The organism is Segatella asaccharophila (assembly GCF_054687055.1).
Genome location: NZ_BAACAN010000011.1, coordinates 1 through 57,671, shown reverse-complemented (window position 1 = coordinate 57,671; position 57,671 = coordinate 1). Strand labels below are relative to the sequence as shown.

Sequence of the window (57,671 nt, the reverse complement as noted above, 5' to 3'; positions counted from 1 at the left end):
AATCAAAGGGAGGCGGACTGGCATCTAACTTCTCTTCCTCTAACCAGATCATGGGTGTCCGCAAGACCACTGATTTCATAGAAAAGGCCACATGGGGCCTGGCTATTGCGATGGTTGTCATCAGCATACTCTGTGCTTATGTTGCGCCAAAATCTACAGCAGATGAAAGTGTCATGGAAAAATCTGCTACAACGACAAATACGGCAATGCCGGCAATGCCCGGACAAAGTGCTCAGGGCACACCTGCAGCCAGTGGAAGTAAAGGTACGGCTGCGCCGGCTACAAGTGGTGCCCAGCAAAGTACTCCCGCTGCGCCAAAGGTGCCTCAAACACCGGCTAATTAATAAAAGCATAAAAAAGTAAGGGATTTATTTGGTAAAACAAAAAAAATCCCTTACCTTTGCAACCGCTTTCAGATAAGAAAGCATGATCAAAAATGGTGGGTGTAGTTCAGTTGGTTAGAGCGTCAGATTGTGGTTCTGAATGTCGTGGGTTCGAGTCCCTCCTCCCACCCCATCGAAAAGCCTTTATTTTAAGGGCATTTGAAAGAAAAAGGAAAATTAATATTTCCTTTTTTTTATTCCCAAAAATCACTTCTATATCATCCTACAGGCATAAAATCGACCCGTAAAGTAAAATGGTATGTCAACCATCAATCACTTCTTTAATTCAACGCACACACCTATTCAGTAGTCAGTCAATAGCAAACTGGCTCGAAAGACTTTATAGGTTTATAGAATATGAAGGATAAATGTGCAAGTTGTAAATCTCATGCCTGTTACACAAAAGGCATCAATTGCTCAGACCTGACCGCTGACGAGGTTATTGCGGCCTATACTGACGATGAGAAACAGATCATGAAAGCTGCAGCATACGTGGAAGCAACTTTCTACAGCAATATCACCCGACTCCAGGAGACGGCTGAGTTTGCTAAGGCGATGGGCTACAAGCGGCTCGGCATGGCATTCTGCATCGGACTGAACGACGAGGCACACTATATAGAACGGTACTTCAAAAAACAAGGTTTTGAGTTCTATAGCGTCTGCTGCAAGAACTGCAGTGTAGCAAAGAAAGAACTGGGGCTAAAACAGGTTAAACCAGAACTGGAACATGAAGCAATGTGCAACCCGAAGTTCCAGGCCAAGTTTCTCAACGACAAAAAGGTAGAACTATTCATCAGTTGTGGATTATGTGTCGGCCATGATGCGATCTTCAATGCCAACTGTAAGGGCCCGGTTACAACGCTTGTGGTAAAAGATCGCCTTCTCGCCCACAATCCGTTAGGAGCAATCTACAGTCGCTACTGGAGGAAGAAACTGGGTATCATGGATGATGACGAGGTATAATGTAAAAGTTCTATCCCACCAGCCAACTCAATTGAGAACCAAATTCCTTATAATTATTTGAAACAAAAGAAACAATGGCTCCTTTTCAACAGCAACTGGAAGGCCTGCCTTATGACCCCTTGAAGAATAAGGGCGGAAATACGTCACGTACTCCCACCCTTTTAATCTAATACTATAAAAACACGTTACAAATATAGCACTTTTATCTCAACTAATGTATAATTAGTTTTGAATTAACATGGTTAAGTATCAAAAATGTTAAAACGATTGGAATCTATTGATTAAATCGCTTGCCTCTGAACGTAAACCATCAGCCCTTCTCTCATCATTCAAGATTTAGTATAGAAGTCTATAATGTCTCCAGGATTTAAGATGATAGTATCGGCGAATCGGTACCATCATGACACTTGAATCGGTACCGCCGTATCACTCCAAAAGGTACCAGGTTACATTTCTGTTCTGCCAATTAAGTTTAACGGCTTATCTTTGCGGAAATTATATTTCTTAAGCAGATATGAGTTATGAATATTTAATCTGGTATTGGTGCTAAATGTATATCTTCAGATGTAAATAATATAAGATGTCTATCAATCCATTCATAAAATATGGAGCTTGACGAATGGCATATAAAAAGATTTTCTTATCTTTGCATATATTTATTATTATATTATAATGTGCGTTTTTCCGTCTAATCAAGTATGATTAAAAATATCAAAATATCCGGATATAAATCAATTAAAGAATTGGATTTGGATTTATGCCCTATAAATATCTTGATCGGATCAAATGGTGTAGGGAAATCTAATTTTATATCTTTCTTTAAACTCGTAAATAATCTCTACGAGAAGAATCTGGAGCGCTATTCCTTGGAACAGGGTGTAGATCGCTTGATGTATTATGGCCAGAAACATACGGATACGATTCATGGATATTTGGATTTCGGCAGTAACCAATATGATTTTCGTCTTGGTGCTAATATGGAAGGGTTTTTATTCATAAAAGAAGAAACCAGCTTGTGTTCGACCCGGTCCGATAATTACACAAAATATAATGAGAAGGAAAGTTATGTGAAGGACTCTCTTTATGCACGCAATAAATATCTCAGCGAACAATTTGAAAATTATAAGATCTATCATTTTCATGATACGGAAGCCAACTCAAAACTACGCTCAACGTGTAGGATTGATGATAACCAGTTTTTGAAAGTCAATGGTTCTAACTTACCTGCTTTCTTGTATTATCTGCAGCAGAAGGCTCCGAAGGCATTGAAGCGCATCGAGTTGAACATAAGGAGTGTCATGCCTTATTTTGCCGGTTTCGTTCTTGAACCTCGCAAATTGAATCCCGAAGAGATACAATTGGCTTGGAAGGACCAGAACGATCTTGAAGAATTCTTTACTGCTATGGATTTGTCGGATGGAAGTTTACGATTTATCGCTTTGTCTGTATTACTGATGCAACCTGATTTGCCAAATACGATTATCATTGATGAACCTGAATTAGGGTTGCATCCGGTAGCTATTGCTAAGTTGGCGGGGCTGATTAAATCAGTTGCGGAACGGGGTTGTCAGATGATTGTATCTACTCAGTCTGTGGATCTGATTAATCATTTTGAACCCGAGAATGTCATTACTGTAGACCGAAAAGATGGACAGTCAGTTTTCTCACGATTAGACGGAACAGAATTAGGGCATTGGCTCGAAGATTATTCTTTAGGTGAACTATGGAGTAAAAGTGTGATTAAGGGACAACCATGAATATGAAAAGAATGATATTTGTCGTAGAAGGCGATACAGAACAGGCTTTTGTTGGGAATATCATAGTCCCTTATTTTTTTGAAAAGTTCCAATTTTCCAATGTCAGTTGCTATAAGATCAAACATTCCGGGGGTGGCATCTCTAAGTATTCCCATATCAGGAAGGATCTTGTAAATTCGATTAATGAGTCTGATTCCGTCGTAACTACGATGGCAGACTTTTATAAACTACCTAAAGACACACCGCATTATAAAGATTCAAAGTCTTGTGTTACGGATTTACAACAAGTTGAATATCTAGAGAAGGCGATGCAGGAAGATTTGTCAATTGATTACCCGAGAGCGGAACGATACTTTATTCCGTATATTCAACTTCATGAGTTTGAGGCATTACTGTTTTCTTCAGAACAAGCCTATGACCAACTCTTTGAAGATAAAGAAGTTGATTTTAAGAGGTTAAGACAAGTAATGAAAACCTTTCCTAATCCAGAAGACATAAATAATGGTGAGTCCACGGCACCATCCAAAAGGCTGATGAATTTGATGAAAGGGTATAATAAAGTGGTTCATGGAGTACAGATCGCATCAGAGATTGGAATAGACACTCTGATAAAGAAATGTCCCCATTTTAGAAGTTGGATAGACCGACTATCAAATATATGAAATAGAATTAATACGCATCCTCGTGATTCATATAGAGGTTCTTATATCGTAAGCCATTAGCTATCCCATTCTTGCACAATTCAAGATTTAGTATAGAAGCCTATAACTTCTCCAGGATTTAAGAAGGTTTTCGGTAGATATTCGCAGACTTCTCTAAAATTCCAGAAGAAGTCTCCAACTTTTTTGTAGATGCCTGAGTCCCTTTGCCTTGAGATGAGCTGGAAGAAGTTCCGTCAAGTCAAGACAGTAGTCCGTATCATAATCATGAACATGGGCCAGAAAATAGCTCATCCACTTCTTCGGATCAATATCCACCAGTTTGCAACAGTCCATAAAGGAGTAGTAAACGGATGCATCCTCAGCTGTGTCATAATTACTACAGAAGAGACAGCCCTTCCGTCCTACTTCTACAGGACGTACACTATTTTCCACGAGATTATCATCAATGTGGTATCTTCCATCCAGTGTATAGCGCGACAGCAGGACTCAGATGCCGACAGCATCCGTTTACCCACCTAATATGCAGATTATGACTACAACTACTAAAGAAAGTCCTGAGTGTATCTATACGCTAACACAAAATAACAACTAAAATATTTGGAAGTTGAAGAAAATATACGTAGTTTTGTGAACTAAAGATTCAAAACAGTTGAACTATGAGTTCACAGAAGAACACCATTTATGAGATTCTAAAAGCTCCTCAGACTGTATTTACACCCACACTGATAGCACAACTCGCTCATGAGACAGATCGTCAGAAATTGATCGAGCGGATGAACTATTATGTCAAGACCAGATTGCTGAAGAACCCGCGAAAGGGAATATATACCAAGGAGAAATACAATAAATTGGAGATGGCTTGTTCCATCTATACCCCCTGTTACATTTCCCTACAGTACGTGTTGCAGAAAAGCGGTATCATCTTTCAGTATGACAGTGCTGTAACGGTGGTCAGCTATCTCTCAAGGGAGATAGAAGTTGACGGTACCACTTATAACTTCCGAAGGATAAAAGGTGAAGTAATGACCAACCAACTTGGGATAGAAAACGATGACGGTATCTGGATGGCAACACCCGAAAGGGCATTTCTCGATATGATTTATCTGTATCCCAATTTCTACTTTGACAACCTAGCCGCTTTGGACAAAAAGAAAGTCTTTGCTATCTTACCAGTTTATTGCAAAAAAGCAATGGAAAAAAGAGTAAAAGAACTATTCAAATAAGAAGAATATGGACAAGAACAAGCATAAGTTTCTAATGATGCAGATTCTTAAGGATGTCTTTTCAGATAAGCAGTTATCTTCCTGCCTCGCTTTCAAATAAGAGAGAGAAATGCAACTCTAACAAATAAGACAACATATATGTATTCCTAAAGTTCATGTTTCACCCAAATAAAAATATTTATGCAAAATACACACCTTGACTTATACAAATTAATATCCTTTTCTCAAATTTTTCCCTATAAAAAGTTTAACTATTGGAAGACTATCAAAAGGCTTCCAACTGTTGATTCTGTATTGGTTGTTGCATATACATTGAGAAAAAGAATGATGAAGAGAATAGATGAAAGTGAACATGAATTCTTTATTTCAACGCTGTTTCATTACACAGCATATATGCAACCTTTAATACTCGATTACCTAAAAAAAATAGAATTTAAAGATTATATATTCATTGATGAGATATCCCTTCTTTTACTCATGAATGACTTACTTGCCAATTTTAATGATACGAGACATGAACTAAACCACAAAAACTACGATGATCTCTTAATGTGCTATCTAAAATGTTGTGATCGAAGATTAGAAACGACTAAAAAAATACCAAATGAGGATGAATCAATTGAAGAATGGTGTAAAAAATTTACACCTGTTACTCTTTATGAGAATAGTCTCTGTGCTATAAGAGATTATCGTTTAGGTTTTGTAAAAGGATATGAGTTACTAATGACGTTTGCAAAAACTAATGAAAAATTTAGGACTTATTTGACTACATTTTTGAGAAATCGGAACTTACAATCTGCTGAAATGTATCTCTATCAGATTATGACCATGTTTCTCGAAACAGAAAAGAATCAATCAACCCCAAGTCATATCATTGCTATAAACAGACATGACAATGTGAACGGTTATTTCCTTGATAGTTTATGTTTAAATCCAAAAAATTATCAATATTCTGCTGATCTGAAATCATTACGAGACAAACCTTTATTAAAATATAGAGATAGAACTTATATCATGCTTTATAGTAGATTCTTTTTGGATAAATCTTTCTCTGGAATTCTTTTCGATATTGCTAAGGAAAACACATCAGCATCTTTACCATTTGAAAAAGTTTATAGAAGTCTCAAGCAGTTAATAGGCCAAGAGTTTTCTGAACACTATCTTTTTTACGAAACTTTACGAAGATGTTTCCCTTCTTCTCTATATATTCACTTTTCGGGAGAAAAGATGAAAGATATCCTACATGAGGGAGAGCCAGACTACTATATAAGAAGAGATAATAAGATCTTTCTCTTTGAGTTTAAAGATGTACTAATGAAAGGGGAAATTAAGACTTGTATAGATTATGATAAGATAAAAGAGGAAACCTATAGGATTTTTGTGGGTGAATATAGAAAGAATGGCAAATTGAAACCTAAAGGCGTTACACAATTATCAAATACGATTGAAACCAAACTCTCTGATATTACTAAAGAATGTGACTCTGTTAATTCTAGATATTTTATAATATATCCCATTTTGGTTTATGAAGATAGTTCTTTTGATATAGAAGGGTTTAATTACTTACTTAATAATAAATTTCGAGAGATTGTTAAAAGAAGAACTATTAGTCCATCCTTTGAAATTAAAGATTTGGTCATGGTCAATCTAGACACACTTATGTCATTGGAAAATTATATGTCATCTCAGCAAGTCGTTTTTGAAGATGTAATCGACAACTATATTACCTATAAAAAGGAATCGAAGTTAAATACCATATATCCTTTCAATAAATATCTTATCAATCAAGCTCGAAATCAAGGCTATAGATTTCTTAAAAGCAAATGGTTTGATGATGTATTTAACACACTGAAGAATAAAGAAGATAAAAGGAATGATTATACACCCATTGGCTGAATAAATTTAGCGAATACTTGGTTCTTGATTTTAAAGATAATCATAACTATTCAGCTATTTGATCATCACTAATGATGTTGATTATTAATAGTTTTTGGCAATTCATATGCTGCATATCAAGCATAAATTCTCTTTTTGCTTAGTATTTGTATGTAATAATGTTCGTAAGTAGCTGTAAATCAAGCAATTTTTTGGCATAATAGTTGCAGATTAACCTCACTAATCAAATTAATGTTAAATATTATCTAATTTTGAGATATCGCAAATCACCAATATGTTTTTTATAGTATCTTTGCGAGAAATAGATAATAATAATAAATATTATGTGGTCAAGAAATAGATATACCGGTCCTGGGGGTGGATTATATACCGGTCCTGGGGGTGGATTATATACTGGTCCCGATGGCGGATCATATACCGGTCCTGGCGGCGGATTATATACTGGTCCCGGTGGCGGATTATATACCGGTCCCGGTGGCGGATTATATACCGGTCCCGGTGGCGGATTATATACCGGTCCCGGTGGTGGATTATATACTGGTCCCGGTGGCGGATTATATACTGGTCCCGGTGGTGGATTATATACTGGTCCCGGTGGTGGATTATATACTGGTCCTGATTCTAATCCTTATATGAACAATTGGCCTCCCCCAAAAGTTTTAATTGAAAAGTTACGTGAAAAGGGAATGAAAGATATTGTTGAATACATGCTAAAATATGGTTTTTTAGCTTATTGCCAATAAACGAGTAAATATTCAGCCACTATTTTCATTGATCTATAGGTATTTTAAAGTCTTTAATAATCAAAGAATAGAATGATTTAAGTCTTTACGATGTGATATCTTTTCCTTTCTGAAAGTTAATAGTGAAAGCACGGCAACGGCGCTCGCTCTGACGGATAGAACCTAGGGAGAAGCGGTCGTATTTCTCATAGATACCGAGTCCATTGTAAAGTACCCAAAGGCATCAGCCGGAAGTTCTAGAAAACTATTTACTTAAGCCTATATGTTCAAAAATACGGCCAAGATGATATTCCACAACACCCTTATGATATAATATATTCTTCACTCCTACAATTGCACTCTCGCGGTCCCTATGATAGCCCACACAGAGACGGAGCGCATCATACCTTCTTAGATAACGCTTGCCGTCAGCCTCATCAACATAGGTATATTTATTGAGAGTGGTCTGTTTCAATTCCCTATATTCAATCGTTTTCTCCCCTCTCATAATCTGATCAAAATAGACCTTTTTGATGTTAAGTGTCAAAATCTTCATCCCTTTTGTATTGAATGTCGATCTTTCTTTGACAACAGTCTGCTCCAGACATTGCTGTTGGGCATTATACGTGTAGTTAGTAATACTGCCATCATTAATTTTTCCAATAATTGCATTAATAACTGTCAGCGGAACTACATACCATTCCTTGGGATGGCATAAGTCTCCTGATCGATCCTTAATTGAGAATTGCATTTGTACAGCATCCAACACATGATGAAGCAAAGTCTCCAGCACATGGCTGTTCATATTTATGATTCTGTAAGTGGCTACAATTTTGACCGGTGACATAAGGTAAGTAGGATCATCGGCTGCACCGGCAATTCTTTCTTCTACAGAATGGGTTGTAAAACCAATCTTATACAAGTCCTTTTGGCAGGCAATCTCCGGTTCTTGAGAAAGTGAACTCAAGACATAAATATATCCTGTCTCTTGATCTCCTTCCAAAACAGAATCAGAATTCATCAATGATTTCTCCGTTTCTTCCTGCGTGTCCGAAACGGCATATCCATTTGCCATCACGTTTTTTCGAAGCGTTTGCAACAAAATATCCGTTTCCGTCCCATTCTCAATGATACATCTCGTACGGCCGTCCTTCAATCCATTGGCAGCCTGAATATATTTTCCGATGCGTTGAAGAAGCAGCAACTGTCCATCAACCACATAATACCGGCCTTCTACCATACTATCAGTTTTTGAGGTTTTCAACAAACTCCTTTTTCCAAGTTTCAAATCCCGATGTATCTGTTCAAACCCAGATTGATAAAGAGCAAAGTCTTCGCACACCTTCCGTTGGGCATAGTGATCAGGCTGGTTTCTTTCTCCTTGAACCTTCTTCATGTCAGAAGGGATTTCAAAAAGTGATTTTTCCTTATCAGAAATCTCCAATAGAGGATCATTTAGAATATCATCCAATTCTTTCTTTATATCCATTACCTTTCCCCCTTCAAAAGATTTAAAGTATCATACGCAGCCAGTTCTTCACCCGCCTCATCCTTCAGCGCCTTCAATGCACGAGCCATCATTTTCTCTTTAAGGCTATCACCGTCCTTACGTGGCACCCTCCGGCCGTTCGCTTCCGACCACTGCGTAATCTCCATCAGTTTTTTCACTTTCCTGTCGTCCGCCGTAACCGGTGCTGCTTTAGGATGAACGTCATCCAACAGAGCATCATCAAAAATTTCCAGTAATTCTTTTGGCCATTCCATTTTCATTCATCCTTATCCGGTTCATATTCCAATCCCATCATCTTGCGAATCTTGAGATTCTTTATCTTTTGCAGGGCGAAAGCCAGTTCACGAGTCTGAGGATTGGGATCATTCATAGAAGGTTTCTGGCCTCCATGCTCGGCAACCCATCTTTTTAACGGCCCTTTAAACAACTTGATAGCCATGTCTATAGGCATATCAAACTTCTGTTCTGCTATTGTATCTTGAATGATCTTCAGTGTAGGAGCGTCCACTGTCTTTGATAGCACTTCATAAGCACGCTGAAACGGATTAATGGTATCAATTAAATTAATATTCAATTGGTCGATATTGATAAAGCGATTCGTCAGTTTCAGCAGTCGATTACCTTCACTTTCCTGACTTTCTTGCCCTTCCGGTATTTCCGATAGATCGACAGGATTGCCCTTCTCATCAACTATATCATTGCCTTTTACGACAGTGTCCAACAAGACTCGTTGGCGTACTTCTTCTACTTCACCCTGACTTAAATCCGGATACTTCTCACGAATCACCTTTGGAATAAGATACTGGGTAATGGCCTCTGCAGTTGTACTACCACTAATGGCTTTCACCACCATGTCATCTTGGAGGATACTAGCCTTTAAATCGTCTAATTGTTCATCCACGATCTGCCTCGTCTTGGCACTCGAAAGTGGTTTAAGGCCTTCAACAACAATCGTGCGGGCAAAATCATCATCTGCGATCTCTTCCTTAGCCGTTTTGAAATGCCAACTCGGAGCCATGACTTGCTCCATAAGCAAGGAAGCCGTAATCGCTTTAAGAAAATCATTGACAGCAACTTTCACATCCGGTTGGTCTGCATCCGGCATTGCAATCATATTAATGAAACGAGCCGTATCTTTTCCTTTACAGTCTCTCGTACATCTTCCAATGATCTGTACCACTTCCGTCAAAGAACCACGTACACCTATCGTAAGACACGTATCACACCATTCCCAGTCAAAACCTTCTTTAGCCGTACCCAGTGCAATGATAATATCCAGATCATCAGCCTGCTTGATCTTATCCAGATAAGCATAAACCCTGTTCCGCGTCTTGACATTATCTTCTACAAGATCGGCAACTTTCAGCAATCTCCCATCGGAAGTACGCAGAGTATAGATACCTGTATTGTAATCATGCCAAACTTCTTCTCCTATCAGCCTTCTAATCTCTGCTGCCTCAGCATACTTTCCTTGAGCAGTAGATGCCCTACTTTGCACAGATGGTATGTGTATAATAGTTTTTCTATGGGTATCCAGCACTTCCATGAGATGATCCAGATATACCCCCTTGTAGAAATGATAGCTCAATACAAGATTTTTAAGATACTTGTATCCATTCAACTGCTGATAATAATTATAGGTAACGGGGTAGAAGCGGACTTCGTCTTCGGCTCGCAATACAGGAATACCATCCCCCCGGAAGTAACTGCCTGTCATCGCTACAATATGACCCGTAGAATGGTTCATCACCCGCCGTACGGTATCCCCTAGCTCACTATTGGCATCAGCACTGGTATGATGAAATTCATCAATAGCAAGCAAACAATGATTCCAGTCTGTATCCTCCAATTGTTTCATGGCATTACGCAGAGTAGCGTGGGTGCATAACAAAATCTGCCCCTTAGGGCCATGCATGAATTCGCAAAATCTGCCGGCCTTGTCACTTTCATTGCCTCCTGCCGAGCATAAATTGAAATACGGAGCTACTTTCCAATCAGCAAAGAAACCAAACTTTTTCAAAGCTGTACTCCGGAACGATCGGCCTATACTCCTTTCCGGAACAGCTACAACTACCTTTTTGATACCTTGATGAGCCAACTTATCCAATGCAATAAACATCAAAGCCCGACTTTTTCCACTCGCTGGAGGTGCTTTAATCAGAAGGAAACGCTGGTCTCTATGCTCATAAGCCTTAGCTTGCATCTCGCGCATGCCTAGTTGATCCACATTACTCGACTTTCCTGTCTGAGCATAATGGATATCCACGAAATTATTTCTGTTTTGTATATCTATCATTAGACTCTCTATTTCTCTATCTCACAATTTCTCGCTCTTATTTATTTTGAACTTCCCTTCCGCCTATTTTTCTTTATAGGAAGCGATTGATTCACCAACTTTTCATACCTTTTAAAGAGACATTCCAATCTTGCATCATTAGTAGCAAACGGATAACCTGGATAGCAGCTGTCCACAACGGCATCCAAAGTATTGTGCGCTTGGCGGAGATCAAGTGGCATCCGATCGGGATCATACATTTCTGCAAGCGTCATTCCAGGATGTCCCTCCCGGACAATAAGCACCTCTTCCGCAGCAGACTGGAGCTCATCACGCTTTGTTGACGTAAGATTTGGAAAGGGAAAGGTATTATAACAAAGTTGGGCAGAATAGCGATAATCGGTTTTTAGTTTTCCTCCAACGGTTCGTACCCATACCATGTGCATTTTACTTTCAAGTATACCAAAAAGCCACGTCTGAGCACCATAAATAGCAAAAGCGGAATTAGAAACCACAGTCCCCTCATTTAGATACCCCATGGGAATATATTCACGCCGTTCTGACGAGACTGCGGGAATGATAATACATTTTGAATTTTCATATCTTCTTTCTCCAAATTGATAAGGAATTAATGCTAGTTTTTGAGTGCTCTCCCGATTACTTTTAAGTCGGATCATCTTACACTTTTCTATTCTATTCTTTATAGGCTTAATCGAATATGCTAAACCAAGCTGATTATTCTTGATCCATAAACAATAGCGTTCTTCCCCACGTATAAATTCAACAGATCCTAATATTGGATGAATGAAAACCTGAGACTTTGGATAATCATTAACTAATTGTTTTTTTTCAAAAGAATTGAGCAACAGATATCCTCCATCATTAGGCATACTACCAAAAGCTATATGGGGAACATTAACCAAAGGGATATTCCTTTTTTCTACAATTACAGAATTCCCTTTTAATAAATACGGATTAATATTATCTACTTGCTGAGACTTTGTCCTGTCAAAAATAAATTTAGCTCCATTGGTATGAACTTGTAACCCAATAATTACACATGTCACACCTGCGTTATATTTAGCATTATTAGACCATTTGAAGGAATGATATGCAAAAGCAATCTCTATACCTTTTTCAAAGATATATGGCCACAAAAGAGAAACTTGTTCACCTTGGCAAATAGAATTTGTCGTTACAAAAGCCACCTTAGCTCTTGAGTCTTTAATGTAATTTGCGCCCTTATAAAACCATGTTGTTATATAATCAAGATTATTATAAGTCCGAGTTTCTTTAAACACAAATCTCATATCCTCTTTCTGTTCTTTACTTTGCAACCGTGCCCCTAAATACGGTGGATTTCCGAAAACAAATACTTCTTCATCTTTCTCATGGGGGCAAACTTCATCCCAATCCAATCTGCAAGCATTTCCGCATTTAATTTGGGTAATATTATGCAATGGCAAAGCCTGGGTATTAATACCGAAATTTTCAAAAAGTTTATTGTCCATCTGATGCTGTGCCAGCCATAAAGACAACATGGCCACCTCATGAGGAAAATCCAACAGTTCGATACCATAAAACTGTTGCAAGCTGATACAAGTTCCCATAACGGCTGTTAGAAAGCCCTCACCCTCACACTCCTGTTGAAGTTTCAGGATGTCCATCTCAAGGTATCGCAAAGACTTGTAAGCAATAATAAGGAAATTGCCACTGCCACAGGCAGGATCGAAAAACTTCATATTGCTCATACGCAACAATAGGGCATTGATCTTTTTAACGATCGTCTGGCGTTTCAATCCAAAGTCTTTATCACTCAATGCCCCTATCTCTTTCTGCCGCTTACTTAACAAAAACTCTTCATTCAGTGCATTATATTCCGCCCTCAGTTCGTCCATAAACAAAGGATTAATCACCTTCATAATATTGGGAACGCTGGTATAATGCATACCTTGATTGGCTCGTATCTCCGGATCTACTACTGCCTGAATCATTGATCCGAAAATGTCCGGATTAATGTCTTTCCAGTTCAATTCGCCACATTCAATAATGATTTTCCGCGCTTTATATCCCATCCTCGGTATTTGAATATGCCGCGCGAACAGGCCTCCATTTACATAGGGAAATTGTGATATAATCTTTATCGTGTCTTCATTACGCACTTTGACATCCATAATGTTGAATGCTGCATCCAAATACTCTGCAAGGTCACTGCCATCACTTTTAGTATATCTCCTGATAGATCCGGTAAAAAGATTCTCTTCGAAAATACCCGTATCCTCAGCAAAGAAACAAAATAATAGTCGAGCAATAAACAAGTTCAGATCATGCAATTGGCTACTACTGCTGAAATCATTGTAGGCACGAAGAGCATCATGCAGTTTTGCAAGTTTTTCCGCAGCCTTCACATCAGCCGGGTTTTCTTCCACTAATTTGAACTTTTCCACACCAGAAAGCGGATAGAAAAAAGCAAAGTCACAATATAGGCGGTCCAGAGGATTCTCATAAGATTCCTTTTCCCGCATATCATAAGCCAAGATAGTTTTACCATCACTGACTGCAATTATCTTTGGTGCTGCCTTAATAACTTTTGTATCCACTTTCATCATTTCCAATACAGAAGTCAAAGTTATGGAGGAAGCAGACTTGAATCCAAATAAGCCTTTGATGAGAAGTCCCTCGTATGTCGATAAAATTCCCTTTCCTTCACGATAGCGGCGAATATCCGCATCGCTTTTGCCAAAAGCCTTGAGAATTTCGTAACCCACTTCCGATGCCTGTACATGATAATCTTTGAACACTTTCAGTGCAGTTTCAATATCTTGATAACTCAAGTTCTGTTTTCTTGCCATAATATACTTTACAATACCTCTTCAAAGTTAATCATTTATTGGCAAAAATCCTAAAAATATTGATAATAATTATCCCTTCATGTTAAGGTAATATCAAAGATAAAAGAACACCTATGGTGCATACAGCCCTACTGTATGGTACATTGCGGTATACTGTATGGTGCATACAGCTCTGCTCTATGAACTATACTGCGCAACAATGAATCTACCGTTAAGAATCAGACGCAAGAGGTCTTTAATATCTTAAAACGCAAACAGGCTTAATTAGCATACCAGTTGTCATTTCTGTATTTTCCAATAACCATACAAACAGCATCACAGTGTAACCTATTATTCCTGTATGATAAAATCTTGTATATTGGTAAGTAAAAAGGGGAAGAAAAGAATAGATCAGATACTGCTAAAAACAAAACGGAGAAAATATTCTGATAAGGAATTTTTCTCCGTTTCTTCTCCCACTTGTGGAGGTGGCGGGATTTGAACCCGCGTCCGAACAAGGAAACCATACGCTTTCTACATGCTTATTCCAGCCTCCATTTTCGTGCTGTAGCAAGACCTGGACCACCAACTACAGCCTTATCCTCTAAAAATTTCATCCTGGCATCGAGGACTACCCGGACTATTTCCGATTTACCTGCACCGCTTGACCAAGAAGATTCGGAACAACATCCCTTGAGCGATGTCTCGTCCCATCACCTAGTGACGGGATTGAGCCAGTAATCTACTATACTTCGATTAGGCAGCGAGAGCGTAATTGTTTTCGCCAATTAAATTTTTGTTCACTCAGATTCAGGAGCTAGCCAACGAGGCTCCGCATGCTTACATACCATCCCGACTTGCCGTCAAATCCAGAACACCCCCGGCGATAGTACAGCGGTGCAAATATAAGGCCAAAAACTGAATTAGCAAAATATTTTCAGCTTATTTCCACTTTTTTCTCTATTTTTCCTGATCCAAGAACAAGCAGATAACCGCCAACCAACCAGAAAGAGAAGAAAAAGATCATCACGAAATGCATCATTCAAGATTCGGACCAGCCTCCTTTACTCGGGGAATCCCATTTACAATAGGGATTTTCCCCCATTACTTTAGGGAAAAGCCTTACTTAAAGTCCTTTTCTTCATGTATCTTTGCCCTTGAAAGAAGAAAGAAGGAACATTAAAAGCATACGATTATGAAAAAGTTAATAATAGCCCTTGTGGCACTTTTCACCTTCACAGGCACAATAAATGCCATGAGCTACGACCAGGCCAAAGACCAGGCTCTCTTCCTGACGGATAAAATGGCCTATGAGCTGAACCTGACTGACGAACAGTATGAGGCAGCTTACGAGATCAACCTGGACTATCTGATGAGCATTGATAATTATGATGATCTGTATGGTTCTTATTGGAGACAACGGAATATGGATTTGAGCTACATTCTGCTGGACTGGCAATACAATAACTACCTGAATGATCTCTACTTCTACCGCCCACTTTACTGGGACGGTGATTACTGGCATTTCAGAATCTATGCCCGCTACCCGCACCGCAACTACTATTACTTCGGATCTCCCACGTTTATCGTCAATTATCGTGGCGGACACAGTTGGAGGGACAACGGAGGAAGGAGTTGGTACCGCGGCCGCGATTTCGGAGGACGTAGCTACAATAGAAACGAGATGGGTATGAGAGATGCGTTCAACCGGGGAGACTATGGGCAAGGCCGGGTCTTTGGGAACATGAATACCAGGAATGCGGGATACCAGGACAACGGCTCCTTCGGCTCAATGAACCAAGACCAGAGCAACCGCACCCATCACAATGGAATGTTCGGCAGACAGAGCAGTACACGTACGACTGTCAGAAACAATAGTGGCAGCATGTTCGGAAGTGGACGCTCTTTCCGGGAAAGCAACAGCAGCCCGAGTCAGACCTTTTCCCCCCGGTCTAATTCCAGCAGTAATTCCTTCTTCGGCTCTTCCCGCTCACGCGGAAACACCTCTTCCTCTTCTTCCAATCATTCCTCTTTCGGAGGCAGAAGTTTTGGAAGTTCACACGAGAGCACAAGAAGTGCAGGGGGAAGCGGAAGCTCACACGGAAGTTTTGGTGGTGGCCACAGCAGCGGATCTTCCAACGGAGGTGCTTTTGGCGGACATCACTAATAAAAATCAGGTAAAATAACAGAATTATTAAATGTAGGTTTTCAGGAAAAATTATAGAGTTATAATAAGTGTGCAGCGAGGAGACCGTGAGGTTGCCCCGCTGTTTTTTTTACGAGAAAGATCCTTTATTATAAAAGAGCCTTCGCCGTTACAGAGCTACACAGCACCCGAGCGGTCAAAGTTTGAAGACTCTCACTTCAGCATTGCCCATTTTGGCAATCTCATTCATCGGTTTTTTATAGTAAACACTTTGTATGGCCTTGTTGATGATGCCATGTCCTACGGCTAAAATCGTCCGGTCAGGGTAAGTCACCTTCAGCCAATTCAGGAAAGCACGAGCCCGGGATTTCAGGCTATCCAGAGATTCCACATCTTCGGGCCACTTGACGCCCTCCAGGTTAGGGATAAACTTGTCCGTGAAACTCCCCCAATCGCGTTCACGAAGAAGAGGAGTCGTAACAATATCCGTTACGCCATGAGGTGCTGCGATGATTTTACACGTATCCATGGCACGTTTCAGATCACTTGAGACAAACACATCTATCGGTTTCTTCGACAGTTGGTCACGAGTTTGTTCCGCCTGTTTAATCCCCATCTCATTCAATTGTCCCTGGCGCTGTCCCTGAAGGATTTTTGCAGCGTTAGCTATCGTTTCACCGTGTCGTACCAAATATAATGTTGTCATTTTGTTTAAATTTGCGTGCAAAATTACTAAAAAAGAGAGAAAGAAAGGACAAAGGACAAAGATTTTTCGTAAATTTGCAAGAAATAAGAATACAAATACCTCATTTCATAGAAGCAAGTCAGCAACTTCTGACAGGTATATCAATACAGATCATTCATGAAAGTATTACAGAGTCATTTTTTCAGGGCTATCACAGCCATTATCGTCGGCATTTTATTAGTCAGGTTCCGCAACAAGACCGTCACGTGGATGACGATGATCATCGGGGCACTATTCCTGATCTCGGGAGTCATCTCCATCGCCACCTATTATAGTACCCGGAAACACGCCTCAGATGCCATTATCTATGATGCCAATGGCAAACAACTGACGGGTCAGAAACCCGCCTTTCCGATCGTAGGAATAGGAAGCATTATATTAGGTATTATCCTGGCCCTCATCCCGAACAATTTCATCACCGCCCTTACGCTTATCTTCGCACTCATACTGATCCTTGGAGCCATCAACCAGTTTATCAATCTTGCCATGGTAAAGAAATTTGCCAAGGTGGGAGCCGCCTTCTGGATATTCCCCTCCATTATCCTCCTGGTCGGTCTTATCGCCCTGATCAAGCCTTCAGCAATTGCCGCAGCTCCATTAGTAGTCATTGGATGGTGCATGATACTCTACGGAGTCGTAGAATGTACCAATTCCATCAAGGCAGCACGGTGCAAGAAAGAGTTTACACAAGCAGCGCAGCGATACCATCCCCAAACCAACAGCGCGGAGCAGGAAGGAAGCACTGAGGGAAAGAAACAGGAGAAAGAGACGGAGAAATAAAAAGACAGTTATTTCGAATTCACCTTATCCTCCAGGATCAGCCCTTCAATATATTTGCAAAGGATGCCGATCCCTTTAACATTCTCGCCCCCCTCGGGGATGATCAAGTCCGCATAACGCTTCGTAGGTTCAATAAACTGTTCATGCATCGGCTTCAAGACCTTCAGATAGCGATCGACGACCATTGACACCGTGCGTCCCCTGTCGATCGTATCCCGCTGAATATTCCGGATGAGCCGTTCATCCGAATCACAGTCCACGTAGATCTTGAGATCCATCATATCCCGGAGTTTTTTATTCAGCAAAGCCATAATTCCCTCGATGATGATCACCCTTTTCGGTTCTACATGGACCGTTTCCGGAAGTCGGTTGCATTTCAGATAAGAATAAGTAGGCTGCTCTATGGCACGGCCATGACGCAGCTCACCGATCTGCCTGATCAGCAGTTTCCAGTCAAAGGCATCCGGATGATCAAAGTTGATGGCATGGCGCTCATCATCCGTCATCCCCGTTGTACTGTTGTAATAAGAGTCCTGTGGAACCACCGCCACATAGTTGGGAGGCAAGGCCTCAACGATCTTTTTCACTACAGTTGTCTTTCCGCTGCCTGTTCCACCGGCAATACCTATTACTGTTATCTTATTTGGCATTCTCTATCGCGTTAATATCGTAACTAAAGTAATTCATCAAACATTTTCTTATAGTAAGCAGCTTTTTTTCCGACAGCCATCGGGTAAGCACGGCTGCTGCTCGGCATCCGGTAAAGCCGGAGAGCCCTTCCCTCGAAGGAAAATTCCACATAACTCCCCATCTTCAAGCCTTTGGCCCTGATCCCATAATGATCCGTAAACACTTTCGTAGCCAGTTGCCCGGCCGTGAGCACTCCCCTGCATTGCGGCAGAGAACGGAGCAGGCCATCCAGATCCGTCGGTTCCACGATTTCAAGATCCTTGTCAGACGCCGTTCCCTTCATCCGGCGTATCCGCAAAGCCGTATCAAAGATAGCAATATGATGCTGTTCCAGGAATTTTTGGATCGCAGGAAGGTCAAAGCGCTTCTCACCAGGAACGACGAAATGTTCCTTGTCCCCGAAAAAAAGGATACCGAAGATACGCCACATATCATTCTGGAAATTCGGATAATACCAGGGCATACACCAGCGCCTGGGTGCAGGAGGAAACGTCCCGAGCATCAGCAGACGTGCACCCTCCGGTAACCAGGGTTTAAAAGGATGAGACTCGATGACCGGTCCCTTACCCCTCTCCTCATGATTACCCTCTTCATCTACAGCATTCATTTATTACCTCTTATAAATAGGATTGTACATAAGGTCCTCACTATTTTCTCTCCTTCAGGAAATAAGCCACCACGGGGAAATGGTCACTGTAACCATCCAACCACACGCCACCAGCCATTGTACGTTTCGGAGTACCCTTATAAGGTCCCGACTGCTGGACGAGGTAATCCCGTATGACGATCTCATTTTTCCAGAACTTCAAAGAAGAATAATCATGCACGCCTTTCTTGTTGATCAAGTTCGGAGTCATCACGATCTGGTCGAAAAGATCCCATGATCCCCGGTAACTCAGCGTACCCTTTCCGTCCTTTGCCAGGATATTATACCAAGGGTTATACATGTCATCAGGTCCCACCTGATCTATCTCCCCCTTAGCACTCAGGTACTTATGCATACTGGCATTTGTAGGATCATCATTCATATCCCCCATCACGATCACCTTGCAGTGGGGATCATCTCTCAACAGAGAATCCTTGATCACCTTCACCTGTCGTCCAGCACTTTCACGATAAAAACTCCCGGAAAAGCGACTCGGCCAATGGCAGACGATCACCGAGACATGCTCCCCCGCCAGTTCCCCGCTGACGGTCAGGAAGCCTCGCGTCTTGAAAGCACTGTCCTTAGCTAACTCCTGATGATAAGGGATCAATTTCACATTCCTGATTGTATAAAGTGCCGGATTATAAAGCAATGCACAGTCAATCCCCCGGCGATCAGGCCCTTCAATATGTATATACCGGTATCCCCTGTCCTTCAAAGGAGGCTGGGCTATCAAATCGTTCATCACATGGTCATTTTCCACTTCAGCCATCCCGATCATTGTACATCCCACTTTAGGAAGCACATCCGTACCAATGTCTGCCAGCGCACGAGCCATATTGTGAATTTTATGCGTATACCGGAGTTTGTCCCAGTGAGCACTGCCATTAGGCAGATATTCATAGTCATTTTTACCCGCATCATGACAAGTATCAAAAAGGTTCTCCTGATTGTAAAACCCTACCGCATAACACGTGTATTTCTTCTGAGCAGAAACCGTCAGACTGATCAACAGCAAGGCTGCAAGAAACAACAATTGTTTTTTCATATTCTTCTCAATTATATTTTTCAAATGATAAATATTTCATCTCAAATCAATATCGTAAGACAATTGTCATCATTTCCCCCTACTTTAATCAATAAAACTTCATTTAACAACAATCACCTTTTTTAACCCTAAAAAACATTTCATCTCCTTTTCAGTATTGCAAATATCGTAATTTCTTCCGAATTACGAGCATATTTCATGAAAAATTAATCAAAAAAACTTTTTAATTTAAAATTTATTTTGTTACTTTGCGATAAGATATAATTTTTATTAAACTACATTCATGCACAATCAGGTAAAAATTGCGGTACTCGCACTCTCATTCTACAGTCCGCTGCTTTTGGCACAGAACACCAAAACGGATCAAAATGCAGCCACGTCGATGGATGAGAATGCTTTCACCTTTACTGAGGCACAGTTAGGAGAAGATGACGACATGTCGCAAAATGTCACGATTCTGAATTCCAACAACAACGAGTATGCTTCAGAGGCAGGTTATCTATTTTCGCCGGTACGTTTCCGCTATCGTGCTTTTTCACAAAAGTATAACGATATTTACGTCAACGGCGCCCCGATGAACGATATGGAATCGGGACAGTTCCGATATTCCAATATCGGCGGGCTGAACCGTTTCACCCGTTCTTCCGATTTTGCCTTACCTTTCGAAAGCAACAACTTCTCGATGCCAGGAATGGCAGGAAGCAACAATTATGACTTCCGTGCAGGCAGCCAGGGAGCAGGCAACTATGCTTCCATAGGAATGGCAAATCGCAACTACACCCTACGTGGGATGTACACCTATTCGTCAGGATTCAATTCCAAGGGCTGGGCGCTTACAGCAGGATTGACCTACCGGTGGGCAAATCACGGTTATGTAGAAGGAACCTTTTACAATGCCCTCTCCTATTTCCTGGGGATAGAAAAGAAATGGAATTCAGGGAGCAGCCTTTCCTTCACTACATGGGGGAATCCCACGGAACGGTCCACACAGGGTGCCTCTACCGACGAAGCCTACTGGCTGTCCAACGACTACTATTATAATCCATACTGGGGCTATCAGAACGGTCATAAGCGCAATTCGCGCGTGGTCAATGATTACTCACCATCCGGAATCCTGACCTGGGACTGGAATATCAACCGGGACCTGAAGCTGACTACTTCCGTTTTCGGCAGATACGGGATCTATAAAAGTACCAAACTCGATTACAGTAACAGCGAGAATCCCCAGCCGGACTACTGGAAGAACCTGCCCAGCAGCTTCTATGATGTCTGGGATAACCAGGCTGATATTACCCAAAGCAATGATGAGACCTCCTATAAGGAGTGGCTGAATTCTTACCAGTACTGGAAAGCCAGCAAGGCCAACCGGCAGATCAACTGGGACCAGCTCTACTTCGCCAACCAGCAGGCTGCAGCGATAGGCAATGATGCCATCTATTATGTCCAGGCCAAGCATAACAATGCCCTCACACTGAGCGTGAACCCTACACTGACGGCAAAGCTCCACCAGGGCGGGACCATCCATACAGGACTTACGCTCGCTGAAAACAGCGGTCGTCACTACCTGACGATGGATGACCTGCTGGGAGCAAATGAGTTTCATAATATCAACACTTATGCTATAGGCACTTACCCGGCTACGGACCCGAGGGTCCAGTATGATCTCCGGACAGAAGGTGCTGATGGTAAGGGCAAGGTGATCAAAGAAGGCGACAAATTCGGTTACGACTATAATATCCTTGTAAAGAAAGGACTCCTCTGGGGGAACTATGGCAACAATATCGGCCGTTTCCACGTCATGCTTGCCGCTAAGATCGGCCAGACGCAGATGCGCCGCAAAGGCTTTATGCAGAACGGTATGTTCCCGGAGAACTCCTACGGCAAGAGCGGCCGTGCAACCTTCGGCGAAGGCGGTGCCAAGGGCAGTTTGACACTGGATGCAGGCCGAGGCCACGTCTTCAAGGTCGGTGCCGGCTATGAGTGGTGCCCGCCTACGGCCAATACCGCCTTTATCTCTCCGGAAATGAACAATGATTTTGTCCTGAACCTGCATGATGAGCATGTGTTCAGCAGTGAATTTGATTACCAGTACCAGAATGCCTGGATACACGCAAACGTGAATGCTTATTTCAGTTATCTGGATCATGTCACGGAATGGCAGAACTTCTATTTTGATGATGCCAACGCCTTCACCTATGTGAGCATGACCGGGATGAAGAAGAAATACTATGGAGTAGAGGCCGGTATGGACTTCAAACTCACCTCCTTCCTTGACTTGAAAACTTTAGGAACCTGGAGTGATGCACGCAATGTGAATAATGCCAGCGTCAACTATATGAATTCCAACTCAGCTACCGTCACCCATGACATCGTCATGAATAAGAACATGCGGGAAAGCGGCACACCACTGACAGCAGCCAGCGCAGGGATAAACTTCCACTCGAAAGGCTGGTATGTAGACCTGACAGCCAACTACTATGACCGCATCTACCTGAGTTATTCTCCCTGTTTCCGCTATCAGAAAACGCTAACCACAATGGGGAGTGTGGACAATCAGGGTAACCTGATCGTACCCAGTCAGGCAAAAGGCCATGGAGGCTGGATGGTTGACGGCAGCATCGGCAAAAGCGTATATCTGAAACACGGGCAGTTGAATTTCAACCTGATGGTTACGAATATCCTCAACAACCAGCATATTGTAAGTGGCGGTTATGAGCAAAGCAGAAGTGACTACACCGTCGACCAGAGTACAGGCACGCTAAGCAAACAACGTGTATACAAGTTCTCCAAAAACCCGAAGAAATACTACGTATATGGAGCAAATGGAATATTCCAGATTTCCTATAGATTCTAAAGTAAAACGTCATGAAAGTAATTAAAGCAATCAAATATTCTCTGTTCCTGTGCATCACAGGCCTTTTTGCTTCGTGTATGGGCTCTGACTATGCCGCGCCAAAACTGGATCCGAACAATCCGCCCTATGGCAACAACAGCATTCAGGAAACCCAAGTAATTACGATCCAGAAACTGAAGGAGAATTACAGTAATGTCATCAGTCAGAGTAACTATACCCAGATAAATGCAGATGTCCAAATCAAAGGTATCGTCACCGGCAATGATGAGCAGGGCAACATCTATCAGGAGATTGCCCTCCAGGATTCCACCGGCGCTCTGCTGGTCTGCATCAATGCCGGCGGCCTGCATGGTTACCTGCCTGTAGGACAGGAGATACTCATCAACCTTAATGGACTTTACATCGGTGGTTACGGCCAGCAGTGTGAAGTGGGCGGCGTCTATGTCAACACTTCCACCGGAGCAAAGTCCATCGGCCGCATGGACCGTTACACATGGGAGAATCATGTCAAGCTGCTAGGCACAGTAGATCCGTCAAAGGCCAAGGACCTGACAGAGGACTTCGATGCCAGCAAGGTGACCGACGCAGGGTATCTGAATGACAATTGTGGTAAGTTGATGACCATTCATAACGTGGCCCTTGCCGATGCAGACGGAAAAGCTGTCTATGCACCGAGTGACGGCAGCGTACAGCTCACCTCCAACTGTGCCAACCGGCCTTTCAGTGGGTTCAGCAGTCAGAATCTTGTCCTGCGGACAAGTACATACGCAGATTTTGCCACTGCCGTGATGCCGACAGGAAAAGTAGACATTACCGGTATCTTCACACGTTTCAAGAATACCTGGCAGATCCTGCTCCGTTCCACGGATGATATTACTCCCGCGAAATAACACCATTACAGAATACGAAAACTACAAATTAATATAAACATGAAAAAGTTAATCTATTCATTGTTTCTTCTGGCCATGACGGCCATGACTTTTACAGGTTGCGAGGATGTTCCGGCGCCATATACGATGCCCACTGATAGTGACAGCACCCACGAAACACCGATCAATCCAAGTGGAACCGGAACGCAGGATGACCCGTTCAATGTGGCTACCGCCTTGAACTACATCACCGCAGGGCAAGGTCTGGATCAGACCGTCTATGTCAAAGGTGTCATCACAGGTACACCAAGTATAGATACCTCCTATGGCAATGCCACCTATAACCTCTCAGATGATGGAAAGGGAAATGACAAACTGGTCGTCTACCGCGGCTATGCTCTTGGCAACAAGCACTTTGCCTCCGAAGATGAAATCAAAGAAGGTGACTCCGTAGTCGTTTGCGGAAAACTGGTGAATTACAATGGAACCCAAGAGTTTACTCAAGGGAACTACATTTACTCGCTCAACGGAAATACCGGCACCAGTTCGGACAAACCTTCTGGAGATGGAACAGAAAACTCACCTTATAACGTAGCTAAGACGAAGAGTATTTTTGATTCAGGAACCCTACCGACAAACAATGTGTATATTCAAGGAATAGTCGCCAAGACAGGAACAGTAGATTCCAAGTATGGGAGTATGACCTATTATATTTCCGATGACGGCGAGTCTGCCAATGACCTTGAAATCTATCACGGAATGTATCTGAAAGGAGATAAGTTTACTTCAAATGACCAACTCGCAGTAGGTGACACCGTAGTCATCTTAGGACAACTTTCTCTCTATACTGGTACCCAGGTGACTTCTCAGGAAATCAAGAAAAGTCAGATCATTTCCATTATCGTACATAAGAATTCCGGCGGAGAAACTGGCGGGAACACTATTACAGAGGCAGCCACAGACATGGGCTTTGCTGCAGGAAGTGTTACAACGACAACACTGACAGACGGTACAGCACTGACCTTTGATAAAGGTAGCGGGAAAACTGCTCCGGCTTATAATAATACGAATACAGGATATGAGTCCGTCAGGATGTACGCTAACAACACACTTGTCATTACTTGTCCCAATACCAAGAAAATCGTAAAGGTATCCATAACCACTACCGACGGTTATAATGGGACATTCTATAATGGTAATGATGAAGCCTATGCCATGAGCGGTGATACGAAAGTAGCCATCAACAACAAAGCAAGTAATACACAAGCAGTATTCGATGGCTTGAGTGCTTCCACAATTACCATCGTAAACGCCTTTACCGGAACAGGTGGTGGAGTCCAGCTCCGTATCAAGTCAATCACTATCACTTACGCAAAATAAAAAACTTCATTAAATATTTGGCAAAGAGCAAAATTATTAGTACCTTTGCTCCCTGTTAAATCGAGAAGAAATTATTGATAATTAAATATTTAGATTAAAATGAAAAAAGGTATTCATCCAAAAGACTATCGCCCCGTCGTATTCAAGGATATGTCTAACGGCGATATGTTCCTTTCACGTTCTACATGCAAGACGACAGAAACAGTAGAATTTGAAGGAGAGACTTACCCAGTGGTTAAGATTGAAATTTCAAGCAGTTCTCACCCATTCTTTACAGGTAAGAGCAAACTGGTCGACAGTGCCGGTCGTGTAGACCGCTTCATGAGCCGTTACGGTAAGTTGAAGAAGTAATCTATATATTCAATCCTATACACAGGACTTATAAGTGTGGTCTGACGTAGTTGCATATACGTCAGTCCGCACTTTTTCTTTTTCTGTCCCTTCCTACTTAATTTTTTTAATATGAATCTATTTAAAAACAATACTCTCCCACTCCTTTTTGCAGCCCTTACCCTTGCAGCCTGCAGCAGTAGCAATGAGGATAACAGCAATCAGAGTGGTTCAGACAATACGAACAAGAATGTCGCCAGTTCCGTCATGGCTTCAGAGGTTACACGCCTTGAATTTCCACATGTCTCTTCGGCAAGTAACGATACGATCGTTGTCCACTATGCTCCTGAACCAGGAAGTGATAAAAAAGATGTCAACTACTCACTGGCCTGGGACAAAGTAAAAAAAGCTAATCTTTTTACTTGCTACGAGATGTATGCCCGAAACCGTCAGATTAATACCCCGCGATATAAACCAGTAAACCGGGAAGACCAGTATCCACAGGATCCGGACCTTTTGCCGAAATACCGCAGGGCTTCAGATCCCTACTATAATTCAGACTATGACCATGGACATCTCTGCCCTTCCGAAGACCGACGCTATTCGTTTACGGCGAATTATCAGACCTTTTTTCTGTCTAACATGTCTGCACAAGTGCATGGCTTCAATGCAGGTATCTGGGAAGTGATGGAAAACCAGCTCCGGGACTGGATCTCAGCCAACTCACCCGTAACGGATACCCTGTATGTCTGCAAAGGAGGCACGATCAGCGACGGAAACTACATCTTAGGAAAGAATAATCTCATTGTACCCAAACATTTCTTCAGTGCAGTTCTGATGAAGAATAAAGAGGGTTATAAAGCCATCGGTTTTTGGTTTGAGAATGCTAATAATACGACGACAAGCCAGGACCTGAGGCCTTATATTGTGAACATTGAGACCTTGCAAAAGGATACCGGTCTTGATTTCTTTTGTAACCTCCCCGATAAAACCGAAAAAGAAGTTGAAGACCTGGACGTATCAAAAGTGAAGAGAGCCTGGGGATTCAATTAGGCACAGACAGACCGGTATAGAACTAAAAGAAGCCGCATGAACAACTGTTCACACGGCTTCTTTTTATTATTCATGATCCGAAAGCCTATCTCTTCATCAGTTTAAGCGGTGCCGTCAATTTCGGCTTAATCAAATTCTTTGAACCGAAGAAGCGATTCTGATTAGCCGCAGCACGAGTGACATCAGCAGTATTCACAGTAACCCGGTCTAACTGGATGTAGGCCATATCATTAGAATTTGAGCCGATCATATAACCATCAAAATAATCGCCCTCCGCCAGACTGAAACCTCTCTGGCTGGACTGTGCATCCATGACGAACGTAGATCCACTATCATACCGGATATAGATATCACCGTTCTTCTCATCAATATACCATTTAAAATGCAAGGTATACCATTTAAAATGCAAGGTCTGAGACTGGTCACCATCATTATCCACCTCAATACCTGTACCGTTTACAGAACTCTGGTCATACTGGGTGAAAGTCATGTCGCAGTTGAACTTACTGGTTTGTTGCGTCTTGGAATCCACGTATTGCATGGTCCCCCTCCACTCTCCGTTCAACGCCAGAGCTTCGGCTAAAATGCGGTCCTGGGAATTATTGTCGTCACGGCCATTGTTATAATAGTCATTCCAGTTATATCCGCCATCGTCATAACCATACCACCAAGGATCATTCCAGCTGAAACCATCATCCCAGGGATTATAATAATAGTCCCCGTCATCGGAATCATCACAACTTGTAAATAAGAATGGCATTGCTGCTACAGCTAATACCATCAAAGTCACTGTCCACTTTTTCATTCTATTTTGTTTTTTATAGTTTCTTGACCTTTCTGCAAACAAAGATACATGAAAACGAGCAAACCAGACAACTAATAATCCTATTTTGCAGGGGGATTTCCCTATAAAATGAACATAATTAACATTTAAAAGTCCCCCTTCTGGTTTCAAATACAAGTCAAAGATCCGCCATAAAGAAGAGACTGGATAAAATTAAAGAAGGAAAGGAGCAAAGACCAGTAATTAAAATAACTCTAAAAAATGAAATATTTTTCAAAATTTGATTTGTTTTCACAAGATAATTAATTATCTTTGCGTTACAGTAAAGAACAAATAAGAATCAATTCTTAAACAATTTTATCAATTAGATAAACTAAGAAAATGAAAACAATTTACGAATTCACTGTCAAGGACAGAAAAGGAAATCCAGTATCCTTGAAGGAGTATGCAAACGAAGTACTCCTGATTGTCAACACTGCAACAAAATGTGGCTTTACTCCAACCTATGCAGACTTGGAGAAACTGTATGAGAAGTATCATTCTCAAGGTTTTGAGATTCTTGACTTCCCTTGTAACCAGTTTGCTCAACAGGCTCCCGGTACAGATGAGAGCATTCATCAGTTCTGCAAACTTAACTATGGAACAAAATTTCCCCAATTCAAGAAGATAAAGGTTAACGGAGATGATGCCGAGCCACTTTACAAATTTCTTAAGGAGAAAAAAGGCTTTGCAGGCTGGGATGAGACTCATCCTATCTATCCTGTTCTGGACAAGATGCTTTCAAAGGAAGATCCTGATTATAAAAGCAAGCCCGATATCAAGTGGAATTTCACTAAATTCTTGATCAACAAGAAAGGGCATGTAGTCACCCGTTTCGAACCTACAGAGAAAATAGAGCATGTCGCAGCAGAAATCGAGAAACTGCTGAAAGAATAATACGGAAAGATATAATTTTCTATATATATACCTTATGAGTCCGGTCCTTTGCTAAAGGATCGGACTTATTCATTCATCACCTATCCTGCTTTTTTTATTACCTTCTACCTTCTTTTCCTACCAAAATAAAACTGGTCCTTGACTTGGTATAAAAACCAAATCAAAGGACCAGTTTACTTCTCAGACATTCCTGTCGGTCACATCACCTACGATATCTGCAGCATCCAGGCAATTTCTGATAGGCTGCAGATGTAGCTTTCACCGAACCCGCATCATGCCCGGCCCCGGCAATAGCTGCTTCAACTTTCCGAGGTGTAGTCAACTTATTATCATAAGTCAGGACCATTTGCTTGCTCTTCACATTCCATGAAGCCGTTTTCACCCCTGGCACAGACCTGGCAGCCTTTTCGATCCTTGCCTTACATAAATCACAAACACCACCTACCTTAAAAGTAGTTTTAACCACCTTTGCAGATGCCACGCCACTCAACAAGAGTGCAGACATCATTAAAACCATCATCTTTTTCATTTCAGTTTGTTTTAAAAAGTTTTATTTATCGATATTTATCCCGGACCCCGATTACTCTCAGTCCGTGATTTCCATACTGCCTTTCCAGACGACTATCCATCTGTCAATGATTCATCATCGAAGGTTTTCCAGCTAACTGAGCACTCGCATCCACAGCAAAAGTACCATTTACGACAATCTCCTCACCTCTCAATAATCCCCCAAGGATCACAAAACCATCAGGAAGAGAAGGTCCGAGGATAACCTGACGCATCGCAAAAGCAGTCATTCCCTTCATCGGTTCCTTGACATAGACAACAGAACGTTTACCTGTCCACAGGACTGCCGACTTAGGAATTACAATATCATTCCTGTAATGACCAGGAGAAACCTTCACATTACCCGATACCAGCATTTCCGGTTTGAAAATTTCTCCCCGGTTTATAAGAATGACCCTCACCCCAGCCGTCCGGGTCTTATCATCAATGACCGGATCAACGAATGATATTTTTCCGGTAAACACCTTTCCGGGAACAGCCTCAACCGTAAAATGAATAATCTCTCCTACATGAATGAAAGGCAAATCATCTTCGTATGCCTGGAACACGGCCCATACTGTCGACAGGTTGGCTATCTGCAACAGGACGGCACCCTGATTGACATAATCACCTTGGTTGACACTCTTGGCGATAACCGTACCAGACGTATTCGCTTTCAGTTCTGCAAAAGGAGAAGGTTTCCGGCTTCTCAAAACTCGTCTGATCTGTGTATTCGTCACATTCAGCAACCGGAGTTTCTCCACAGCAGCCTCTACCAATACCTTCCGCTGCTGAATATCACCAAATTGCAGCGCCTCAACCAATTCCTGCTCAGCAGTATACAACTCCGGAGAATAGATAATGGCTATAGTCTGTCCTCTTGAGACCCGGTCACCGACGGCATTCACAAACAACCGTTCAATACGACCTGCGACGTATGCTGTCTGGGACTGCTGTGTCCGCTGGTCCGAGGTGATCTTACCAAAGAGACGGATTTGCCTGTTGACAGCCCCTCCACCCACGACAGTCGTCTCCACATCAGCAAGAGCCATGGCTTCACTGCTCATCTGAACCGCATCCGGGTCCATGCTCATCCCCGATGAGTGGCCCGTCTTCAGCGGAATCAGATCCATTCCGCAGATCGGGCATTTCCCAGGATGGTTCAGTCTGATCTGAGGGTGCATGGAACACGTCCATATCTGAGTCTGATGATTCTGATGCTCCGTAGCAGGCCTCTTCTCCATAGAAGAAGAATGGAAGAACAACCAGCCCAAGAACAATCCTGCCAATAAGATCAGGACATATTGGATCCATTTATTGGACTTCCATATCATTATGATTTTCTGTTTCATAGTTTTTCCTTATTTATACTGAAATCATTTACGGCAGCCAAGTTTTCCATCTCCGCTGCAGCCGTGTCATAGGCGGCAACCGCATCATATCGCTTCAACTTGAAATCAATCAACATCCGTTGAGTCTGCAGGATATCCGTGATGGAAGAAGTTCCATTGACATACTCCGCACTCATCAAAGTGATTGTATGGTCAAGGATCCGGCTTTCCTTATCACAAAGTTCTATTCTTCGTCTTGCCTCTTCGCTTTCACGGATAATTCCGTCATAGCGGCTCCGGATCCGGTCAACCTGATTCGTATAACTTTCATCCGTATTCGCTTTCATCAAAGCAGCAGCACGCTCCTGAGCCTTAACCTTCTTACGATAGATAGGCAGAGAGACTTTCAGCATCACCATAGGCATGTCCATACCATTCATGTGTCCCATACTGCCGCTGCCAGTCATATCGCCTGTCGTATTATCTATATTCCGTTTCTCATTGAACATCCAGCCCACTCCGACGCCAAACATCGGCAATCCCATTTTCCGGGCCTTCTCAGCCTGAGCCAGATAAGACTTCCCCTGAGCCTTCAACAAGACAAGTTGCGGATTCCTCGATTCAATATCCTCTACCTTCACAAGAGGCATCAGAGACTCAAAAAGCGTATCCGGAAGGGCTACGGAAAGCAACTCATTGCGATGAAGCAGGATATTAAATTGTTTCATCCCGGTTACCAGTTGAGACTTAACATCCTCTTCCTGCTCCTGAAGTTTTTCTATTTCAACCTGGATACGAAGTTGGTCACTCATCTTCGCCTTACCTCCACTGCCCTTTCCCATCCCATACATGACATCAGGCGTTTTATACTTAAATAAAGCTACCTTCTTGATGTTCTCCAGCAGACGGATATTCTCCTGAACCGTCAGGATCTGTTCTTGGAGTGACAGCATCCTATACCACAATTTCTGAACAACCAAAGTCTGAGCCAGACCCACTTCCCTATATTGCTGGTAAGCAGCCTCAGCCGTCCAGGACTTTTCCTGTCGGGCAGCCTTAAGCGTTCCAAACCACGGAAACATCTGCATGATATTGATGTCAGCTATCGTCTTGCCATTTACATGGGTCATCGGTTTAGGATAGATATCAGCCGAAATCTGCGGATCATCCAGCGTCCCGGCCGGAATGACACGCTGCAAGGCAGCCTCATAACTACGATAAGCCGCACGTGCCGCCGGACTATTATGAACAGCCATCACCATATAATTCTGCAAGCTGTCCGTTTGAGTAAAGGCTCTTGTACTGAACGCCAATGCGGCAACTGCTACCATCAAACCTATCTTTTTCATACTTTTAAATCCTTTTTCTCACGTTTCAATTTATTCTTCAGCACATTCTCACGCCAGGCACATTGCAAGACCGGAACCACAAACATGGTCATCGTCTGTATCAACATGCCGCCAAAAGTAGGAATAGCCATAGGAACCATGATATCAGAACCTTTTCCGGTAGAAGACAACACCGGCAACAAAGCTATCAGCGTCGCTGCCGTAGTCATCGATGCAGGCCGTACACGTTTCAGTCCGGCACGCACCACAGCTTCCACGATACCTTCTTTCGTATCCGGCCGGTCATGAAGAAAGACCTGATGGATATAAGTCCCCATCAAGACCCCATCGTCTGTTGCTATTCCAAACAAGGCGATAAACCCTACCCATACAGCTACACTCAGGTTGATCGTATGCATTCCAAAAAGTGTCCTCATATTCATCCCCGCTATACTGAAGTTCATAAACCACGGTTGCCCGTAAAGCCAGATCAGGATAAATCCGCCAGCAAAGGCAACAAATACACCGGAGAAATGGATCAGGGAAGCCGTAACTGACTTAAACTGGAAATAAAGGATCATCAGAATACATAACAGAGCAACAGGAATAATCAGGGCCAGCCGTTTCGTGGCATGAGCTTCCTGCTCATAACTGCCCGTAAACTGATAATAAACACCCTTAGGCAGGACAATCCTTCCAGATTTCACCTGACTGTCAAGATAACGTTTAGCCTGATTCACCACACTCACCTCAGCAGTATTCCCCACTTTATCAAAGGTAACATAACCGACAGGAAAAGCATTTTCACTCTTGATCATCGTCGCGCCATTGGTAAAATGCAGGGAGGCCACCTCGCTCAGTGGAATCTGGCTCCCGTCGGAAGCAGGGATCAGGATATGCCCCATTGCATCAGGATCATTACGCAACTCACGTGCATAGCGTACACGGATCGGAAAACGGTTACGTCCGTCAACAGCCACGCTTTCCTCCATTCCTCCGATAGCTGTCGAGATGATATTCTGCAAATCATTCACCTGTATGCCATAACGTGCCATTTTCTCCCGGTCAAGTTGAATCTCAATATAGGGTGCACCTTCAGAACGGTCATAATAAACCGATGATTTCTCTACCATGGGAACCTGTTTCAAAGCTTTTTCCAACTGCAAGCCTGCTGTTTCTATAGCGTTCAAGTCAGGGCCGAAGACCTTCAGACCCATAGGAGAGCGAAGTCCTGTAGAAAGCATCACCTCACGCGTGGCTATCGGTTGCAGTTTAGGTGATCCGGTCAGTCCGGGGAGCGCCGCTGCCTCCGAAATCTTAGTCCAGATATCATCCTTTGTCCGGATCTCAGGACGCCACTGGCGGTAATACTGACCATGAGAACTGGGGATCAAACTATCGTCCGGTACAACTCGGAAACCTTCCGAAGGATTATACAAGCCACCTCCTGCAAGCAGGAAACGTCCCTTATGATCAGTCTTGAAACGGGCACGCTTACCATCCGCACCGATTTTATACTCCGGATAATAGTTGACCGTCACCTCATACATGGAAGTCGGAGCCGGGTCAAGTGCAGAATTGACACGTCCCCATTTCCCGACGGAAGATTCCACCTCAGGTATCATCTTGACACGCCGGTCTAAAAGTTTTACATAATTGATATTTGCCTCCACACCGGAATTGGACATACTCGAAGGCATCAGCATATAAGAACCTTCATCCAGACTCGGCATAAACTCCTTGCCGGTATGTGACCAGATCAACAGTCCCAGAACAAGTGTCACACAAGGAACCAGCATAAACTGCCAACGATGGGTCAGACACCAACGGAGAATCCGTTCATAATAGATCACCAACAGCCACAATGCTGCCAGAATAACAGTCACAATACCTGCCACGAACAACGTATTCAGGAAGATTCCTTGACCGGGCCCTAAAGGCAGCCAGGTTGAAGCAAGCACATACACCGCCATCAGGACCACGAAGCCTATAGCCAATCTATGCAGGTGTTTACGATAACAAGAGTCTTTCTTAGCAGCTATCCACCGGTGCAAAGGTTCTATCCGGTTGATAACCGGAGACAGCCATCTGACAACAGGCAGATGCAACGAGAAAATCCAATAAGCCAATGTCGGTAATAATATGAGCCCTAAGACCAGTGCCGAGGCCAAGGCAAATGTCTTCGTATACGCTAAGGGGTGGAACATCTTACCTTCCTGCGCCTGCATGGCAAATACCGGCAGGAAACTTACGATAGTCGTAATCATGGCCGTTACTATAGCTGAAGAAACTTCCGTCACGGAACGGTAGATTACATCTTCAAGTTCCTGTCCCCTGACATGCCCGTCCTCATCATGTAACTCATGCAAGTGACGTAACGTATTTTCCATAAAGACGACACTAACATCCACCATCACGCCAATGGCTATGGCTATGCCGGACAGAGCGACGACATTCGCCTCTATGCCCGTCAACTTCATGACAATAAACGTAAGTAATACCGAAAGGGGCAACAGACTGGCCACGACTACCGAAGTACGCAAATTGAAGACCAGTATGAGCACGACAATGATACAGATCAGCACCTCATGGTTCAGAGCACTGTCCAGGGTTCCAATCGTTTCCTTGATGAGTTGCGTACGGTCATAAAAAGGAACGACAGTCACTTTGGAAACCGATCCGTCACGCAATGTCTTTTGAGGCAGACTGTTTCCGATCTGTTTGATTTTATCCTTGACCTGTTTGATCACATCCATGGGGTTAGAGCCATATCGTGCCACGACGACACCACCAACAGCCTCCTGCCCTTCCTTGTCCAGTCCTCCTCGACGTTCAGCCGGGCCAAAACTGACATGAGCCACATCCTTAACCCGTACAGGTTGACCGTCACGAGATGTAATCGCCGCATTTTCCAGATCATTCAGATTCTTCACATAGCCCAGTCCACGGATCTGGTACTCCACCTTATTGATCTCAAGCGTACCTGCGCCCACATCAATATTGGAATTTTTCACAGCTTTCATCACCTGATCCAGATTGATTCCGAAAGACCTCATGGCATCCGGATCAAGATCTACCTGATACTCCTTGACATAACCTCCGATAGAAGCAACCTCAGAAACCCCGTCAGCAGAATTCAGTGCATATTTCACCTGATAGTCCTGAATGGTACGGAGTTCTTCGGGGCTCCAGCCTCCGGCAGGTTGTCCCGTCTTCGGATTACGTCCCTCCAATGTATACCAGAACACCTGTCCTAATGCCGTGGCATCAGGTCCAAGACTCGGTTTGACCCCATCAGGAAGCAAACCGGAAGGCAAAGAATTCAATTTTTCCAGAATCCGTGAACGACTCCAGTAGAAATCTACATTATCTTTGAAGATAATATATACGAAAGACATACCGAACATAGAGGTAGACCGAATCGACTTTACCCCAGGTATACCCAATAAAGAAGTTGTCAGCGGATAAGTAATCTGTTGCTCCACATCTTTAGGAGAGCGTCCCATCCATTCTGTTGCCACTATCTGTTGATTATCCCCAATATCAGGGATTGCATCTACAGAAACCGGATCCCTGGGGATGATACCCGTATGCCAGTCAAACGGTGCCGTGGCGGCTCCGCCGATAATGACTACTATCAAAACCAGAGCTGATATAATCCGGTTATGCAGAAAGTACTTTATAATTTTATTAAGCATTCCGACAGCATATAATTTATGTTTATAATTTCCGATTTTACCTGAATATAGTTAAAAGGAAACTACAGATAGATAAAATCGATTGAACGGCCTTCTGATTTCTACAGACAGTATAAATATAACTCTACAGACGGTCACGCAAAAAGATGACAGTTCCAAGACTCATACAGATATACGACTGCATAGAACTTCTGCCAACACGCAGAATCTCCATTCAGAAAGCAAATAAAATAAATTATACGATTGCCGGAGGAGCACGTAATCCTTCTCCTAATGGTATCTTCAAAGAATGATAAGGAGACTGGTAAAGTCCGAACTCCTCCTCATTACTTCCCAAAACCATACATAAAGGATCTGGAAGAACTCCGGAAAATCCATGGAACCAGTCATCTGAAATCAGTACAGGCTGGACCGCAATCTGAGTTCCCTGTACAAAAGAAGATACGTGATAAGCATAATGAACAAAACGACAATGAGAACAATGAGAACTCATATCCATTCCCATGGTCTTTGCCATATCGTCACCATTCTGATTCTGATATTTGAAACCATCCATAACAAAGCCTATCAACTCCCCATCACAATAATGGAGAGTCTGGTCAACTCCGACGGTACCAACCATCATAAGAGTGATTAAAAGACACGTAATGAATCGTTTCATCAATCGCAAAAATAGATATTCTTCATGAGATAAACAAATTTTTCTATCATTTTCTCCGAAAAATACCACGAATAGGGTATAGACTTATTTACTGATTTCTTCAAGTAAATGACAAGCATCCTCTACGGACGGGACATCTTTGACCGTCATCAGCCGGTGCCCGTTATGCTCATAAAGTCTGGTACGGCGCACCGACTTGGCTGCAAAACTGATGACCTTCGCAAAGGTCTGGCTCTGATAGAACGGGCTCTTGTCATTACTGACAAACTGGAGTTGCATATTCCCCTGTTTGAGAATGATCTTCTCACATCCCAGGCGTTTTCCTGATCTGCGGAGCTGGACCACCCGCATGAGTTCCTCCCCTTCACGGGGTACAGGGCCAAAGCGGTCAATGAGCCGTTTCCGGTAATCCTCCAGAGCCTGATCATCCTCTATCTGGTCAAGTTCACGATAGAGCAGCATCCTTTCACTACTTCCAGGCACATAATTATCCGGGAAATACATCTCCAGATCACTTTCCACGGCACAATCATCCACGAAGTCATCACCCGTCACGACCTGTCCCTGTTGCATCTCTTCAGAATAAAGATCCTGAAACTCCTCATTCTTCAGTTCGGTGACAGCCTGAGAGAGAATCTTCTGATAAGTTTCATACCCGAGATCTTCCATAAACCCACTTTGCTCAGCACCCAGCAGATTACCGGCTCCACGAATATCAAGATCCTGCATAGCCAGATTAAATCCACTTCCAAGCTCTGAGAAGTTTTCCAGAGCTTCCAGCCTTCGCCGTGCCTCAGTAGTCAGACTACTCTTTGGAGGAGCCAGCAGATAGCAGAATGCCTTCTTGTTGGAACGTCCCACCCGTCCCCTCATCTGGTGCAAGTCAGCAAGCCCGAAACGATGCGCATCATTGATGATAATGGTATTGGCATTAGGAATATCAATACCATTCTCTACAATGGTCGTAGACAGAAGCACATCATAGTCATCATTATAAAATCCCATCAAGACCTTTTCCAATTCTTCCGGAGGCATCTGACCGTGCCCGATAGCGACACGGCAGTCAGGCACATACTTATGGATCATGTCAGCCAGTTCCGGAAGGTTTGAGATCCGGTTATTGACGAAGAACACCTGTCCATTACGGCTCATCTCAAAATTAATGGCATCAGCAATGACCTCATGACCGAAGGCATCCACTTCAGTATGGATCGGATAGCGATTAGGAGGCGGAGTGCGGATGATGCTCATATCCCTTGCTCCCATAAGGGAAAACTGCAAGGTTCTGGGGATAGGCGTAGCAGACATCGTGAGCGTATCGACATTAACTTTCAACTTCCGGAGTTTTTCCTTTGTAGACACCCCGAACTTCTGTTCCTCATCAATGACCAAGAGGCCAAGATCATGCCATCTCACCGACTTCCCCAGCAATTTCTGAGTGCCGATCAGAATATCTATTCTTCCAGCTGCAAGATCAGCCAGCACACTCTTTGTCTGTTTTCCCGTACGTGCACGGGAAAGATAATCCACACGCACCGGCATATCTTTCAGGCGCTGGGTAAACGTCTGGAAATGCTGGTAAGCCAGTATCGTGGTCGGAACCAGGACAGCCACCTGTTTCGAGTCACAGGCAGCCTTAAAGGAAGCCCGGACAGCCACTTCCGTCTTTCCAAATCCCACATCACCACAGACCAGACGATCCATAGGGCGGGGAGATTCCATATCCTTCTTCACCTCCTGAGTAGCCTTATACTGATCAGGTGTGTCTTCATACATGAAACTCGCTTCCAGTTCGTGCTGCATATAGTTATCCGGACTGAAAGCAAATCCCTTCTCCCTGCGTCGCTCAGCATAAAGCCGGATCAGATCACGGGCAATATCTTTGATCTTCTTCTTGGCCTTTTCCTTCAGCCTGTTCCAGGCCCCCGTACCCAGGGTAGACAACTGTGGCGGCTGGTCCGTATCATTGCTACGGTATTTGGAAATCTTATATAAGCTGTGGATGGAGACATCCACCTTATCATTATTGCGATAGATGATCCTGATCATCTCCTGGTAGCCCGCTCTGCCATCTTTTTCCGGATGACGGGGATCAGGAGGCAACGGCACCCTGACCAGTCCCCCGAATTTACCAATTCCAAAATCCACATGCACGATATAGTCACCGATGTCCATCTCCTGCAACTCTTTCATCGTCAGAGCCATCTTCCCCAGCCGAGCACTATCCGAACGAAGACTATACTTATGGAACCGGTCAAAGATCTGATGATCGGTGAAAACACATATTTTCAGGTCATTATCCACGAACCCTTCATGCACGGTATGATCAACAGGAGTAAACTGCACATGATATTGCTCCAGTTCCTCCCCTGCAAAAATCTCCTTCAGACGCTGATTCTGCTTCTGACTGTCCGCCAGGATATACAGTTGGTAACCTTTCAGGAGATAATCCTGCAGACTTTTAGACAGGAGCTGGAAATTCTTATGATAAAGCGGCTGGGACTCTATGTGAAAGGAGATGACAGTATTCTGATTATTTGCAGCAGGTCCAAACTCCACCTGCTGGAATTTTTGGGAATCAGAGACAAACTGTGAAGACATACAGAGAATATTCTCTTTCTTCATCTGCTGCATGATCTGCTTCTGTTCCCGTTCCGTAGCCCCCTCCATCCGCTCGGTCAAAGCCTGACTGGAAAATCCATCCCTATAAATCTGATCAATTGTATCCCGGATATAGGTAAAATCCTTGGACAAAAGCACGGAATTATCGGGCAAGAATTGCAGGAAAGGGATCTTCTCGCTCTCCAGCTGCGCCAGTTCCGGGACGATCTCAACCTCATCCTTTTTATCCTTGCTCAACTGGTCCTGCACTTCGAAAGTGCGGATCGTATCGATTTCATCCCCAAAGAAATCAACACGATAAGGGCTCTCACAACTGAAAGAATAGACGTCCAGGATGCTGCCGCGCAAAGCAAACTGCCCCGGTTCATAGACATAGTCCTGTTCCGTGAAACCTAATTCACGCAACCGTTTCAGCAGGTCAGACACCGGTGCGCTCTCCCCCACCTTCAACCGGATCACCTGACGATCCAGTTTAGAACGTGAGACCACCAGCTCAGCCAAAGCCATAGGATAGGTAACGATAAACGTCTCCTGCACCTTGTCCTCTTCAGCCCTGTCCTCCTGTCTAGCAGAGAAAGCAGCATCATTCCCCGTCAGCCGTGCCAGGACTTCAGTCCGTAATATTTCCTTGGCAGAGTCACGCTGGCCATATTTCACCGCGCGCTTATAACTGCTTGGAAAGAAAAGCACGCGGTCCTCACCCAGAACCTGAGTAAGATCATGATAAAAATATCCGGCTTCATCGTCATCATCAAGGATAAAGACAAGCGTACGGTGAAGACGGTTATAGACCGACGCAAAAAGCATCGGGGTGGCAGAAGCCATTAATCCCCTGAGAAAAATCGTTTTCCGCGACTTTCTCTCCAGTGATCCGACAAGAGCAGACGCCTGCGGCAATCTGCCATACAAAAGACTTAATTCCTCTATCGTCATGCCTGTTCAGGAAGTCTGGGGTATTTACGGAACCAACTGTCCAGACGGAGGCGTATCACGCCAAAGAAAGCTTCGCTGAAGATTCCCCCGCTCATCTTGCTCGTTCCCTCACGGCGGTTGACGAACACAACAGGTACTTCCTTTATTTTAAAACCAATTTTATATGCAGTATATTTCATTTCGATCTGAAAAGCATAACCCTTGAAATGAATCTGATCGAGTTGGATGGTCTCAAGCACCCTGCGCCGGTAACAAACAAATCCGGCAGTAGTATCATGAATTTTCATCCCGGTAATCAAGCGTACATAATCCGATGCGAAATAGCTCATCAGCACCCGTCCTATGGGCCAGTTGACGACATTGACTCCACTCACATAACGAGACCCTACAGCCACATCATAACCCTCATCATGAACGGCCGCATACAACCGCGGCAGATCAGCAGGATTATGACTGAAATCAGCATCCATCTCAAAGATGTAATCATACGACCGGGCCAGAGCCCATTTGAAACCCATGATATAAGCTGTACCCAATCCCTGTTTACCTTTTCGCTCAACGAGGAACAAGCTGCCGGCAAACTCTTTTGCCATCAGTCTGCGGACAATATCTCCCGTACCGTCAGGGCTGCCATCATCAATGATGAGAATATCAAAAGGTTTCTCCTGTCCCATGACCGCCCGGATAATCTTCTCTATGTTTTCCTTCTCGTTATAAGTAGGAATGATGACAATAGAATCACTCATACGCTTTATTTTTAGACTCCAACAAGGACACCCCCGGCAAGGAAGTTCTTCCATGACCGGATGCCCAATCCATTTGCAAATTTAGAAAATTTATTTGTAAATCTCTTTCTTATTGGTCTGTATTTTCTTCAAATCCCTGGTAATCGGGTTCCAAAGATGACATGATGGCTCCATAACTCTTCTCCATCAGATATTTTTCATTCTCGCGGCCATGTCCCAAAGGAGGGATAGGTTTGTGAATCGTCAGTTTCAGAGGATGCCAGTAGACCCACCAGAAATCCTTCATCCGTGGTTTTACCTCAAAACTGCCATTGATTGTCAAGGGGCATACCGGCAGCTGCAACTCATCGGCAAGCAGGAAAGGGCCACGCCGGAATACCCCCATGTGCCCGGTCCAGCTACGTGCTCCTTCAGGAAACACGACCAAGGACATCCCCTCTTTCAAAGTCTTCTGGGCCTCTTCAATGGTACGCCGGATGCCGGAAGGAGTACGCTTGTCGACAAAGATGTGATGACTGAACTTGCATGCAGCCCCCACAAAAGGAATACGTTCCAACTCCCTTTTCATCATCCATTTAAAATTCCTGTTAAGGAAGCCATAGATGAGAAAAATGTCAAATGTTCCCTGATGGTTGGCGACAAAGACATAACTCTGGTTCTTATCCAGATTCTCTCTTCCTTCTATTCTCACTGGAAGGAAAAGCATACGGATCGTCAACTTTGCCCAGATCTTACCAGAATAGTAACTCCAGAAATGTTCATTGCCAACCAGACAACCTATAATGGCCGTCAACGCACAGACAATCGTAAACGCTAGGAAAACCGGCAAGAAAATCACTAACTGGTACAGGCGGTAAAAAAAAGTCATTATCAATTTCATAGTTTGTTAAGACTAGTTATTTGGTTTCTATTATAATTTGACAAATTCCAGAAGAATTTCCGGCCATGACATGATCACAGTCTTTTTATAATGCAGAGATGATAAAATTTCCATTACCTATAGTTTTACGTTTTAATTTTTTCCTGTCCTATCCAGTCAGCCCCAGCCCACGAAAAGGCGTCACCTTCCCGCAGGTCCCCTATGCAAGGTGAAGACCACTATATCCGGTGTTGCGCCGAAACGGAAAGGGATGAGACCGCCCAATCCTGCAGAGACATATAAATACCGGCCCTCTTTTTCATACAGCCCATAGTCTTCGCGATAAACCAAGCGCGAAGGACGCAGTCCGAATATATTAATCTGCCCCGCATGAGTATGCCCGCATAAGGTAAGCTGAGCATGAGAGCAAGGGAGGATACTGTCATCCCACGCCGTGGGATCATGCTGGAGCATGATGAGGAAAGCATGCGATCCCACGCCCTCGAGAGTTTTCGGCAGGTCCGACTTCTTCGGAAATCTTCTCGATCCCTCATTCTCTTCGCCGCCTATGACAATAGAATCCTTGCCGCGACGGATCACTGCATGCTGATTCATCAACAGTCTCCAGCCTAACTGGCGTTCCAGATGCTGTAACTCTTTTTCGTTCTCCTTCTTTTTCCCCGGAGAGACACCCAGATAGATGCTGTAATCATGATTACCCAGTATACTATATACCGGCGCACCGGATTTCCGAGTCAGCCGTGCAAGGACCGACCTGCAAGGATAAACCTCAGAAGCACGTGTATCCACCAGATCACCAGTGAAGCAAATCAGATCTGCTCTCTGGGCAATAATACTGTCTACATCCCGTGCCAGTGTCGAATCCATAAAATGGTTGAACGTGCCCACATGAGCATCACTGAACTGTACGATCTTATAGCCCTCAAAGCGGGAGGGCAGATCCCTGAAATAGAGATCCTGATGGGTCACCCGCAATTTCCTCGGGCCGATGGTCATTCCATAGACAAACACCAGTATGGTCAGCCCCGCCAGGATAGCCCCTACACGGTTGCCCTGATTGACCTGAGTATGCCTAAGACGGCACCAGCCTGCACCCACCCATGAACAAAGTGCGAAAACCACCTTCGGGTTGACAAAAATCCCGACAAGGAAGAGATACACTTCTATCCACGCATAATGATCAGGAATAAAACTCTTGACACTGGCCAGTCCTATTGTATAGGCAATCATTCCGATAGAGACGAAGCCCCATAACAAAGCTGCCCACCACCGTAACGGTCTGGTACGATGGTGGAAAAAATGAACGTAGATATACAGATCTGGCAATGTTATCAGCAGGATGATCCATACAAATATTCTTGCTATCACGCGCTTTTTCCCTATTTTAGAGTTTTATCCCGTCTTTCCGCCCTTCTCTTGTCACTTGTTTGCAGGCTGATCAACGGGTAACTGTTCTCCCACTTCTTTAACTTCCGGAAACAATACTCCTTCCCAGAAACGCTCACCCTCCCGTCTCATCCTTTCCACTCCCGTTCAGAACTATTTCCGAAGCAGACTGGATTGCAGGAAATGCCTCATCAGTTCTACAGGCACCCCCCGGCGGCGAGCATAATCACGCAACTGATCCTCACCTATTTTCCCCAGGTCAAAATAGCGGCTCTGAGGATGAGCGAACAGGAAGCCGCTCACAGAAGAATGAGGAATCATCATACCACTTTCAGTGAGCCGGATACCAATTTCTTTCATGTTCAGCAGGTCACTGAGGATAAAGTTCACACTCGTATCAGGCAACGACGGATAGCCTACCGCCGGCCTGATTCCCTGATATTTTTCCAGGTGAGTTTCTTGCATTGTCAAATGTTCATCCGGCGCATACCCCCAGTAATGCCGCCTCACTTCCTCATGCATTCTCTCCGCCGTTCCTTCAGCCAAGCGGTCTGCAAGAGTTTGTGAAAGCATTTTCCGATAAGGATCACTCTCCCCGTCCCCCACGCTCATCCCCTCCACGGTGGTAGCGAAGGCACCGGCAGTATCCTCGATGCCTGAAGAGAGCGGGCGGACAAAATCAGCCATACAGAGATTAGGGGCCCCTGTGCTTTCAGCCTTCTGCTGCCGAAGCATAGGAATACGGACTCCATTCAGCAAGAGATCGTCCCCATCACTGTTTGCCTCATATAAGCCGAAGACCGCACGGGTACAGACCTTTCCTTCCCAGGAGTCCAACAACCTTTCAGCTTCTTCATGAAGATGATCCTTTTCCTCCTTAGGTTTCCCATCCAGGCTCCAAGCATGATAAAAATAGAGCCAGTTGATATAAGGCTCTATGTCACTCACCTTATACGTGAGGATTTTTCGCATTCGACGCTGCATGTCCTTTGATTCCCGGATCCTCTCCCCGCCTTTCATTTCACTATATCTTAATGTTCGAAACTGATTTCTTCTCCACGATAGTCCGGATCGAAATGTCCATCATGATAGATCAGGTGGCCATTGCAAAGAGTAGCCATCACCTTCCAGTGATATTCATGCCCCTCGACAGGACTCCATTTACATTTGCTCTGGATGCAATTCCCCGTCACCTTCCACCTCTGATTCGGTCTCACAATTACCACGTCAGCCTTATATCCTTTCCTCAGGAAGCCACGGTCTTTTACCCCAAAGAGAAGAGCAGGATGATGGCACATCAGTTCCACCAGTTGTTCAATCGTAAGGAAACCTTCATCCACCAGTTCCAACATGGACACCAGGGAGAACTGCACCATAGGCATTCCCGAAGCAGCCTTCACACAGCCCCCCTGTTTGTCAGCCAACTGATGAGGAGCATGATCTGTACCGATACAGAAAATTCGTCCATCAGATAATGCCCTTCGTAATTCTGTTCGTTCTGCTTTATCCTTGATAGCAGGATTACATTTGATCAGCGCACCTTTACGAGCATAATCGTCAGCAGAAAAGAAGAGATGAGGGACACACGCCTCCAGCGTAATCTGGGGGATCCGCCCGGCATCTGACATTATCGGAGCCGCAAAGGCCAATTCACGGCCTGTGGAAACATGAGCGATATGGAGCCTCGTCCCCATCTCCCTGGCCAGAGATACCGCCAGGAGACTACTCTTATAACAAGCCTCTGCGCTACGGATCAGGGGGTGTAAAGATACCGGGGGATCCTCCCCATAACTCTTTTTAGCCTTACACATATTTGCAGAGATCACTCCCATATCCTCACAATGAGTCATCAGCGGCACGCCCAGGGCAGCGGCAGCACGGAACACCGTTCTCAAAGATTCCAGGCGGTCCACCAGCATGTTACCGGTGCTCGCCCCCATAAAGAGTTTTATTCCCGGAATACGGCTGCGGTCCAAATGTTCAAAAAGACAAGCATTACTATTTGTCGCCCCAAAGAAGAAACTATAATTGACATGACTCTCCCGAGAAGCCCTTTGAAATTTATCTGCCAGGTTCTCATAAGTAGTAGTCGGAGGATTCGTATTCGGCATTTCAAAATAAGAAGTCACGCCACCGTAAGCAGCGGCCCTGCTTTCACTTTCCATATCCGCCTTCTGTGTCATTCCGGGTTCCCGGAAATGCACATGTTCATCGATCACCCCGGGCAAAATGAAGCACCCCGTAGCATCAACCTCCTGGTCATGACTGCTACGGGGTGCTCTGTCTGCCTGAAAGATCCCGGCAATACGATCATTTTCGATGATAAGATCACCCTTGAAAAAGTGTCCCTCATTCACAATCGTACCCCCCTTGATACTTATACTCATTGACTATCCGTTATGTTATTGAAAACGATCCGGGGTCATGCCGGCAGCCTTGAGAACCAATTATTACAAGCACTGCACGTGATCACCGGAAAAGGGACTATCCGTCCTCATTCCGAAGCAGGCTGTGCCAAGGCAGCAGGTGTAGGAGCCGGAGCGGCATTAGGATTATTCGGATCATCCGGAGGTGGTGGAGCCTGGTGGGCCGTATGCCTTCCCGGCTGTCTCATCCCATTCATGATCTGCTCATTTTCCTGAGCCTTTTCATAATAATCTTTCACGTAAGGGTCATTCTTGAATTTGTCAGTTGCCCTGCTCATGACATCTTCTATCCACGGTGTAAGCATAGGATACTCATTTCCTGCCGTCACCATGAAAAAGATCCCCGGGCCCAGGACATTATCAAAATTACTACAGACAAAATTGGTAATAAACCGATCCTCCTCTGCGGAAAGACGTGCAGCATCTGCATTCAAACGAGCATTAACCTCAGCCATATTACGACCGTTCATGATCCCTTCATCCTGACGATGGACAAGCTCAGCTTCTTCATTCTTCAACTGATTATAACGCGTAAAGAATTTAAAGAGTTTATCATTCAGCGGAGTTCCGCTGACAAGTTGCTGCGTGTTGTCGATTTTCACTGTAATATCGCCACACTCAAGGACCAATGGCAAGACACTCTCACTATCCATAAAGATACTGGCCATACGCGTAGTATCCACATTGCCAGTAAACTGGAACTGACCGTGTACGACGTCACAGGAATCTAACTTTTTAAAGTCATTATCCTTCAAGACCTTCAGATAAAGCATACGCCCGTCAAGTGTCGAGACATTACTCGTGCCGATAATATGATAGCTGTTAGCACAAGAAGTAAATGCCAGCAACGTGGCAAATGCGCAAATCATTTTATTCATAAGTGGCGATTCTTTTACTTTTAACAAAGGTACAACCTATATTCAATTTACGGAAATATTTTTATCCAATTTAATTGATTCTCTATATCTTTTATATTTTTTTCGCACAATCTCATGACGGGTAGTCAGACTGTTTTAGAATCATCAGATCTTTATACTTATCCAAACATTATTCCTACAAATCAATCCACTGGGGATTTTTTTTGCGGTGGATTTTCTTTAGCCAGCTCATGGCTGATACGATGAGTAGTATAGAGTTCAATCAATGCAGCTATCAATAAGATTGCCACCCATTTGTTATAGATAAAGGTAATATAGGTCTCCTCATTTACGAAAAGGGGCTCCAACAACTGGTAAGCTGTGTCGACCATGGAAATGCCGGCCAGGACAAAGCAAATATCGCTGAAGCATTGGATTTTCTTTAAACGGCGGACCGTCAGGCTCCGGTTCTCATAACTTTGCATGATCTGTGGAATGGAAAACATGAGCGAACCCAGCAAATAGATCCAGCATACCGTCTTTAACAGGGAAGGGTGTATGAAACCGAAAGCGAAACAGCCCGCTCCGATAACCATCAGCACACCACCTGCCAGAAATATAATATCTTTGCCTTTACTTCGTCGTTCCATCATCTTGATTTTGATCATTATCATTGTTTTGATTCTCCGCCTCATCGGTGCTCAGCACAAAAATATCCTCATCATTTGCTTTCATGAAATAGTCCTCACGTGCAATCTTCTCAATAGACTTGGGATCCCGTCTCAGCTCCTGAAGTTTACGGGTGTCCGTCCTGTTCTGGGTTTCATACCGTCTGATCTGGTCTTTCAGTTCACCGATCTGCAATTCATACTTAATCCGCATACGGAAACTGTTCTCATCGAAGACTCCGACAATGAGAAATCCCACTACAATTGTAATCAAGTACTTGTAATGAGAGAGAAAATTCAACAACTCATTCAGATGATTTGCCATAACACATTTTTGCCTTTGCAAAAGTAAGAAATTAAATTGAAAAAGAAAACGAAAAACAAGAATTTTAGATCTCAAGGGCGATCCTTTTTTCAAAGCACCTTAATCCCTCCTTGAAAAGGTCACCAAAACACGACCGGCAATTCTGTCCAAGACTAAAATAACTCCGCTTTTCCTGCCTATCCTCACTTTTTTATAGTACCTTTGCAATCAAAGACGATCAAAGATAAACGAGACAAAATGGCAGATTATATTGTTTCCGCACGAAAGTACCGCCCGATGACATTCGACCAGGTAATCGGGCAAACGACCCTTACGACCACGCTGAAGAACGCCATTAAAAGCGGGAAACTGGCTCATGCGTATCTTTTCTGCGGTCCCCGAGGCGTAGGCAAGACGACCTGTGCAAGAATCTTTGCCAAAACCATCAACTGTGAGCACCCCACCCAGGACGGTGAAGCCTGTAATCAGTGTGAGAGTTGCAAGGCCTTCAATGAAAAGCGGTCCTATAATATTTTCGAACTTGATGCGGCTAGCAACAACTCTGTGGAGGACATCAAGAAACTCATGGAGCAGACACGGGTGCCGCCTCAGATAGGCAAATACAAGGTGTTCATCATAGATGAGGTCCACATGCTTTCACAAGCTGCCTTCAACGCTTTCCTCAAGACCCTTGAGGAGCCGCCGGCTCATGTCATCTTCATCCTGGCAACAACAGAAAAGCACAAAATCCTGCCTACGATTATCAGCCGTTGTCAGGTCTACGATTTCGACCGGATGACCGTCCCTGATACCGTCAAACAATTGAAGATGGTAGCAGACCATGAAGGGATCACCTACGAGGAACGTGCCCTGGCTCTCATTGCAGAAAAAGCTGACGGTGGAATGCGTGATGCCCTCTCTATCTTCGACCAGGCTGCAAGTTTCAGTCAGGGAGACATCACCTACCAGAAGGTAATTGAAGATCTGAATGTCCTTGACGCAGATTACTATTTCAAAGTTATCGACCTGGCCCTCAAGGACCAGGTATGTGACATAATGCTGCTCTTCAACGAAATCCTGGCCAAAGGATTTGATGGCGGAGATTTCATCGACGGCCTCGCGGAACATGTGAGAAACGTCATGATGGCGAAGGACAAAAGTACGATCGTCCTTCTGGACTCGAGTGATGAACAGAAAAAGCGCTATTGTGAACAGGCAGAGCGCTGCACTCCGGCCTTTCTTTATGGCGCATTGAAGATCATGAACACCTGTGACGTACAATATCGTCAAAGCAGCAACAAGCGTCTGCTCGTAGAACTGACACTGATCGAAATTGCCCAACTGACACAACCGGAGGATTTTCCGGTCAGCACGGAGCAGCAACCTTTAAAACCTATTTTCAAATCCCATCCGTCACCTTCCACAACGACACCTCCTGGACAGGCCAGGTCAGGCAGACAATCCAAGAAACAAACACCTTCTGCCCCCATAGCAGATCAGAACATCCATACTGAAGCTCAGGAACAAAAGACAACTCCCGAAGCTGACGAGAAAGAGAGCCCGGAAGCTCCAGCGATCTCTGATGTTTCCCATAGCGGCCAGCCGACTCCTGAAAATACAATTGTCCCTCCGATCCAGACAAAACCGGAAGAGCCTCTCCAGCAACAGTCTGCCGGCGAGCCTTCTCAGCAGGCCGTCCACACCACATTTAAGGCAGGAAATATAGGCATGTCCTTCCAGTCTATCCTCAATCCCCATGATCCCACTGTCACCCAGAAAACAGAAGACGAAGAAGATCCGACAAAGGCAACGGAAGAGGATCGGACGTTCAGTCAGGAACAACTACAGACGGAATGGCTGATGATGTGTAACCGTATGCCTCAGAAACTGGTAGGGTTGGCCCAAAGATTGAAACATATCAGTCCGAAGATTACCGAGTATCCTCATATAGAACTCGTCGTGGATAACGAGATTTTCCTCGAAGATGTGAAGAAAATTCAGAATCGGATCAAGACCACACTTCTTAAAGACCTGCATAATCGGAACCTCACCCTGGATATCCGGTTAGCAAAAAAAGAAGAAGTAGGAAAAATCTTAACCAAGCGTGAATTGTTCGATAAGATGAGAAAAGATAACCCCGGCGTAGAAAAGCTCCGGGATCTACTTGACCTGGACTTAAACTGAGCCCACGGTTCAATGCATCCGGGAAACCGGTAAAGAAAAGCTCCGCGATAGAACAGTTTTTATCGCGGAGCTTTGAGTGAAAGACCGGGAACATTCTGAACAGATCCCAGTCCTTATTCTTATAATCAAATCAATTTCATGCCCGTCTCTTCACATTCCCTGCGCATCTCATCAGGCCATATACTGGCTTGGATCTCCCCGATATGAGCTTTATGAAGGAGCAACATACAGAGCCGGCTCTGTCCGATCCCCCCGCCGATACTCAGCGGAAGCGTTCCTTTCAAGAGTCTCTGATGGAAATAAAGTTTCTCCCTTTCTTCCTTACCTTCAATCTCCAGCTGACGAAGAAGAGATTCCTTATCCACGCGGATACCCATGGAACTCAATTCGAAACTACGGTTCAAGGTAGGATACCAGACAAGAATATCTCCATTTAATCCCATCTTGCCATTTTCTGCCATTGTACTCCAGTCATCGTAATCAGGAGCACGACCATCATGCTTTTTGCCATCAGAGAGTTTACCTCCTATTCCCTCAACAAATACCGCTCCATACTGCTTGCAAATTGCATCCTCACGCTCTTTAGGGGTCTTGTCCGAATAGCGGTCAAGAAGATCCTGGCTATGAATGAAATGAATCTGTTTCGGCAAGAAAGGCTTGATCTGAGGATAGTTCTCACAAGTCAGGTATTCAGCCCGAAGAATGGCCCCGTATATCTTACGGACAACATTTTCCAAGAAAGCAATCGTACGATCCTCACGCGTAATCACAGCTTCCCAATCCCACTGGTCTACATATAGGGAATGCAAGTTATCAAGTTCTTCGTCCGGACGGATAGCATTCATGTCCGTATAAATGCCATAGCCTGCGGGAATATGGTATTCAGCCAAAGCCAGGCGCTTCCATTTTGCCAATGAATGTACGACTTCAGCCACTTGATCACCGAGATCTTTAATCGGAAAAGAAACGGGACGCTCCACACCGTTCAGATCATCATTGATGCCAAGTCCTTTAAGTACAAACAAAGGAGCGGTAACACGACGTAACCTTAATTCTGCAGACAGGTCCTGCTGGAAAAAATCTTTAATCAACTTGATTCCCAATTCTGTCTGCTGCATGTCCAGAAGGGCATGATACCCCACTGGTTTAATCAATCTACTCATCTATTCTATATTTTATTTTGTATTTCAATTCTCTTTGCAAAGATACATATTTATTATTAGCATGCAATATTATTTTAGGAATATTTGTCAGAACGAAAGGATTATTTTTGTTTTAATGACTATTTGCACATAAGCATCTGAGAATTTCTTTCCGATAACGGACGATTTAAAAAGAAAAACTTTGTATAATCAAACTTATTTAGTAACTTTGCAGTCGCGTATCGACGGTAAAGTGGTTTAAAAATGATTTAAAGGGCCTCGTAGCTTAGCTGAATAGAGCGTCAGATTCCGGTTCTGAAGGTCGTGGGTTTGAATCCCACCGAGGTCACCATACATAAAACTAACTACCTACAAACCAAGTAGTTAGCTTTATTCTTAAAAAGAGGGATGTCACAATAGATAAAAAACAGTACTCACAGACTTTTTAGATCGCTTTCTTTATAGTAGACTTTCCCGCCGATCTTCATCGATTTCAAGATTCCTTCCTTGCACCAGCGCCACAGCGTTTGCTTGCTGACACTATGTTTTTCCGCAAACTCATCTGCAGTATACATCTTGTTATCAACTTTTTCCTGTGCCTTGATTTCTTCAATAAGTTCAAGTGCAAACTCTTTAAGATCAGTTGATGATAATACACAAATCTGATCTGTTCCCAAAATTTTTTTAATATCCATGTCTTTAATTTTAAAATTAATCTTTGAGTCCACTTTAAAAAGTGGACTAATAAAGAGAATCCGTACATTGCAACAGCGATTCAGAAACACTGACATTCAATGGAATATCCATCCATAAGCAGCTCGTCACAAAATAGTACAACGTCATTTTCAGATGGAAGACTTTGCCAGTTATGTACTGACTGGTGTCCGTCGTGCCGGCAAATCATTCATGCTTTATCAGCAGATACAGCAAAACTTGAAACGCAGTATTTTCCGGAACAGTTTTTTGGAATCTATTGTACTCAATATCATTCCTTGATCTTTAATATGAACATAAAGGGATCATTTGCTAAGAGTTCATGCAAAATGCCTGTTTGGGACACTTACAGAAAGCTGGTAATGCCAAGGCTAGACATCCCGTCCCTTCAGTAGGCTTCATCATTCTTTCCAGAGATCACTTCCCAGATTGTCAGCCAGATAATCTTCAGATCCAGGAGAAACGACCAGTTCTCGATATACCAGATATCCTTTCTCACGCGTCTTTCCATCTGCCACAGTTCATGTGTCTCCCCACGGCAGCCCGTCACCTGCGCCCAGCCAGTGATCCCCGGTTTCACGAAATGGCGCACCATATATTTGGAAATAAGTTGGGAGTAAACTTCCGTATGCTTAAGCATGTGCGGCCGGGGCCCTACGATTGACATCGTACCCATAAGAACATTCCAAAACTGCGGCAGTTCATCAATATTCGTATGCCGCATGAAATTACCGAACTTCGTCTTTCTCGGATCATCCTTTGTCGCCTGGACACTGTCCGCCTCATCATTCACCTTCATACTGCGAAACTTATAGCACCAGAATTCCCTGCCGTCCAGTCCGGTCCGCTTCTGCTTGAAAAACACCGGACCCGGCATTGTCAATTTGATAATCGCACCGACGATCAGATAGATCCACGGAAAAAAGAACACCAGGAATATCACCGACACCACTATATCAAACACACGCTTGAAAAGTTTATTACCCGGACGGTTCAGCGGAATCTCACTGATATACAGCACCGGCACATCACCATAGAGTGCCATATTCATCTTCCGTTTCAGATAATTACGCACATTCGGCACACTATAGAACAGTGCCACATGGCGCGTACAGCATTCCATCAACTGCCGGATCTCATCCGCCCTCTCCGAGGGCAGGCTGCAGTACACGGCGGAGATCCTGCCGGGATAACCGTCCAGCCAGGAGTCCAACTCTGATACTCTTCCGAGGTAGGGAATCCCTCCCAGGAAGTCCTCCTTTGGAGCATCGGCGAAATAGCCCTTCAGGCGATAGCCGTATGACACATCATCCCGCATCGCCGCATACAGGTCCTCGAGGCTAGGGCCCTGGCCCACGAACAGCACCTCATGCCACAGTCCTTTCCATTTACAGTAGTGCAACATCAACCTGCGGTCCAACAGATGGCCTGTACAGAGCAGAATGAAAAACAAACCATAATATACCAACCAGTATCGCCATTTCAGAAGGACTACACAGTGAAGAAAGAACAGAAAGCACAGAGACATGATCAGGAAAAAGGTCCAGATCCTGATCACCCTGCCGATCACGAACAGCCTTGTAGACTGGCGCAAGTGGAAAACAGGTGGAAAGAAATGAATGCTGATCAGATAAGCAAAACAGACCGCCAGCCAGAAACTCTTGATCCTTGCAAACGGAGAGCTGACGGCCTCCATAAAAAACCATGTATAAACATTCAGGAGCAACAGGTCCAACACCATTACTAAGCCTCTTAGCAGACTACCGTTCCGGTTGCTCATTTCATTTATCTGAGATGACATCAATTATAAAAATCAAAAAGTGTTTGTATTTTGTGCATGATATGATATATTACTCAAGTTTCGGAAGTAAAAACATCAATATTCTACCAGACTGCGATTTTTTCATAGAAGTTTACGAACCATTGACGTATTCTCTGTCAGAGAGAATAACTTTTACCACTTTCTTAAATGGGTTCAAAATATATAGCTTTACATGGCAAAGCAAACAGAAACAAGCCATAATATGTCATTTTTATTAAGCCAATTATCCTACATTCTTGAGTAATAATCCATAATCCGAACATTTAGTTACGGATATAAATTCTGGTTTATCTATGAAATAAGCATATATGACAAAGAGAATAATCGCCAAGGCTATAATTGTAAATAACAATAAAAGCCGTTTTTGGATCTTCTCTTTTTTATGCAAAAACTCCAGAAGGTCATCGGGTTCAGAAATTTTATTTTTGGGTATCAGTTTCATTTAGCATGACATTATAATTCTAACCATTCAGACTGACGAAACAGAGTTTTATTTCATCAGGTCCGTTGTTTCCTTGAAACAGACAAGTCTCAATTAAGGTAAAATTGAAAAAGCGTGGGAACTATTGTCGCTACCACACTGAGGCTCTGGACAGCCTATATCGAGTAACAGACAATAGCCCACGCCAGAAGATATATCATTCCCTCACAGGGTTTAATAATCTTGACGTGAGCGGTCTATCCATTATCCTCGATATGTGTGAAATTGTCCAGATTTCAGTATCGGATAACAAGCAAACGCTCTTTTTTATGTTATGAGCCCTTGATAACACACTATTTCTACAAACAGCATTGGAACTCCATTGCAAAGATAATTAAAAATTCTTATCTTACATCCTTTTTTATTTAATTTTTTGAAAAGCAACTGCTACGTTTCACCCAAACATACATCATAATATTAACCCGTTGACGGAATTAATTTAGCGCGTATTTGATTCTACCGATGAACTTGACATTATGAAATTTATGAGTCCACTTTAAAAAGTGGAGGAATTGATAATTATGGCAGATACCAACCGGTAGAAAACAAATTTCCATCGGCAAAGGAGGGAAAAGGATGTTGTCTTTCAAGGCATATTTAGGACAGATAATACGCTTTACAGTTTGATCTCGATTACATTGGTGAAATTCTTACCGATCTCTTATAAAGAATTATCTCGCTCAATTATGCCCCACTCTTTCAACAATCTCCTTTGGTAATGAAGGCATTGCCCCTTCTTGCGTACATACATACGCGCTGGTATCAACAGCCAGTTTATGAGCCTCAGCAACAGACATGCCATGAAGTATGGCAGCAGCAAAACTACCGGTAAAAGAATCTCCTGCTCCTACCGTATCCGCAACCTTCACTTTTGGTGTCTTCTGAAAAGACATAACTCCATGAGTAAATACATAACTGCCATTTATGCCACAAGTTAAAATCAACATATCCAGATTATATTTTCCAAGGATAAGCCAGCACGTATTTTCCATATCCAATCCTGAATAGCCAAAAATACGGCCAAGAGTAATCAGTTCTTCATCGTTAATCTTCAATATATTACATATCCTTAATGAATCTTTGAGAATCTCTTTTGAATAGAAATTCTGGCGCAGGTTAATATCGAATATCTTCAGACTGTCTTTCGGCATAGCATTCAAAAACTTTCTGATGGTTTGTCGGGAAATATCATTACGCTGAGCCAGCGAACCAAAACATACAGCACGGCATTGTCTGGCTACATCTTTTATTTCACCGGTAAACGGGATATTATCCCACGCCACATCCGTTTTAATATCGTACGACGGTACACCCTGTTTATCCAGTGTTACCTGTACTGTTCCTGTAGGAAAATCCAAGCGAGGCATCATATAGCGAAGTCCCTTCTTATCAAATTCCGCCAGTGTCTCATCACCTAACGGATCCTTCCCTACAGCACTGACAGCTAATGCATCAAAACCAAACTGAGAGACATGGAATGCAAAATTTGCAGGAGCTCCACCTAACTTCTTACCCTCGGGGAAAACATCCCACAAAGCTTCTCCAATACCAACTACCATTTTATTCATATCTAATTTAATATTTTACGTTCTTGATATAAGTAATCAAATAAACCACACCTACTGCCATTACGGCGACTGCTCCGGCCTGCCCTACAGCATCACTGGCAAACCCCATAATAAGAGGGAAAACCGTTCCACCAAAAAGTCCCATGATCATAAGTCCGCTAATCTCATTTTTCTTGTCCGGAACAGAAAGGAGAGCCTGCGTATAAACCATCGAGAAGACATTTGAATTACCATATCCGACTAAGGCAATAGCTGAATAAAGTACCACTCTGGATGTACCGGCAAACATACCAACCATCGATAAGGCTATCATTGTAACACTGATGATAAAAAATGACCTGTGATTCATCACACGAAGGAAAAAAGAGCCGGTGAGACATCCTATGGTACGGAAAATGAAATATAAAGACGTGGCAAAAGCAGCATCATTTAAAGTCATTCCCAATCGCTCCATAAGCAACTTTGGTGCTGTGGTGTTCGTACCTACATCGATACCCACATGACACATAATGCCGATAAATGATAATAAGACGATCGGCTTACCCAAAAGTTTAAAGCAAGTCTTAAACTGATGTCCTACTGACATATATTCGCCATGGTTCTTTACCTCCCTTTTTATCGGAGTCACAGCCAGCAACACAGTGGCAAGCACACCAATGATGAAATATATAAGAAAAAGCACCCTCCATCCGAAACCTAAATTCGGAATAATTGACGTTGCTCCCCACATCGCCAGATATGGAGCAAAAAAGGAAGCAATGGCTTTAATAAACTGCCCGAAAGTAAGTGTTGAAGCCAGATCGTCACCTTCAATAACAGAGGATACCAGAGGATTAAGTGATGTCTGCATGAGAGCATTGCCAATACCTAACAGAGAAAAAGACACCAACATAACAACAAAGCCATTATTGAAGAGTGGCAAAAGCAATGATAATATTGTGACATAAAGAGACAATAGTACAGTTTTCTTCCTTCCAATTTTATTCATCAACACCCCTGTAGGAACCGAGAATATCAAGAACCAAAAGAATACCAGAGAAGGAAAGATATTGGCTACCTTATCTGTCAGGTTCAGATCTTCTTTTACATAATTGGATGCTATGCCTACAAGGTCAACGAAACCCATTGCAAAAAAGCATAACATCACGGGAACAAGGGCTGTTTTTTTATATTTATTCATAATCAAGAATCAGATATTTTATTTATTCAATGGATAGATCGTAATTTTGGCCTTCCCCTTTACATTAAGTTTATTGTAAGGAACGGTCGGAAACACCAGATTGGTCATAGACATTTTCCCATCAGCATCAAAAACTTCTATACTGGAATGATCAATAAAAACACGAAGCCGGTTGATTTTACCATTTACCGGTGCCGTTGTCTTCACTGGAAAGAGTTCACTGAATGAAGTATCACCACTTTTCCGACGGTCCATAGAGAACGCTTTCGCTTTAGCATCATAAGCAAGTTGTACATATTCTCCTTTATTATTGCTTAAAGTAAAAGTACAACTTCCCCTCAGTGTAGCCAAAATCTCACAACTCGAGGAAGGTCTGCTTATCGCTTTCCCACGGAGACTCAGCAATTCTTTCGAGGGTGTAACACTTGCATAAGTCTCTCCAGCATATTCATAGAGTCCCAGATCACAAGGAATGGTATTTGCTGATCGATACTGCTTCGTCGGAACCTGATTCCCATACTGCCAATTACTCATCCATGCCATAGCTACATGGCGTCCATCGGGAGCATTGCTAAAGGTTACAGTAGCATAATGATCCTTGCCGTAATCCAGCCATTTAGTCACTTCAGGTTTGGACTCACAAGTAAACCTATGACCATCAAACTGTCCAACAAAATACTGTGTAGCAGAACCTCCAGAAGGACCTCCCGGATTAATATTGCAAATAAGCATCCATTTCTGTTTGTTGGTACCACGTACAGGCAATTCCATCAAATCAGGGCATTCCCATACCCCTTCATGACTACCATAACCTTGTCCAAAACTGCTCTCATACCTCCAGTCTCTTAAGTTTCTTGAAGAGTAAATACGCATTTCCTGTCCGGCTGCAAGGATCATATTCCATATACCAGCTTCCTGATTCCAGAAAACATGAGGATCACGAAAATCCGGTACATCAGAAGTGACAATAGGATTACCTGGATATTTCGTGAATGTACGGCCATCATCAGTACTATAAGCCATACTCTGAGTCTGATTCTCACCATTAGAAGTATAGAACGCAATGACAGCACCTTTGCCAAACCCAGCCGTATTAGTCGAATCTACGACACACGAACCGCTAAAGACCGTACCCAGTCCATCCGGCTCAATGGCTTCAGGCAGTTGTGTCCAATGTATCAGGTCTGTACTTACAGAATGTCCCCAATTCATATTTTCCCATTGAGATCCATAGGGATTATGCTGAAAGAAGAGATGCCACTCCCCATCTTTATAAAACATACCGTTGGGGTCATTCATCCATCCCCATAAAGGTGTATGGTGATAAGAAGGTCGATATTTCTCACGATTGACAGTATCAAAATAATCAGATTCCTTCATCAATTTCCAGCAGGCAAAATTTCTTAATAATCCTATAGACCTACGATTACCTGTAAAAGAAACATCAAGTAAAACATCATTTCCCGTGCCCTCTATGTTTTTGAGTTCCAACGGAACATAATAGTCCATTTTGTCAATAGCAAGACGACAGTTGAATTCCAAAATGAGTTTACCATCTTTTATTACACGGATATGTGCATTATCGGGGCACCAGCATAGTTCCGTGTTAGTTTACCCAAAGATTAAGGAAACTCTATACATGAAGAAGGGAAGATCAGAGACTCCATGTAGTTGCGCTCTGAATCTCTTGAGTTTGGAGTTGAGTGATTCA

46 protein-coding genes, 2 tRNA genes, 1 other RNA gene and 1 pseudogene (1 of these 50 running past the window's edge) are annotated in these 57,671 nt (G+C 43.5%); 19 read left to right on the top strand and 31 right to left on the bottom strand.

What is annotated here, in order from left to right; translation table 11 throughout:
* From secG to ACYRYG_RS08380, 5 genes are all read left to right on the top strand, one after another.
* Positions 1–344, top strand: partial view of a preprotein translocase subunit SecG gene (secG, locus tag ACYRYG_RS08400; protein WP_293418904.1) — the 3' portion only. It extends 70 nt beyond the left edge of the window; 344 of the gene's 414 nt are visible here — the last part of the coding sequence; its start codon lies off the left edge, out of view; its stop codon occupies positions 342–344.
* A gap of 95 nt (positions 345–439) precedes the next feature.
* Positions 440–516: transfer RNA gene (locus tag ACYRYG_RS08395), tRNA-His, on the top strand.
* A gap of 224 nt (positions 517–740) precedes the next feature.
* On the top strand, positions 741–1,346 hold the full coding sequence (locus ACYRYG_RS08390) for a DUF1847 domain-containing protein (RefSeq protein ID WP_293418901.1): 606 nt from the start codon (positions 741–743) through the stop codon (positions 1,344–1,346).
* A gap of 698 nt (positions 1,347–2,044) precedes the next feature.
* Entirely contained in the window at positions 2,045–3,103 is a 1,059-nt protein-coding gene (locus ACYRYG_RS08385) for an AAA family ATPase (RefSeq protein WP_294074500.1), read from the top strand.
* Between the two features lie 2 nt (positions 3,104–3,105).
* Complete coding sequence (locus ACYRYG_RS08380) at positions 3,106–3,765, top strand: DUF4276 family protein (protein WP_460197982.1); 660 nt, start codon at positions 3,106–3,108, stop codon at positions 3,763–3,765.
* Positions 3,766–3,918: 153 nt separating this feature from the next.
* Here ACYRYG_RS08380 and ACYRYG_RS08375 read toward each other — a convergent pair whose 3' ends face one another.
* Positions 3,919–4,245 (bottom strand): IS66 family transposase, encoded by a 327-nt coding sequence (locus ACYRYG_RS08375; RefSeq protein WP_460197988.1) that lies wholly within the window; start codon positions 4,243–4,245, stop codon positions 3,919–3,921.
* 176 nt (positions 4,246–4,421) lie between these two features.
* Between ACYRYG_RS08375 and ACYRYG_RS08370 the strand changes: the two genes are divergently transcribed.
* The 3 genes from ACYRYG_RS08370 (at position 4,422) to ACYRYG_RS08360 (ending at position 7,627) form a co-directional block, all read left to right on the top strand.
* On the top strand, positions 4,422–4,988 hold the full coding sequence (locus tag ACYRYG_RS08370; RefSeq protein WP_460197981.1) for a hypothetical protein: 567 nt from the start codon (positions 4,422–4,424) through the stop codon (positions 4,986–4,988).
* Positions 4,989–5,168: 180 nt separating this feature from the next.
* Positions 5,169–6,884: a hypothetical protein gene (locus tag ACYRYG_RS08365; protein ID WP_460197980.1), complete on the top strand. Its 1,716-nt coding sequence runs from the start codon at positions 5,169–5,171 to the stop codon at positions 6,882–6,884.
* Positions 6,885–7,207: 323 nt separating this feature from the next.
* Positions 7,208–7,627, top strand: coding sequence for a hypothetical protein (locus ACYRYG_RS08360; RefSeq protein ID WP_460197979.1), 420 nt, complete (start codon positions 7,208–7,210; stop codon positions 7,625–7,627).
* A 244-nt stretch (positions 7,628–7,871) separates the two neighbouring features.
* On the opposite strand, the gene ACYRYG_RS08355 is transcribed toward ACYRYG_RS08360, so the two are convergent.
* The 5 genes from ACYRYG_RS08355 to ssrA all read right to left on the bottom strand — a co-directional run bounded on the left by ACYRYG_RS08355 (position 7,872) and on the right by ssrA (position 15,104).
* The gene (locus ACYRYG_RS08355) at positions 7,872–9,095 is read right to left on the bottom strand and encodes a GIY-YIG nuclease family protein (protein WP_294731821.1); all 1,224 of its coding nucleotides are present in this window, start codon (positions 9,093–9,095) and stop codon (positions 7,872–7,874) included.
* A complete protein-coding gene (locus tag ACYRYG_RS08350) occupies positions 9,095–9,370 on the bottom strand; it encodes a hypothetical protein (protein WP_294731818.1) in 276 nt (91 codons plus the stop codon). Before ACYRYG_RS08350 ends, ACYRYG_RS08355 begins: the two co-directional genes overlap by 1 nt.
* Before the next feature lie 2 nt (positions 9,371–9,372).
* The gene (locus ACYRYG_RS08345) at positions 9,373–11,412 is read right to left on the bottom strand and encodes a DEAD/DEAH box helicase (RefSeq protein ID WP_294731816.1); all 2,040 of its coding nucleotides are present in this window, start codon (positions 11,410–11,412) and stop codon (positions 9,373–9,375) included.
* 41 nt (positions 11,413–11,453) lie between these two features.
* Positions 11,454–14,243 carry a class I SAM-dependent DNA methyltransferase gene (locus ACYRYG_RS08340; RefSeq protein WP_294731814.1) on the bottom strand — a complete coding sequence of 930 codons (2,790 nt, stop codon included), beginning with the start codon at positions 14,241–14,243 and terminating at the stop codon, positions 11,454–11,456.
* A 459-nt stretch (positions 14,244–14,702) separates the two neighbouring features.
* Positions 14,703–15,104: a transfer-messenger RNA gene (ssrA, locus tag ACYRYG_RS08335) on the bottom strand.
* 313 nt (positions 15,105–15,417) lie between these two features.
* Here ssrA and ACYRYG_RS08330 point away from each other — a divergent pair.
* Positions 15,418–16,389 (top strand): nucleoporin FG repeat-containing protein, encoded by a 972-nt coding sequence (locus tag ACYRYG_RS08330; RefSeq protein WP_293423429.1) that lies wholly within the window; start codon positions 15,418–15,420, stop codon positions 16,387–16,389.
* Between the two features lie 175 nt (positions 16,390–16,564).
* Here ACYRYG_RS08330 and ACYRYG_RS08325 read toward each other — a convergent pair whose 3' ends face one another.
* The gene (locus tag ACYRYG_RS08325; protein WP_293423431.1) at positions 16,565–17,074 is read right to left on the bottom strand and encodes a histidine phosphatase family protein; all 510 of its coding nucleotides are present in this window, start codon (positions 17,072–17,074) and stop codon (positions 16,565–16,567) included.
* Between the two features lie 156 nt (positions 17,075–17,230).
* Here ACYRYG_RS08325 and ACYRYG_RS08320 point away from each other — a divergent pair, with 156 nt between their 5' ends.
* Positions 17,231–17,893 (top strand): DUF308 domain-containing protein, encoded by a 663-nt coding sequence (locus ACYRYG_RS08320; RefSeq protein ID WP_293423433.1) that lies wholly within the window; start codon positions 17,231–17,233, stop codon positions 17,891–17,893.
* An 8-nt stretch (positions 17,894–17,901) separates the two neighbouring features.
* On the opposite strand, the gene udk is transcribed toward ACYRYG_RS08320, so the two are convergent.
* Genes udk through ACYRYG_RS08305 form a run of 3 tightly spaced genes read right to left on the bottom strand, consistent with a single transcriptional unit; the run spans position 17,902 to position 20,277 of the window.
* Positions 17,902–18,543: a uridine kinase gene (gene udk, locus ACYRYG_RS08315; RefSeq protein ID WP_293423435.1), complete on the bottom strand. Its 642-nt coding sequence runs from the start codon at positions 18,541–18,543 to the stop codon at positions 17,902–17,904.
* A 23-nt stretch (positions 18,544–18,566) separates the two neighbouring features.
* A complete protein-coding gene (locus ACYRYG_RS08310; protein ID WP_293423437.1) occupies positions 18,567–19,190 on the bottom strand; it encodes a uracil-DNA glycosylase family protein in 624 nt (207 codons plus the stop codon).
* A gap of 40 nt (positions 19,191–19,230) precedes the next feature.
* Positions 19,231–20,277 (bottom strand): endonuclease/exonuclease/phosphatase family protein, encoded by a 1,047-nt coding sequence (locus ACYRYG_RS08305; RefSeq protein ID WP_298671651.1) that lies wholly within the window; start codon positions 20,275–20,277, stop codon positions 19,231–19,233.
* Positions 20,278–20,560: 283 nt separating this feature from the next.
* Here ACYRYG_RS08305 and ACYRYG_RS08300 point away from each other — a divergent pair, with 283 nt between their 5' ends.
* From ACYRYG_RS08300 to ACYRYG_RS08280, 5 genes are all read left to right on the top strand, one after another.
* Positions 20,561–23,131, top strand: a complete 2,571-nt coding sequence (locus tag ACYRYG_RS08300; RefSeq protein WP_293423441.1) for a TonB-dependent receptor — start codon at positions 20,561–20,563, stop codon at positions 23,129–23,131.
* 11 nt (positions 23,132–23,142) lie between these two features.
* Complete coding sequence (locus ACYRYG_RS08295; protein ID WP_293423443.1) at positions 23,143–24,021, top strand: DUF5689 domain-containing protein; 879 nt, start codon at positions 23,143–23,145, stop codon at positions 24,019–24,021.
* A 39-nt stretch (positions 24,022–24,060) separates the two neighbouring features.
* Entirely contained in the window at positions 24,061–25,380 is a 1,320-nt protein-coding gene (locus ACYRYG_RS08290) for a hypothetical protein (protein WP_460197978.1), read from the top strand.
* 99 nt (positions 25,381–25,479) lie between these two features.
* A complete protein-coding gene (locus ACYRYG_RS08285; protein WP_293425733.1) occupies positions 25,480–25,731 on the top strand; it encodes a type B 50S ribosomal protein L31 in 252 nt (83 codons plus the stop codon).
* 111 nt (positions 25,732–25,842) lie between these two features.
* Positions 25,843–26,763, top strand: a complete 921-nt coding sequence (locus ACYRYG_RS08280; protein WP_298674144.1) for a DNA/RNA non-specific endonuclease — start codon at positions 25,843–25,845, stop codon at positions 26,761–26,763.
* An 85-nt stretch (positions 26,764–26,848) separates the two neighbouring features.
* Here ACYRYG_RS08280 and ACYRYG_RS08275 read toward each other — a convergent pair whose 3' ends face one another.
* Entirely contained in the window at positions 26,849–27,568 is a 720-nt protein-coding gene (locus ACYRYG_RS08275) for a hypothetical protein (RefSeq protein ID WP_460197977.1), read from the bottom strand.
* A gap of 360 nt (positions 27,569–27,928) precedes the next feature.
* Between ACYRYG_RS08275 and ACYRYG_RS08270 the strand changes: the two genes are divergently transcribed.
* Positions 27,929–28,483: a glutathione peroxidase gene (locus ACYRYG_RS08270; RefSeq protein ID WP_293430181.1), complete on the top strand. Its 555-nt coding sequence runs from the start codon at positions 27,929–27,931 to the stop codon at positions 28,481–28,483.
* Between the two features lie 202 nt (positions 28,484–28,685).
* On the opposite strand, the gene ACYRYG_RS08265 is transcribed toward ACYRYG_RS08270, so the two are convergent.
* The 14 genes from ACYRYG_RS08265 to ACYRYG_RS08200 form a co-directional block, all read right to left on the bottom strand.
* On the bottom strand, positions 28,686–29,012 hold the full coding sequence (locus tag ACYRYG_RS08265) for a heavy-metal-associated domain-containing protein (protein WP_460197976.1): 327 nt from the start codon (positions 29,010–29,012) through the stop codon (positions 28,686–28,688).
* A gap of 103 nt (positions 29,013–29,115) precedes the next feature.
* Positions 29,116–30,381: an efflux RND transporter periplasmic adaptor subunit gene (locus tag ACYRYG_RS08260; RefSeq protein WP_460197975.1), complete on the bottom strand. Its 1,266-nt coding sequence runs from the start codon at positions 30,379–30,381 to the stop codon at positions 29,116–29,118.
* Positions 30,378–31,709, bottom strand: a complete 1,332-nt coding sequence (locus ACYRYG_RS08255) for a TolC family protein (RefSeq protein ID WP_460197974.1) — start codon at positions 31,707–31,709, stop codon at positions 30,378–30,380. Before ACYRYG_RS08255 ends, ACYRYG_RS08260 begins: the two co-directional genes overlap by 4 nt.
* Positions 31,706–35,386 (bottom strand): efflux RND transporter permease subunit, encoded by a 3,681-nt coding sequence (locus ACYRYG_RS08250; RefSeq protein ID WP_460197973.1) that lies wholly within the window; start codon positions 35,384–35,386, stop codon positions 31,706–31,708. Before ACYRYG_RS08250 ends, ACYRYG_RS08255 begins: the two co-directional genes overlap by 4 nt.
* A 235-nt stretch (positions 35,387–35,621) precedes the next feature.
* On the bottom strand, positions 35,622–36,011 hold the full coding sequence (locus ACYRYG_RS08245; protein ID WP_293427931.1) for a hypothetical protein: 390 nt from the start codon (positions 36,009–36,011) through the stop codon (positions 35,622–35,624).
* Positions 36,012–36,131: 120 nt separating this feature from the next.
* Positions 36,132–39,602 carry a transcription-repair coupling factor gene (mfd, locus tag ACYRYG_RS08240; protein WP_293423465.1) on the bottom strand — a complete coding sequence of 1,157 codons (3,471 nt, stop codon included), beginning with the start codon at positions 39,600–39,602 and terminating at the stop codon, positions 36,132–36,134.
* Positions 39,599–40,348, bottom strand: a complete 750-nt coding sequence (locus ACYRYG_RS08235) for a polyprenol monophosphomannose synthase (protein WP_293419208.1) — start codon at positions 40,346–40,348, stop codon at positions 39,599–39,601. Before ACYRYG_RS08235 ends, mfd begins: the two co-directional genes overlap by 4 nt.
* A gap of 109 nt (positions 40,349–40,457) precedes the next feature.
* Complete coding sequence (locus ACYRYG_RS08230; RefSeq protein ID WP_293419223.1) at positions 40,458–41,216, bottom strand: lysophospholipid acyltransferase family protein; 759 nt, start codon at positions 41,214–41,216, stop codon at positions 40,458–40,460.
* A gap of 192 nt (positions 41,217–41,408) precedes the next feature.
* Complete coding sequence (locus tag ACYRYG_RS08225) at positions 41,409–42,596, bottom strand: metallophosphoesterase (RefSeq protein WP_293430156.1); 1,188 nt, start codon at positions 42,594–42,596, stop codon at positions 41,409–41,411.
* Between the two features lie 171 nt (positions 42,597–42,767).
* Complete coding sequence (locus ACYRYG_RS08220; protein ID WP_293419220.1) at positions 42,768–43,586, bottom strand: vitamin B12 dependent-methionine synthase activation domain-containing protein; 819 nt, start codon at positions 43,584–43,586, stop codon at positions 42,768–42,770.
* A gap of 59 nt (positions 43,587–43,645) precedes the next feature.
* Positions 43,646–45,001 carry a dihydroorotase gene (locus ACYRYG_RS08215; RefSeq protein ID WP_293425652.1) on the bottom strand — a complete coding sequence of 452 codons (1,356 nt, stop codon included), beginning with the start codon at positions 44,999–45,001 and terminating at the stop codon, positions 43,646–43,648.
* A 107-nt stretch (positions 45,002–45,108) separates the two neighbouring features.
* Positions 45,109–45,918: a DUF4369 domain-containing protein gene (locus tag ACYRYG_RS08210; protein ID WP_293419199.1), complete on the bottom strand. Its 810-nt coding sequence runs from the start codon at positions 45,916–45,918 to the stop codon at positions 45,109–45,111.
* A 182-nt stretch (positions 45,919–46,100) separates the two neighbouring features.
* On the bottom strand, positions 46,101–46,565 hold the full coding sequence (locus ACYRYG_RS08205) for a hypothetical protein (RefSeq protein WP_460197972.1): 465 nt from the start codon (positions 46,563–46,565) through the stop codon (positions 46,101–46,103).
* Entirely contained in the window at positions 46,531–46,890 is a 360-nt protein-coding gene (locus tag ACYRYG_RS08200; RefSeq protein WP_293419196.1) for an FtsB family cell division protein, read from the bottom strand. The genes ACYRYG_RS08205 and ACYRYG_RS08200 overlap by 35 nt, the downstream gene beginning before the upstream one ends.
* 237 nt (positions 46,891–47,127) lie before the next feature.
* Between ACYRYG_RS08200 and ACYRYG_RS08195 the strand changes: the two genes are divergently transcribed.
* A complete protein-coding gene (locus tag ACYRYG_RS08195; protein WP_293419193.1) occupies positions 47,128–49,053 on the top strand; it encodes a DNA polymerase III subunit gamma/tau in 1,926 nt (641 codons plus the stop codon).
* A gap of 125 nt (positions 49,054–49,178) precedes the next feature.
* Here ACYRYG_RS08195 and asnA read toward each other — a convergent pair whose 3' ends face one another.
* Complete coding sequence (gene asnA / locus ACYRYG_RS08190) at positions 49,179–50,216, bottom strand: aspartate--ammonia ligase (RefSeq protein WP_460197971.1); 1,038 nt, start codon at positions 50,214–50,216, stop codon at positions 49,179–49,181.
* Positions 50,217–50,470: 254 nt separating this feature from the next.
* On the opposite strand from asnA, the gene ACYRYG_RS08185 reads away from it, so the two are divergent.
* Positions 50,471–50,547 (top strand) — tRNA-Arg (locus tag ACYRYG_RS08185).
* 82 nt (positions 50,548–50,629) lie between these two features.
* Here ACYRYG_RS08185 and ACYRYG_RS08180 read toward each other — a convergent pair.
* Positions 50,630–50,890, bottom strand: a complete 261-nt coding sequence (locus ACYRYG_RS08180) for a helix-turn-helix domain-containing protein (RefSeq protein WP_293419187.1) — start codon at positions 50,888–50,890, stop codon at positions 50,630–50,632.
* 154 nt (positions 50,891–51,044) lie between these two features.
* On the opposite strand from ACYRYG_RS08180, the gene ACYRYG_RS08175 reads away from it, so the two are divergent.
* Complete coding sequence (locus ACYRYG_RS08175) at positions 51,045–51,191, top strand: AAA family ATPase (RefSeq protein ID WP_293423475.1); 147 nt, start codon at positions 51,045–51,047, stop codon at positions 51,189–51,191.
* A 106-nt stretch (positions 51,192–51,297) separates the two neighbouring features.
* On the opposite strand, the gene ACYRYG_RS08170 is transcribed toward ACYRYG_RS08175, so the two are convergent.
* From ACYRYG_RS08170 to ACYRYG_RS08155, 4 genes and pseudogenes are all read right to left on the bottom strand, one after another.
* On the bottom strand, positions 51,298–52,710 hold the full coding sequence (locus ACYRYG_RS08170) for an undecaprenyl-phosphate glucose phosphotransferase (protein ID WP_460197970.1): 1,413 nt from the start codon (positions 52,708–52,710) through the stop codon (positions 51,298–51,300).
* A 1,182-nt stretch (positions 52,711–53,892) separates the two neighbouring features.
* Complete coding sequence (locus tag ACYRYG_RS08165) at positions 53,893–54,780, bottom strand: carbohydrate kinase family protein (RefSeq protein WP_460197969.1); 888 nt, start codon at positions 54,778–54,780, stop codon at positions 53,893–53,895.
* A gap of 7 nt (positions 54,781–54,787) precedes the next feature.
* Positions 54,788–55,960 (bottom strand): MFS transporter, encoded by a 1,173-nt coding sequence (locus ACYRYG_RS08160; protein WP_294731799.1) that lies wholly within the window; start codon positions 55,958–55,960, stop codon positions 54,788–54,790.
* 18 nt (positions 55,961–55,978) lie between these two features.
* A pseudogene (locus ACYRYG_RS08155) lies at positions 55,979–57,544 on the bottom strand (DUF4980 domain-containing protein); the annotation flags it as partial.
* Positions 57,545–57,671: the final 127 nt, after the last annotated feature.

Coding starts and splice junctions, on each gene's coding strand:
- ACYRYG_RS08385 (WP_294074500.1), top strand. CDS start 2,045: ATGATTAAAAATATCAAAATATCCGGATATAAATCAATTAAAGAATTG.
- ACYRYG_RS08360 (WP_460197979.1), top strand. CDS start 7,208: ATGTGGTCAAGAAATAGATATACCGGTCCTGGGGGTGGATTATATACC.
- ACYRYG_RS08300 (WP_293423441.1), top strand. CDS start 20,561: ATGCACAATCAGGTAAAAATTGCGGTACTCGCACTCTCATTCTACAGT.
- ACYRYG_RS08285 (WP_293425733.1), top strand. CDS start 25,480: ATGAAAAAAGGTATTCATCCAAAAGACTATCGCCCCGTCGTATTCAAG.
- ACYRYG_RS08310 (WP_293423437.1), bottom strand. CDS start 19,190: ATGAATGCTGTAGATGAAGAGGGTAATCATGAGGAGAGGGGTAAGGGA.
- ACYRYG_RS08305 (WP_298671651.1), bottom strand. CDS start 20,277: ATGAAAAAACAATTGTTGTTTCTTGCAGCCTTGCTGTTGATCAGTCTG.
- ACYRYG_RS08350 (WP_294731818.1), bottom strand. CDS start 9,370: ATGGAATGGCCAAAAGAATTACTGGAAATTTTTGATGATGCTCTGTTG.
- ACYRYG_RS08290 (WP_460197978.1), top strand. CDS start 24,061: ATGAAAAAGTTAATCTATTCATTGTTTCTTCTGGCCATGACGGCCATG.
- asnA (WP_460197971.1), bottom strand. CDS start 50,216: ATGAGTAGATTGATTAAACCAGTGGGGTATCATGCCCTTCTGGACATG.
- ACYRYG_RS08220 (WP_293419220.1), bottom strand. CDS start 43,586: ATGCGAAAAATCCTCACGTATAAGGTGAGTGACATAGAGCCTTATATC.
- ACYRYG_RS08195 (WP_293419193.1), top strand. CDS start 47,128: ATGGCAGATTATATTGTTTCCGCACGAAAGTACCGCCCGATGACATTC.
- ACYRYG_RS08275 (WP_460197977.1), bottom strand. CDS start 27,568: ATGAAAAAGTGGACAGTGACTTTGATGGTATTAGCTGTAGCAGCAATG.
- ACYRYG_RS08330 (WP_293423429.1), top strand. CDS start 15,418: ATGAAAAAGTTAATAATAGCCCTTGTGGCACTTTTCACCTTCACAGGC.
- ACYRYG_RS08235 (WP_293419208.1), bottom strand. CDS start 40,348: ATGAGTGATTCTATTGTCATCATTCCTACTTATAACGAGAAGGAAAAC.
- ACYRYG_RS08320 (WP_293423433.1), top strand. CDS start 17,231: ATGAAAGTATTACAGAGTCATTTTTTCAGGGCTATCACAGCCATTATC.
- ACYRYG_RS08210 (WP_293419199.1), bottom strand. CDS start 45,918: ATGAATAAAATGATTTGCGCATTTGCCACGTTGCTGGCATTTACTTCT.
- ACYRYG_RS08370 (WP_460197981.1), top strand. CDS start 4,422: ATGAGTTCACAGAAGAACACCATTTATGAGATTCTAAAAGCTCCTCAG.
- ACYRYG_RS08250 (WP_460197973.1), bottom strand. CDS start 35,386: ATGCTTAATAAAATTATAAAGTACTTTCTGCATAACCGGATTATATCA.
- ACYRYG_RS08340 (WP_294731814.1), bottom strand. CDS start 14,243: ATGGCAAGAAAACAGAACTTGAGTTATCAAGATATTGAAACTGCACTG.
- ACYRYG_RS08200 (WP_293419196.1), bottom strand. CDS start 46,890: ATGGCAAATCATCTGAATGAGTTGTTGAATTTTCTCTCTCATTACAAG.
- ACYRYG_RS08260 (WP_460197975.1), bottom strand. CDS start 30,381: ATGAAACAGAAAATCATAATGATATGGAAGTCCAATAAATGGATCCAA.
- ACYRYG_RS08365 (WP_460197980.1), top strand. CDS start 5,169: ATGCAAAATACACACCTTGACTTATACAAATTAATATCCTTTTCTCAA.
- mfd (WP_293423465.1), bottom strand. CDS start 39,602: ATGACGATAGAGGAATTAAGTCTTTTGTATGGCAGATTGCCGCAGGCG.
- ACYRYG_RS08215 (WP_293425652.1), bottom strand. CDS start 45,001: ATGAGTATAAGTATCAAGGGGGGTACGATTGTGAATGAGGGACACTTT.
- ACYRYG_RS08265 (WP_460197976.1), bottom strand. CDS start 29,012: ATGAAAAAGATGATGGTTTTAATGATGTCTGCACTCTTGTTGAGTGGC.
- ACYRYG_RS08255 (WP_460197974.1), bottom strand. CDS start 31,709: ATGAAAAAGATAGGTTTGATGGTAGCAGTTGCCGCATTGGCGTTCAGT.
- ACYRYG_RS08160 (WP_294731799.1), bottom strand. CDS start 55,960: ATGAATAAATATAAAAAAACAGCCCTTGTTCCCGTGATGTTATGCTTT.
- udk (WP_293423435.1), bottom strand. CDS start 18,543: ATGCCAAATAAGATAACAGTAATAGGTATTGCCGGTGGAACAGGCAGC.
- ACYRYG_RS08345 (WP_294731816.1), bottom strand. CDS start 11,412: ATGATAGATATACAAAACAGAAATAATTTCGTGGATATCCATTATGCT.
- ACYRYG_RS08325 (WP_293423431.1), bottom strand. CDS start 17,074: ATGACAACATTATATTTGGTACGACACGGTGAAACGATAGCTAACGCT.
- ACYRYG_RS08180 (WP_293419187.1), bottom strand. CDS start 50,890: ATGGATATTAAAAAAATTTTGGGAACAGATCAGATTTGTGTATTATCA.
- ACYRYG_RS08280 (WP_298674144.1), top strand. CDS start 25,843: ATGAATCTATTTAAAAACAATACTCTCCCACTCCTTTTTGCAGCCCTT.
- ACYRYG_RS08270 (WP_293430181.1), top strand. CDS start 27,929: ATGAAAACAATTTACGAATTCACTGTCAAGGACAGAAAAGGAAATCCA.
- ACYRYG_RS08205 (WP_460197972.1), bottom strand. CDS start 46,565: ATGATCAAAATCAAGATGATGGAACGACGAAGTAAAGGCAAAGATATT.
- ACYRYG_RS08175 (WP_293423475.1), top strand. CDS start 51,045: ATGGAAGACTTTGCCAGTTATGTACTGACTGGTGTCCGTCGTGCCGGC.
- ACYRYG_RS08295 (WP_293423443.1), top strand. CDS start 23,143: ATGAAAGTAATTAAAGCAATCAAATATTCTCTGTTCCTGTGCATCACA.
- ACYRYG_RS08230 (WP_293419223.1), bottom strand. CDS start 41,216: ATGACTTTTTTTTACCGCCTGTACCAGTTAGTGATTTTCTTGCCGGTT.
- ACYRYG_RS08355 (WP_294731821.1), bottom strand. CDS start 9,095: ATGGATATAAAGAAAGAATTGGATGATATTCTAAATGATCCTCTATTG.
- ACYRYG_RS08245 (WP_293427931.1), bottom strand. CDS start 36,011: ATGATGGTTGGTACCGTCGGAGTTGACCAGACTCTCCATTATTGTGAT.
- ACYRYG_RS08165 (WP_460197969.1), bottom strand. CDS start 54,780: ATGAATAAAATGGTAGTTGGTATTGGAGAAGCTTTGTGGGATGTTTTC.
- ACYRYG_RS08170 (WP_460197970.1), bottom strand. CDS start 52,710: ATGTCATCTCAGATAAATGAAATGAGCAACCGGAACGGTAGTCTGCTA.
- ACYRYG_RS08390 (WP_293418901.1), top strand. CDS start 741: ATGAAGGATAAATGTGCAAGTTGTAAATCTCATGCCTGTTACACAAAA.
- ACYRYG_RS08380 (WP_460197982.1), top strand. CDS start 3,106: ATGAAAAGAATGATATTTGTCGTAGAAGGCGATACAGAACAGGCTTTT.